The sequence below is a fragment of the Bradyrhizobium hipponense genome (assembly GCF_008123965.1).
GTDB classification, from domain to species: Bacteria; Pseudomonadota; Alphaproteobacteria; order Rhizobiales; family Xanthobacteraceae; genus Bradyrhizobium; species Bradyrhizobium hipponense.
This window is the reverse complement of sequence record NZ_VSTH01000064.1, coordinates 1-49,159: the sequence shown is the minus strand read 5'-3', so window position 1 is coordinate 49,159 and position 49,159 is coordinate 1. Positions and strand designations below refer to the sequence as shown.

Sequence of the window (49,159 nt, the reverse complement as noted above, 5' to 3'; positions counted from 1 at the left end):
GTCCGGTCGCGCCGCCGCCGCGCCCTGCGCCGCCGCCGCCCCCCGCGGCCAAGAAATGCCCGCCTAACCAGCCCAAGTGCTAGGCCACCGGGCGGTATTCGCGGAACGGGCCTTTTGCGGGCGACAAGCGCCCCCGAAAGGCCCTTATTTCCTTGCTTCTGGCCGAAATCGCGCTATACAGCGCGCCATCTCACACGGAAGCATGGCTCACAAGGCCGTCCGGTGGCAGCCGGGGCGACAACGCTCCGTTTTGCTCACACGCTTCCGGAGGAACCAACCGGAGAATTAGAACGATGGCACTACCCGATTTCACTATGCGTCAGCTGCTCGAAGCTGGCGTGCACTTTGGTCACCAGTCTCACCGCTGGAATCCGAAAATGGCGCCGTTCATTTTCGGCAGCCGCAACAACATACACATCGTCGATCTCGCCCAGACCGTGCCGTTGCTGCATCACGCCTTGCAGGCGGTCAGCGACACCGTCGCCAAGGGCGGCCGTATCCTGTTCGTCGGCACCAAGCGCCAGGCGCAGGACGGCGTTGCCGACGCGGCCAAGCGCTGCGCGCAGTACTTCGTCAATTCGCGCTGGCTCGGCGGCACGCTGACCAACTGGAAGACGATCTCGGCCTCGATCAAGCGCCTGCGCCACCTCGACGAGGTGCTGGCCGGCGGCGATGCCAACGCCTACACCAAGAAGGAGCGCCTGACGCTTCAGCGCGAGCGCGACAAGCTCGACCGTTCGCTCGGCGGCATCAAGGACATGGGCGGCCTGCCCGACCTGATCTTCGTGATCGACACCAACAAGGAAGACATCGCGATCCAGGAAGCCCAGCGGCTGAACATCCCGGTCGCCGCGATCGTCGACACCAATTCGGACCCGAAGGGCATCACCTATGTGGTGCCGGGCAATGACGACGCCGGCCGCGCGATCGCGTTGTACTGCGATCTCGTTGCGCGCGCGGCGATCGACGGCATCGGGCGCGCCCAGGGCGATTCCGGCATCGACGTCGGCGCGTCGGCCCAGCCGGTCGTCGCCGAAGAGCTGCCGCCCGCATCGAGCGGCTTCCAGGGCCTTGCCGGTCCGCGTGGCACCGCCGACGACCTCAAGAAGCTCCCGGGCGTGTCGGGTGCGATCGAGAAGAAGTTCAACGACCTCGGCATCTTCCACTTCTGGCAGCTCGCCGAGCTCGACCACGACACCGCCCACAAGATCGGCGAAGAAGTCGGACTGCCGAGCCGTGCGGACGCCTGGGTGGCCAAGGCCAAGGCGCTGACCGCGGAAGCGGAATAGTCAAAAGCAGCGACGGGTTGGCCGGACACGATCCGGCCACCATTTCAGTTGACGCGAATTCCTGAGATGGACCGCGGCGGGCGCTTCGATGCCACGCCGCGGCAAACCGGCAGGCAAAAAGGATTTTCAACGATGGCAACGATCACAGCGGCGATGGTCAAGGACCTGCGCGAATCCACCGGCGCGGGCATGATGGACTGCAAGGCTGCGCTCACCGAGACCAGCGGTGATATGGAAGCGGCGCAGGATTGGCTGCGCAAGAAGGGCCTGTCCAAGGCCGCCAAGAAGTCGGGCCGCGTCGCGGCCGAGGGCCTGATCGGCGCGCTCACCAAGGGCAGCAAGGGCGTCGTGGTCGAGGTCAACTCCGAGACCGACTTCGTCGCGCGCAACGGCCAGTTCCAGGGCCTAGTCAAGATGATAGCCCAGGTGGCGTTTGACGTCGGTGCCGATGTCGAGAAGATCAAGGCTGCCAAGCTCGGCGACGTCACGGTGGAAACCGCCATCAATGACGCGATCGCCACCATCGGCGAGAACATGACGCTGCGCCGCGCCGCTTCGCTCGAAGTGAGCCAGGGCGTGGTGTCGAGCTACGTTCACGGCGCGGTCATCGACGGCGCCGGCAAGATGGGCGTGATCGTCGCGCTGGAATCGCCCGGCAAGGCCGACGAGCTCGCAGCGCTCGGCCGCCAGATCGCGATGCATGTCGCGGCCGCCAACCCGCTCGCGCTCGATCCGTCCGGCCTCGATCCGGCCGTCGTCAAGCGCGAAAAGGACGTGCTCGCGGACAAGTATCGCCAGCAGGGCAAGCCGGAGAACGTGATCGAGAAGATCGTCGAGTCCGGCCTCAAGACCTATTACAAGGAAGTCTGCCTGCTCGAGCAGGCCTTCATCCACGACACCGGCAAGTCGGTGGCGCAGGCGCTGAAGGAGGCTGAGGGCAAGGTCGGCGGCCCCGTGAAGATCGCGGGCTTCGTGCGCTATGCTCTCGGCGAGGGAATCGAGAAGCAGGAAAACGACTTCGCGGCCGAAGTCGCCGCCGCCAGCGGCAAGAAGTAAGCGCCGGAAACTTCCTTCCGGCGTGCCGCCGGAAGCGGCGCCCGGACGAGGAAAGTGCTCATGACTGATCCGGTCTATCGTCGCGTCGTGATCAAGCTGTCCGGCGAATATCTCGCGGGACAGCAGGGGTTTGGCATCGATCAGCCGACCATCGACCGGGTCGCGGATGATCTGATCGCCGCCCGTCATCTCGGCACCGAGGTGGCTGTCGTGATCGGCGGCGGCAATATCGTGCGCGGCGTCGAGGTCTCCTCCCGTGGCGTGTCGCGCCCGACCGGCGACACCATGGGCATGCTCGCCACCGTGATGAACTGCCTCGCGCTGGAGTCGGCGATCGAGCGCAAAGGCACGCCGGCGCGGACGCTGTCGGCTTTCGTCATGCCCGAGATTTCCGAACTGTTCACCCGCGCGGCGGCACACAAATACCTCGCCGAGGGCCGAATCGTGCTGCTCGGTGGCGGGACCGGCAATCCGTTCTTCACCACCGACACGACCGCGGTGCTGCGCGCCGCAGAGATCGGCGCCCAGGCGGTGCTCAAGGCGACCAATGTCGACGGCGTCTACTCGGCCGACCCGAAGAAGGATCCGACCGCCAAGAGGTTCGACCGGCTGACGCATTCGCAGGCCATCGAAGGGGACTACAAGGTGATGGATGCGACCGCCTTTGCGCTTGCCCGCGAGACGTCGCTGCCTATCATCGTGTTCTCGATCGCGGAGCCGGGTTCGATCGGCGCGATTCTGCGTGGCGGCGGCCACGGAACCGTCGTCGCCGGCTGACGGCTCATCGGTCGCGCCTTGAGGGAAGGGCGCGGAGACGTCACCGGAGTTTTGGCCGGGGTTCTGGCCGGGATTATGAAGGAGAAACGTGATGCCGACGGGTAATTTCGACATGAACGAATTGAAGCGCCGCATGCAGGGCGCCGTCCAGTCCCTCAAGCACGAACTCGGTGGCTTGCGCACGGGACGTGCGTCGGCATCGATGCTGGACCCGGTCCAGGTCGAGGCTTACGGCAGCCACATGCCGCTCAACCAGCTCGCCACCGTCAGTGTGCCGGAGCCGCGGCTGATCTCGGTCCAGGTCTGGGATAAGTCGATGGTCAAGGCGGTCGAAAAGGCAATCGTCGATTCCAATCTCGGCCTGTCACCCGCGACTGAGGGACAGGTGCTGCGCCTACGCATTCCCGAGCTCAACGAGGAGCGGCGCAAGGAGTTGGTCAAAGTCGCGCACAAATACGCCGAAGCTGCCAAGGTCGCCGCGCGCCATGTCCGCCGCGACGGCCTCGACGTTTTGAAGAAGCTCGAAAAGAACCACGAGATGTCCGAGGACGACCAGGAGCGTCTCGCCGGCGACGTGCAGAAGGCGACCGACAGCACCATCGTCGAGATCGACCAGTTGCTGGCCGCCAAGGAAAAAGAAATCCTCACCGTCTGAAGCGCGATGAAGTGTTCATCGCGCTTCAGGTTAATTGTTCGCGCATGATCTTTTCGGAAAACCGCTTCGCACTTTTCCGGGTCATGCTTTAGGGCCGCCTTTATGTCCAACGCCGCCGCGCCCGCTACGGAGGGACCCGACCGGTCCGACGCGCCTGCGCATGTCGCCATCATCATGGATGGCAATGGGCGTTGGGCAGCCGCGCGCGGCCTGCCGCGGGCCGAAGGCCATCGCCGCGGCGTTGAGGCCCTGCGCCGCGTGGTTCGCGCCTCGCACGAGCTCGGCATCCGTTACCTCACCATCTTCTCCTTCAGCTCCGAGAACTGGTCGCGCCCGGCGAGCGAGATCGGCGATCTCTTCGGCCTGCTGCGGCGCTTCATCCGCAACGACCTTGCGAGCCTGCATCGCGACGGCGTCAAGGTGCGCATCATCGGCGAGCGGGACGGGCTTGAGGGCGACATCCGCGGGCTCCTGAACGAGGCCGAGGAGCTGACACGCGGCAACACGCGCCTCACGCTCGTCGTCGCCTTCAACTACGGCTCGCGGCAGGAGATCGCGAAGGCGGCGCAGAAGCTCGCGCGCGAGGTCGCCGAGGGCAGGCGCGATCCTGACACGATCGACGCCGAGACGCTCGGGGCCCATCTCGATGCGCCCGACATCCCAGATCCCGATCTCATCATCCGCACCTCGGGCGAGCAGCGCCTGTCCAATTTCCTGATGTGGCAGGCCGCCTATAGCGAACTCGTGTTCGTGCCGATCCACTGGCCCGATTTCGACAAGGCGGCGCTGGAAGGCGCGATCGCCGAATTTGCCAGGCGCGAACGCCGTTTCGGCGGCCTCGTCGCGAAGACCGCCTCGTGAGCGATCCCGACGCCGCACCGGCGGGCGCTGCGCCGGCCTCCAGCAATCTCGTGATGCGAGTTCTCGCAGCAATCGTGCTGGCGCCGCTCGCCATTGCGCTCGCTTATGCGGGCGGCTGGCTCTGGGCATTTCTCGTCACCCTGGTGTCGATCGGCCTGTTCGCGGAATGGCTGATGGTGGTGGGCGCGGGGTCGGCCGCGCTGACCGCGTGCGGGACGATCGTCCTGGCCATCATGGGGTTCTGCATCGCATTCGGTGCGCTCAAGACTGCCGTGATCACCGGGCTTGTTGGTGGCGCGATCGTTGCGGCGGTTGCGCGGGGCAAGTTTGTCTGGGCCGCCTCGGGCTTTGCCTATGCATCGGCTGCGCTGCTCGCCTCGATCCTGGTGCGGCAGGACCCCGTGCACGGCTTCGCCGCGTTGATGTTCGTGCTGCTGGTGGTATGGGCCACCGATATCGGCGGTTATTTCGCCGGCCGCGGCATTGGCGGGCCGAAGCTTTGGCCGCGCGTGAGCCCGAAGAAGACCTGGGCCGGCGCGTTCGGCGGCTTTGCGGCGAGCCTTGCGGTTGCGGCCGGCTTTGCCGCCTGCGGGCTCGGAAAGGCAATTCCGCTGCTGCTTCTCAGCGCCATCCTGTCGGTGGTCTCTCAAGCTGGCGATCTCTTCGAATCCGCGGTGAAGCGGCGCTTCGGCGTCAAGGATTCCAGTCACTTAATTCCCGGCCATGGCGGGCTTTTGGACCGTTTGGACGGATTTGTCGTCGCCATCCTGGTGGCATGGATTATCGGCTTCCTCCGCCATGGTGTGCATAGCGCCGGAAGCGGTCTTATGGTTTGGTGAGAATATGAGCGCGGTCCCATTGCGTAACAACAAGGCTGCGGCGTCGAGCGTCCGCAGCGTCACGGTTCTCGGCGCCACCGGCTCGATCGGCGACAGCACGATGGACCTGCTGCGCGCTTCTCCCGAGCGCTACCGCGTCGAGGCGTTGACGGCGAACGGCAATGTCGAAGCGCTGGCAAAGCTCGCGAAGGAATTTTCCGCGCGCTTCGTCGCGATCGCCGATACCTCCAAGCTCGCCGAACTCAAGGACGCGCTTGCGGGAACGAGCACCGAATGCGGCGCCGGCGAAAGCGCAGTAATCGAGGCCGGCGCGCGGCCGGCCGACTGGGTGATGGCCGCGGTCAGCGGCGCGGCCGGACTGAAGCCGGCATTGGCCGCGGTCGATCGCGGCGCGCACGTCGCGCTGGCCAACAAGGAGTGCCTGGTCTGCGCCGGCGACTTCTTCATGCAGCGCGCAGCGAAGGCGGGCGCCTGCATCCTGCCGGCCGATTCCGAGCACAATGCCCTGTTCCAGGCGCTCAGCTCGGGCAATCGCGACGAACTGGTCCGCGTCATCATCACCGCCTCGGGCGGACCGTTCCGGGCCTGGAAGAGCGCAGATATCGAGCAGGCCACGCTCGCCCAGGCGCTGAAGCATCCGAACTGGAGCATGGGCCAGAAGATCACGATCGATTCCGCCTCGATGATGAACAAGGGGCTCGAGGTGATCGAGGCGTCCTATCTGTTCGCGCTGACGCCGGACGAGATCGACGTGCTGGTTCATCCGCAGTCGATCATCCATGGCATGGTCGAATTTTCCGACCGTTCAGTCGTGGCTCAGCTCGGCGCGCCCGACATGCGCACGCCGATCGCGCACTGCCTCGGCTGGCCCGACCGCATCAAGGGGCCCGCGGCCAAGCTCGATCTGGCCAAGATCGGCCAATTGACCTTCGAGGCGCCGGATTTCGAGCGATTCCCGGGGCTCCGCCTGGCCTACGATGCGCTACGGACCGGGAAGGGAGCGACCACCGTCTACAACGCTGCCAACGAGGTCGCGGTCGCCGCCTTCATCGCCGGCCAGATACGATTCGGCGCGATTGCGCGGCTGGTGGAGGCGACGTTGGAGGACTGGATCAGGACCGGGAACCAAGCGCCGCTGACCTCGGCCGACGACGCCATTTCCGTTGACCATGTTGCGCGAAATAGAGCCGCCGCCCTATTGCCTCAAATTGCCTTAAAGGCATCCTAGGTGGTTCGGGGCCAGGGCCTTGCGGCGCTGGATGAGGGATATCGATGATCGACTTTTTTATCCATAGTTTCAATACGTTGAGCCATGGGCTCCTCGGCTACGCGGTCCCCTTCCTGTTCGTGCTGACCATCGTCGTGTTCTTCCATGAGCTCGGCCATTTCCTGGTCGCGCGCTGGGCGGGCGTTCGGGTGTTGACCTTTTCTCTCGGCTTCGGCCCTGAACTGGCCGGTTTCAACGACCGCCACGGCACCCGCTGGAAGATCTCGGCGATCCCGCTCGGCGGCTACGTCAAGTTTTTCGGTGACGAGAGCGAGGCCTCGACGCCATCGCCCGAGGCGCTCGCGGCCATGACCGCCGAGGAACGGGCCGGCAGCTTCCACCACAAGAAGGTCGGCCCGCGCGCTGCCATCGTCGCCGCCGGTCCGATCGCCAATTTCATCCTCGGCGCGCTGATCTTCGCCGGCATGGCGCTGTACTACGGCAAGCCGAGCACGATCGCACGCGTGGACGGCGTTGTCGCCGATGGCGTTGCCGCCACGGCCGGTTTCAAGGTCGGAGACGTTGTCGTGCAGATCGACGGCAAGCCGATCGAGAGCTTTGCCGACATGCAGCGAATCGTTGCGATGAACGCCGGTTCGGCGCTTACTTTCCAGGTGAAACGGGACGGCGCGGTGGTTTCACTGACGGCGACGCCGGCGCTGCTGGAGCGCAAGGACCCGTTCGGCAATAGCCATCGCCTCGGCGTGCTCGGCGTCGAGCACAAGTCTCAGGCCGGCGAGGCCTCGACCGCGCCGGTCGGCGTCGGCGAGGCACTCAAGATCGGAGTCGAGCAGGTCTGGTTCATCATCACCAGCACCTTCAAGTTCCTCGGCTCGCTGTTCGTGGGAAACGGCAATCCCAACGAGGTCAGCGGCGTTCTCGGCATCGCAAAGATGTCGGGGCAGGCGGCCAGCGCCGGGTTCCAGTTCGTGATCAACCTCTGCGCCGTGCTGTCGGTCTCGATCGGGCTGTTGAATCTGTTCCCGATCCCATTGCTCGATGGCGGTCACCTTATGTTCTACGCAGCCGAAGTGGTTCGGGGCCGGCCCCTGTCCGAGCGGACGCAGGAGATGGGGTTCCGAATCGGATTGGGTTTGGTGCTGATGCTGATGGTGTTCGCAACCTACAACGATATCCTGCGAATGGCGGCGTCCTGATAGGGGCTTTTTTGTGACGTTGCTGATCAGCAACGTCTTGGATTGAAATTGAAATTACGGCGCGCTCAACCGTTTGCGACGTCGGGGAAATTGGCTACAAGCGGCCTGAACTTGGGGAATCTCCAGACTGGCTTTGGGGTTGGGTCTGGTACGGAATGATAAGGGCGCGCTGCGCATGAAGTTTGGTCTGCGACTCCGGGGCGGCTTGCTTGCCACCCTGATCATGTTCGGCGCGCCGGTGGTTGCCCCGATTGGGGCTGTTTTTGTGTCTTCGTCTGCGCTCGCTCAGACCGTTCAGTCGATTTCGGTCGAGGGAAATCGCCGTGTCGAGGTGGAGACCATCCGCTCCTATTTCAACCCGGGTCCAGGCGGCCGCCTTGATCAGGGCGCGATTGATGACGGCCTGAAGCGGCTGATCGAGACCGGCCTGTTCCAGGACGTGAAGATCAATCGCGGCGCTGGCGGCCAGATCATCGTCTCCGTAGTGGAAAACCCGGTGATCGGGCGTATTGCCTTCGAGGGCAACAAGAAGATCAAGGACGAGCAGCTTACGGCTGAAATCCAGTCCAAGGCGCGCGGCACCTTCTCCCGCGCCATGGTGCAGTCCGACACGTTGCGAATCGCCGAAATCTATCGCCGCTCCGGCCGCTACGACGTGCGCGTCACGCCCGAGGTCATCGAGCAGCCGAACAACCGCGTCGATCTCGTCTTCACCATCGAGGAGGGGGCCAAGACCGGCGTCAAGTCGATCGACTTCATCGGCAACAATGCGTTCTCGTCTTACCGGCTCAGGGACGTCATCAAGACGCATGAAACGAATTTGCTGAGCTTCCTCGGCAGCGGCGACGTCTACGATCCGGATCGGGTCGAGGCCGACCGCGACCTGCTCCGCCGATTCTATCTCAAGAACGGCTTCGCCGACGTCCAGGTCGTGGCCGCGCTCACCGAATATGATCCGGAGAAGAAGGGCTTCCTCGTCACCTTCAAGATCGAGGAGGGCCAGCAGTACCGCGTCGGCGCGGTCGACTTCCGCTCTAGCATTCCGAACTTCGATCCCACGTCGATGCGCGCCTTTTCGCGCATCCACGCCGGTTCGCTCTACAACGTCGAATCGGTCGAGAAGTCGGTCGAGGAGATGCAGATCGAGGCCTCGCGCCGCGGCTATGCCTTCGCCGTGGTTCGTCCCGGTGGCGACCGCAATTTCGAAGCCCATACCGTGACGGTGGTCTTCAATATCGACGAGGGCCCGCGCACCTATATCGAGCGCATCAACATCCGCGGCAACACCCGCACGCGCGACTACGTGATCCGGCGCGAATTCGACATCTCCGAGGGCGACGCCTACAACCGCGCGCTGGTCGACCGTGCCGAGCGGCGCCTGAAGAATCTCGACTACTTCAAGACCGTGAAGATCACGACGGAGCCGGGCTCCTCCAGCGACCGCGTGGTTCTGGTCGTCGATCTCGAAGAGAAATCGACCGGCGACTTCTCGGTTTCGGGCGGCTACTCCACCACCGACGGTGCGCTCGCCGAAGTCTCGATCTCCGAACGCAACCTGCTGGGCCGCGGCCTGTTTGCCAAGGCATCGGTGACCTACGGCCAGTATGCGCGCGGCTATTCGCTGTCGTTCGTCGAGCCGTATTTGCTCGACTACCGCGTCGCGCTGGGCCTTGACCTCTATCAGCGCCAGCAACTGTCCAACAGCTACATCTCCTACGGCACCAAGACGCTGGGCTTCAGCCCGCGCCTCGGCTTCAGCCTGCGTGAAGATCTGGCGCTGCAGCTGCGCTACTCGGTCTACCAGCAGGAAATCACGCTGCCGAGCTATCTGGCGAACTGTAACAACGTTCTCGGTTCGTCGGCATTCAACCCGAGCCCGGCCTTCGCCGCATCGCAGACCCCGCCGATCGATCTGACCTCGACCAGCGGCCTCGGCTGCTACAGCGACGGCGAAGCCTCGCTGCCGGTGCGCAAGGAACTTGCGAACGGCAAGACGCTGACCTCGGCTCTCGGCTACACGCTGACCTACAACACGCTGGACAACAACAAGAACCCAACCGACGGCCTGCTCGTCGACTTCCGGCAGGATTTTGCCGGCGTCGGCGGCGACGTCTCCTACCTGAAGTCCGCTGTCGATGCGAAGTATTACGCTCCGCTGGTCGCGGACGTCGTCGGCCTGGTCCATTTGCAGAGCGGCATCCTGAACAAGATCGGCAGCGATGACCTGCGCATGCTCGATCATTTCCAGATGGGTCCGAACCTTGTCCGCGGCTTTGCTCCGAACGGCATCGGTCCGCGCGATCTGAATCCCTACGGCTCGCGGGACGCGCTGGGCGGCACCAAATATTGGGGCGCTTCGCTCGAATTGCAGATGCCGTTCTGGTTCCTGCCGAAGGAAGTGGGTCTGAAGGGTGCGGTCTACGCCGACGCCGGCGGCCTCTACGACTATCAAGGCCCGACGACGTGGTCGGTCACGAACGAAATGACCACGACCAAGAACTCGACTTGTACGCCGTCGACCGTCAACCCGGCCTCGCCTGGAACTTGTACCGGCCTGGTGTACGACAACGGCAATGTCGTCCGCTCGTCGGTTGGTGTCGGCCTGATCTGGCAGTCGCCATTCGGACCGCTGCGCTTCGACTACGCCGTGCCGCTCACCAAGGGCAAGAACGACCGTACGCAGGAGTTCCGGTTCGGCGGCGGCACCAGCTTCTAATACGAGCAGCAGGGCACGATCCGGATCAGGGAAGCCGGTTTCCGAAGGGGTCGTGTCGATCCAAGAGATGAGGCATGATGCGGCTTGACCGCTTCATGCCGAAGCCGGACCGCGACGGGGTGGAATGGCGCAGCCGACCTTCTTCACAAAGCCGCCGGCCTCAGCGCTGGCTGACATTGCCGCGCTGAGCAAGGCGCAACTGGTCGATCCTATCAGGGGCGGCCAAATCATCACCGGCCTGGCTTCGCTCGACGAGGCCGGCCCGATGCATCTGACGTTCTTCGACAATTTGAAATATGCCGACCAGATCAAGGCGACCAAAGCCGGCGCCTGCCTGGTGAGCCCGCGTTTCGAAGCCCAGGTGCCCGCGCATATTGCCGTGCTGCGGGTGAGCCAGCCGTTCCGCGCCTTCGTCAGGATCGCACGGGAATGGCACGGTGACGCGCTCAGGCCGCAATCCTGGATGGGCAATGACGGCATCGCGCCGTCGGCGATCGTCGACCCCTCGGCGCGGCTCGAGGACGGCGTCATCGTCGATCCCCTGGCGGTCATCGGCCCGGATGTCGAGATCGGCAGCGGCACGGTGGTCGGCGTAGGCGCCGTGATCGGACCCGGCGTCAAGATCGGCCGCGACTGCAACGTCGGCGCCCGCACGGCGATCCAGTGCGCGCTGATCGGCAACAACGTCCTGATCCATCCGGGCTGCTCGATCGGCCAGGACGGCTATGGATTCATCTTCTTCGGCCCCGAGGGCCATCTGAAGGTGCCGCAGACCGGGCGGGTGGTGATCCAGAACGACGTCGAGGTCGGCGCCGGCACGACGATCGATCGCGGCAGCTTGCGCGACACCGTGATCGGGGAGGGCACCAAAATCGACAATCAGGTTCAGATCGGCCACAATGTGACAATCGGCCGGCACTGCCTGCTGGCGGCCCAGATCGGGCTGGCCGGCAGCCTGACCATCGGCGACAACGTGGCGCTGGGAGCGAAGGTTGGCATCAACAATCACCTCAAGATCGGGGACGGGGCCCAGGTAACTGCCATGAGCGGCGTCAAGGACGACATCCCGCCGGGCGGACGCTGGGGCGGTTTTTTTGCTAAGCCGACCCGGCAGTGGTTCAAGGAGATTTTGGCGGTGGAGCGCCTGGCGCGCGACAGCAAGGCCGATCCGAAGCAGGAGGAACGGGAGTGACGGACGAAGCACCGGTCAGGTTCGAGCTTGTGGACATCAACATGATCCTGCAAACGCTCCCGCACCGCTTTCCGATGCTGCTGATCGACCGCGTGATCAACATCCGCACCGATTACAGCGGCATCGGCATCAAGAACGTCACCTTCAACGAGCCGCCGTTCCAGGGCCACTTCCCGGATCGCCCGGTCTATCCCGGAGTGATGATGATCGAGGCGATGGCGCAGACCGCGGGCGTGATCGGCATCAAGTCGGTCGAGGGCACCGAAAAGCCGCGGGCGGTCTATTTCCTCACCATCGACAAATGCAAGTTCCGCAAGCCTGTGATGCCCGGCGATACCATCGAGTACCACATGCGCTCGATCGGCCGCCGCAAGACCATGTGGTGGTTTCACGGCGACGCCAAGGTCAACGGCCAGGTCGTCGCGGAAGCCGACGTCGGGGCGATGCTGACCGACTGAGCGGCAGGGCTACGCTCTCAAGGCCACATCGGCTTCATCTGGCTGTTAGCAGGTCTGATCGCGCAACGCGCATCAGGCCTGTTTCGCCTGGTGCAAGCCTTAAAGCTCTTGATGAAGTCGTTGATGCGTCGATACGACCGCCTCACCTGGCACCTGAAACAGGCAGAGATGATACGTCACTGGACAGATCGGGCATAGTCGCGCTAACCAGCGGAAAACGAAGCAACTTCAACGCATAACCAGACCTTCTTGATAAGTATGATTGCTTGATGAGCAAGATTGATCCCACCGCGCGGGTGGCAGACGGCGCATTGATCGGCGAGGGCACCGAGATCGGACCCTTTTGCACCATCGGTCCGCATGTCGTGATCGGCAAAAACTGCAAACTGATCGGGCATGTGCATATCACCGCGCAGACCACGATCGGTGATGATTGCACCATCTATCCGTTCGCCTCGCTCGGTACGCCGCCGCAGTCGCTCAGCTATCGTGGCGAGCTGACCAAGCTGACGATCGGCGCAGGCTGCACCATCCGCGAATCCGTGACCATGAGCGCCGGCACGGTCGCCGGCGGGGGTATCACGGAGGTCGGCGACCGCGGCTATTTCATGAACTGCAGTCATGTCGGCCATGACTGCCATGTCGGCAACGACGTGATCTTCGCAACCTCTGCCACGCTCGGTGGTCACTGCGAGATTGGCGACTTCGTCTTCATCGGCGGGCTGTCCGCAGTGCACCAGTTCACCCGCATCGGCCCGCAGGTCATGGTCGGCGGCGTGTGCGGCGTGCGCGACGACGTCATCCCGTTCGGGCTGGTCAACGGCCAGTATGCGGCGCTCGAGGGCCTCAACATTATCGGCATGAAGCGGCGCAAGTTCACCAAGCAACGGCTTGCGATTGTACGTGCGTTCTACCAAAAACTGTTCCACGGGCCCGGCACGTTCGCCGAGCGGCTCGAGGCGGTGCGGCCGCTGGCAGGCGAGGATGCCGCGATCGCCGAGATCCTCGACTTCATCGGCAAGGGCAAGCATCGCCCGCTTTGTCTTCCCGCCATCGCAAAGTGAGTTCTGAGATGACCGCGGGCGCGACATCGGCGGCTTCGGGGATTTCATCTCCGGTCGGCGTGGTCGCTGGCGGCGGCGCGATGCCGTTCGCGGTCGCCGAGTCGCTCGCCGCGCGCGGCGTTACGCCGGTGCTGTTTGCGCTGCGCGGCGCCTGCGATCCGGCGCAGGTGGAAAAATTCCGCCACCGCTGGATCTCGGTCGGCCAGCTCGGCCGCGCGATGCGGTTGTTTCGCGAGGAGGGCTGCCGCGACCTGATCTTCATCGGCACGCTGGTACGGCCGTCGCTCTCGGAGATACGGTTCGACTTCACGACGCTGCGGCTGCTCGGCAATGTCATCCGCGCCTTCCGCGGCGGCGACGATCATTTGTTGTCCGGCGTCGGACGCATCCTCGAGCAGGGCGGCTTTCGCATGATCGGCATCAGGGACGTCGCGCCCGACTTGCTGATGCCCGAGGGCTGCATCACCCGCGCCTGGCCGAGCGACAACAGCAAGACCGACATCGAGCGCGGGCGCGCGGTGCTGAGCGCGCTCGGGCCGTTCGATATCGGCCAGGCCACGGTGGTGATCGACGGCCACGTGGTGGCGGTCGAGGATATCGAGGGCACCGATGCCCTGCTCGCGCGCGTTGCGCGCCTGCGCGAGGAGGGGCGTATCCGTGCAGCCACCGGCCGCGGCGTGCTGGTGAAGGCGCCGAAGAGCGGCCAGGATCTGCGTTTCGACCTGCCGACGATCGGCGCACGTACCATTGAGGGCGTCGCCGCCGCTGGTCTCGCCGGCATCGCCGTCATCGCCGGCAACACCATTGCCGCCGAGCCGCAGGCGATGATCGGGATCGCCGACGCCAAGTATCTCTTCGTCATCGGTCTGCCGGCGTGATGCAGGGGCGCGATCCGAAGCGGATAATTTTCCTGGTCGCGACGGAGGAATCCGGCGACAGGCTCGGCAGTGCGCTGATGAAGGTGCTGCGCCAGCGGCTCGGCGATGGCGTGCAGTTCGAGGGCGTCGGCGGCCGCACCATGACGCGCGAGGGGCTCAATTCGCTGTTCCCCATCGAGGAATTGTCGATCGTCGGCTTCGCCGCGGTGGTGCAGCAATTGCCGAAGATCTTGCGGCTGATCCGCCGGACCGCGGACGCCGTGACGGAGGCAGCGCCCGACGCGCTCGTCATCATCGACAGTCCCGATTTCACCCATCGTGTCGCCCGCCGCGTGCGCGCGCGCAATCCGGCGATTCCGGTCGTCGATTACGTCTCGCCCTCGGTCTGGGCCTGGCGGCCGGGCCGGGCGCGCGCCATGCTCGGCTATGTCGATCATGTGCTCGGACTGTTGCCGTTCGAGCCGGAGGAATACCGCAAGCTGCGGGGACCGCCATGCAGCTATGTCGGCCATCCCCTGATCGAGCAACTGCCGTCGCTGCGGCCGAATGCCGAGGAGCAGGCGCGCCGCGACGCCGAGCCACCGGTTCTCCTGGTGCTGCCGGGTAGCCGCCGCAGCGAGATCAGGCATCATCTCGACGTATTCGGCGCGACGCTCGGCCGATTGCAGGCGGAGGGCCGCGCGTTCGCGCTGATGCTGCCGACCATGCCGCATCTCGAAGCCGCCATCCGCGAGGGTGTTGCGAACTGGCCGGTCAAGCCGCAGATCGTGGTCGGCGAAAACGAGAAGCGCGCCGCCTTCCGCATCGCGCACGCGGCGTTGTCGAAATCGGGTACGGTGACGCTCGAGCTCGCGCTGTCGGGCATCCCTATGGTGACGGCTTATCGCGTCAGCGCGATCGAAGCCTTTATCCTGCGCCGCGCGGTCAAGGTCTCGTCTGTGATCCTCGCCAATCTCGTGATCGGCAGGGAGGTCATTCCGGAGTTCTTGCAGGAGGACTGCACGCCGGAGAAATTGGCGCTGGCGTTGGCCGAGTTGTTGACGGATTCGCCCTTGCGCCGGCAGCAGGTCGAGGCGTTTGCCCAACTCGACACGATCATGTCGACCGGCAACAAATCGCCGAGCGTGCTCGCCGCCGACATCGTGCTGGCCACGATGCGCAAGGGCAGGCGATAAGCGACGGATTTGTAGGGTGGGCAAAGCGAATGCGTGCCCACCTTTTTCCAGTTGCTGAGAGACGGTGGGCACGCTTGCGCTTTGCCCACCCTACAGGACTTGCGCTAGCCCAAGCCGCCGTCGACTTGGAAGCATTGGCGCGTGATGCGCTGGCTCTCGTCGGAGGCGAGGTACAGCGCCATGTTCGCGATGTCCTCGGGCGTCACCGCATCGGGGATGATCTGCCGCGTGCGAAGCTCGGCGATGCTCTGCTCATTCGGATACCACAGCCGGCGCTGGCGTTCGGTGATCACCATGCCGGGTGCAATTACGTTGACGCGGATGCGGTCGGGACCGACTAGCCGGGCCAGCGAATTGGTGAAGCCGACGATCGCCGCCTTCGCCGCGGCGTAGACCGGCAGCGCCGGCGCGCCGCGCATCCACGCCACCGACGACATGTTGATGATCGAGCCGCCGCCGCGCGCCTGCATCTGCGGTACCACCGCTTGCGCTGCAAAGAAGACGTGCTTGAGGTTGACGCCGATCATCCAGTCGAATTCGGTGGGCGTCACCTCAGCCAGTGCCTGGCGCTGATCATTGGCCGCGTTGTTGACCAGGACTGCGGCATCGCCGAGCGAGCGGTGGACCTTTGCGATCGCGGAGCGCAGCGCGTCGATGTCCAGGAGGTCGCAGGGCACGAACAGCGGTGCGGGCCCGGACGCGGCCGCGACCTCCGCGACCAGCGCGCCGCCGGCCGCTTCGTCGATATCGAGGAACGCAACGCGGGCTCCCTGGGCCGCGAAGGCGTGCACGAAGGCGGCGCCGATGCCGCTGGCACCCCCGGTGATCAACACCACGCGATCTGCGAGACCGGCATAGCTCGTCTTTGTCATGCGATGAGTCGCTCCGTCTCGGGGTTGAACAAGCAGATGCGGCGCGTATCGAGCGCGAAAGCGGCTGGCGTCCCCGGCGTGGGGCGGATATCCGGCGTGATGCGCGCCAGCGCAGACTCGCCACCGAGCCGCAGCAGCACGATGGTTTCGGCGCCGGTGGGCTCGACCATCTCCACCGGGGCGTTGACGACAATGGGCGCATCGCCGGAAAATACGCGGCTGCCCTCGGCGATGCATTCTGGCCTGATCCCGAACACCACCTCGCGGCCGACAAAGGGCGCGGCCGCATCGTATCCTTGCAGGCGGAGACGAACCTCATCAGGCCGCCCAGCTCCGATCACGGCCACCAGCCCACTGGCATCGGCCTCGAGCCGCGCCGGCATTGTGTTCATCGGCGGCGAGCCCATGAAACGGGCAACGAACAGATTGGCGGGATAGCGGTACACGGTATCAGGATCGGCGAACTGCTGCACCACGCCGCGATGCATCACGGCGATCCGCGTCGCCATCGTCATCGCCTCGATCTGGTCGTGCGTGACATACACGATGGTGGCGCCGATGCGCTGGTGCAGCCGCTTGATCTCCATCCGCATCTCGACGCGCAGCTTGGCGTCGAGATTGGAGAGCGGCTCGTCGAACAGGAAGAGCAGGGGATCGCGCACCAGCGCCCGGCCCATCGCCACGCGCTGGCGCTGGCCGCCGGACAATTGCGACGGCTTGCGGTCGAGCAGCGGCTCGATCTGGAGCAGCCTTGCCACGTTTGTCAGCGCCTTCTCCTGCTCCGCTTTCGGCACATGGCGGCATTCCATGCCGAAAGTGATGTTCTGGCGCACCGTCATCGACGGATAGAGAGCGTAGGACTGAAACACCATGGCGATGTCGCGGTCCTTGGGCGGGATGTCGTTGACGACGCGTCCGCCGATTTCCACGGTCCCTTCGCTCGGACGATCAAGCCCGGCTACGATGTTGAGCAGCGTGGACTTGCCGCAGCCGGACGGCCCGACCAGCACCGTGAATTCGCCGCTCTCGATGTCGAGATCGATGCCCTTCAGCACCTCCAGATTGGCATAGCGCTTGGATAGGGTGCGAATGCTCAATGCTGCCATGGTGACTCCATCATTTCACTGCGCCGGCGGTAAGGCCGCGCACGAAGTACCTGCCGCCGAGGAGATAGATCAACAACGTGGGCAGGGCCGCGATGATCACCGCAGCGCTCTGCACGCCATGCTGCGGGATATCTGCGATTGCAGCAGATAGCGCGATGAGCGCAGCCGTGACCGGCTGCTGCTGGCCGGTCGTGAATGTCACGCCATAGAGGAACTCGTTCCAGATGTGCGTGAACTGCCAGATCACGGTGACGATCAAGATGGGAGCCGAGAGCGGCAGAATGATGCGCCAGAAAATACGAAAGAACCCGGCGCCATCGATGCGCGCGGCCCTGATCAATTCATGAGGAATGGCGACATAGTAGTTTCGGCAGAACAGCACGGTGAAGGAGAGCCCCTGGATCGTGTGAATTAGTACGAGGCCGGTCAGCGTGTTGATGAGACCGATGTCCCGCAGCACGATGGTCCAGGGAAGCAGGCGCATCTGCTGGGGAAGGAAGAGGCCGAGGGTCACGATGCCGTAGATCCAGTTGTCGCCGCGAAAACGCCAGAGCGAGACGGCGTAACCGGCAATCGCTCCCAGTATGGTCGAGAAGATCGTCGCGGGAATCGTGACGAGCACGGAGTTCAGCATGTACGGCCGGATACCGGCGCAGGTCTCAGCGACGCAGAAACCGCTCCAGGCAGCGGCATAGTTCCTCCAAGCCAATTGCTTCGGCCAGCCGATCATCGAGGCCTGCGCGATCTCCTCGTTGGTACGGAGCGAGTTGAGAACGACAACAGCCAGTGGCGCGAGATAGGCGGCCGCGAACAACGAAACGACGAGATAGATCAACATCCGGCTCGGCGCGAAGGTTCGGTCACGCATGGTTCGACCGCCGTCGCTGGACATAACGCCAAGCTGCGTAGGGCAGCAGGACCGCGAGGAGAATGAGCAACATGAGCACCGCCGCCGCCGCACCCCGGCCGAGCTGGCCGCGCTGGAACATGAGATCATAGACGACAAGGGCCGGCAGCTGGGTCGCTATACCGGGCCCGCCATTGGTGAGAGCGCGGACGAGGTCGAAGGCCGAAATTGCGAACTGCAACTGGACCACGACGACGGTGATGGTGATCGGCCAAAGCGTGGGCAAAATGACGCGCCGGTAGATTCTGATCGGACCAGCGCCGTCGATCTGCGCGGCCTTGATAATGTCGGCGTCGACGGACCGAAGGCCGGCGAGGAACAGCGCCATGGCGAAGCCGGAGGACTGCCAGACCGCAGCGATAACGATGGTCCAGATTGCCATGTCGCGGTCGACCAGCCAGTCGAACCGGAAGGAGGTCCAGCCGAGGTCGTGAACGAGTTTCTGGATCCCGATGCCGGGATTGAGCAGCCAACTCCAGACCGTGCCGGTGACGACGAACGAGACCGCCAGGGGGTAGAGGAAGATCGTTCGCAGCACGTTCTCGCCGCGAATGCGCTGATCGAGCAGGATCGCAAGCATGAGGCCGGTCACCAAACTGAGCAGCACGAAAGCGCTGCCAAACAGCAGCAGATTGTCAAAGGCAATCTGCCAGTTCCGCGACGCCAGGACCGCGGTGTAGTTGCGCAAGCCCACCCAGCCCGACACCGGAACAAGCGTGGATGGCGTGAACGAAATCCAGATCGTCCACAGCGAAAACGAAACGAGGTGCGCCGCCGACACCAGCAGCGGCAGCCAGATCGTCAGATATTCGGGCAGCCGGCGCACCATTTCAGAGGTCGCCGGCCGGCCCGGTTGCGTTGCTGTCGAGACGGCGCTGGTCAACGCGCGCCCTCGACGGCCTCGGCGAGGCGGGTGACGGCCTCCTCCGGCTTGATCGTCTTGTTCTTCACGTACTCGGTGATGACGTCGATCATCGCGGCGGTCAGTCCGTTTTCCTGCGCCATGTTGTGCGCGAGGCTCAGGACGGCCTGATTGTTGGCGACAGCGTCCTTCAGTGCTGCGGCGGTCCGCCGTTGACCATCCGACCAGCCTTCGCCGGAGAGATCGACATCGGTGCGCACGGGTATCGACCCCGTGATCTGCGAATACATTGTCTGGATCGCCGGATCCATGACGAGCTGGGCCATCAACGTCTGACCAGCCTGCAGGTCGGGCTCCTTGCGCTGCCAGAATATGAAGGCATCGGCATTCAACAGGAAGACCGGCTTGCTATTGTCGCTGGGGCCCGGCGTGATGGTGAAGTCGTCGAATTTGAAACCGGCGTTGCGCAACACGCCCTGCGCCCACCCGCCCTGGATCATCATGCCCATATCGCCATCGATGAAGCGCTTCAGGTTGGTGGCATAGGGTTGGGCGCCGACGTTGGGATCCATCCAGTCGGAGATCTTGCGGGCCTGTGCGAACGCGGCCTTTATCTCGGGACCCTCGAGGGCCTTCTTGTCGAGATTCATGATGGCTGCGCGGTATGCAGCGGGGCTGATGCCGGCGAGAGAGGCTTCGAATTTCTGCCCGTCGTCGGGGCGGGTGCCGCCGTTGGCGATGGGATATGTAACTCCGCCCGCTTTCATCTTTTCGGCAAGCTCGTTGAAGTCAGTCCATGTAACGGGGATCTTGTCGGCCTTGGCTTTGTCCATCGCGCGTTTGGAGAGAAACAGCATGTTGGTGCTGTAGATCTGCAACGGCAATGAAATCCACTTACCCCCCGGCTTATGCAATCGTGCAAGGTCTGGAGCGACAACTTTTTCGTAGCCGGCGGCGGCGACAAGGGCGTCCAGATTAATGGTCGGGGCGATCTTCGACCAAGCCGCAATCTCGGGGCCCTTGAGTTGCGAACAGGCCGGCGGATCGCCGGCGATGATCTGAGCGCGCAGCTTGTTCATCATCTCGGTGGTGAATCCGGGGACGGGCGAGTGCTGCCAAGTCCCGCCCTTCTCCTCGAATTTCTTGCCGAGCGCGGTGATGGCCGCCCCATCGCTGCCTGCGGACCATTGCGAAATCACGGTCAGGCGCGGCTTGACCGCGCTTTGCGCGCGGGCAAATGCCGGCAGCGCGAGCGCAGCAGCAGATCCAGCGAGCAGACGACGCCTTGTTGTTGTGATCGGCATGGCAGTTCCTCCCGGTGTGAACTCTTGGCGCCTTGAAGCCGCGCGGCTCAGGGCGTGTCAGGCGGCCTCCGTCGATGCCGCCGGCATACCGCCGCGGCTGGCCAGACAGAACGCGGCGAAGGCGAGGGCTGCCTGCGGATCGTTGCCGGTCGAGGGCGGCACGAAGGCGAGGGACACCTGTGCCAACGTCCGCCCGCCCAGCAGGCAGGCATCGATCCCTTCGACCAAGGCGCTGCGATCGTCCTCGGAGAGAAGCGACGGCCAGCCGCTGATCGCGACGCCATTGCATGGCCTGACATTCAATGTGTTGCCGATCGCAAGGCCGAGCCGGAACAGCCGCCGGCGCAATTCCTGGCGCACGCGCGACGAGATCGAGATCCTGTTCACCCACTCGCTGCCAATCTGGAGCAACTCGGCTTCCGCGACGCCGAGAACCTCGGCGAGCGCGGTAAGCGACGTATAGGCCTCGACGCAGCCGTGATGGCCGCAGCGGCAACGCGGTCCCTCGGGCCCGAACACCATGTGGCCGAGCTCGACCGGTTGCAGGGCATCGGCCTCGGCCGGATCATCCATCCAGGCGCCGGCAACGCCGTGGCTGACAAACACAAAGAGATGCGCGCCGCTGAATGGATAATTCTCCGTGCGGAAGCGATGGAAGGTGGCGTGCGCAACGACCGAATTGGTCAACTCGACCGGCACGCCGGCAAACACCTCGCCGAACGTGGCGCTGATATGCCTGACGTCGCAGGGAATGATCGGGTTGCCTGATGTGCTCAACCGGCCGAGGCCCGGAATGGAGACGCCGATCTGCGCCAGGGTGATGCGGCGAAGCCGGGTCTGCTCGCGCAGCAAAGTCAGCGCCTCGCGGAACGCCCGGCCGACGCTCTCGACGGTTGGCGTCTTCGGCAACGGGACGCATTCGGTGTAGTGCAGCTTGCCCGACAGGCCGCCAACGCCGATGCTGAGCCGCTGGGTGCTCAGCTCGAAGGCCGCGAGCGCCACCGAGCCGTCGAGTGACACGAGGCCCGTCGGGCCGCCGACGTAAGGAGCGGGGCGCCGCACTTCCTCGATCAGGCCTTCGGCCTTCAGATCGAACAGGATGCGCGACAGGCTCGCTTCCGACAGGCGCACGGCCTTGGCCAGCGGCGGTCGGAACGAGCCGCCTGACTGAAGCAGATGAGTCAAAATGGCAGCGCGCGTCTGCCGCCGACTTCTCGGCTGCTCCGGCATTTCCATCCCTGTCGTCATTCTTACTTAGTGTAAGAATGCGCGCGCTACGTTCCGACTGTCAAGCGTTCGCCGGCGCGATGCAGGGACTTGTTGTTGTGCGCGGCAGCAAATCGGAGAGTGGCCCGCATCTATGTCTCGGCTGCGGACAGCTGGTGGGCAGGCTTCGCTTTGCCGGCCTATGATGCCGCCAAACGAAAACGGCGCCATCGCGAGATGGCGCCGCTTCGAAGGCCGTGACGGCCGAACTTACTTCCGATCGTTGATCGCCACGTAGTCGCGGCGGGTGACGCCGGTGTAGAGCTGGCGCGGACGGCCGATCTTCTGGTGCGGATCCTCGATCATCTCGCTCCACTGGCTGATCCAGCCGACGGTGCGGGCGACCGCGAACAGTACGGTGAACATCGAGACCGGGAAGCCCATCGCCTTCAGGGTAATGCCCGAGTAGAAGTCGACGTTCGGGTACAGCTTGCGGTCGATGAAGTACTGGTCGCTGAGCGCGATCCGCTCCAGCTCCAGCGCCACCTTGAGCATCGGATCGTCGCCATGGCCGGTCTCCTTGAGCACGGCGTGACACATCTTCTGCATGATCTTGGCGCGGGGATCGTAGTTCTTGTAGACGCGGTGGCCGAAGCCCATCAGGCGGACTTCGCTGTTTTTGTCCTTCACCTTGGCGATGAATTCCGGAATGTTGTCGACCGAGCCGATCTCGGCGAGCATCGCCAGCGCGGCTTCGTTGGCGCCGCCATGCGCCGGGCCCCACAGGCAGGCGATGCCGGCGGCGATGCAGGCGAACGGGTTGGCGCCGGAGGAGCCGGCGATGCGCACTGTCGAGGTCGAGGCGTTCTGCTCGTGGTCGGCGTGCAGGATGAAGATCTTGTCCAGCGCGTCAGCCAGCACCGGGTTGATCTTGTACTCCTCGCACGGCACGGCGAAGCACATATTGAGGAAGTTCTCGGCGAATTTCAGCGAGTTCTTCGGATACACGAAGGGTTGGCCGATCGTGTATTTGTAGGCCATCGCCGCCAGCGTCGGGATCTTGGCGATCATCCGCATCGACGCGATCATGCGCTGCTTCGGATCGTTGATGTCGGTGGAGTCGTGATAGAACGCGGCGAGCGCACCGACGGCTGCGACCATGATCGCCATCGGATGGGCGTCGCGGCGGAAGCCCTGGAAGAAGCGGGCCATCTGCTCGTGCACCATCGTGTGATGGATCACGCGGTCGTCGAAATCCTTCTTCTGCGCGGCAGTCGGCAGGTTGCCGTAGAGCAGCAGATAGCAGGTCTCGAGGAAGTCGCCGTTTTCGGCCAGCTGCTCGATCGGATAGCCGCGGTATTCCAGCACGCCCGCGTCGCCGTCGATATAGGTGATCTTGGACTGGCAGCTCGCGGTGGAGGTGAAGCCGGGATCGTAGGTGAACAGCCCGGACTGGCTGTAGAGCTTGCCGATATCAATGACTTCAGGCCCGACGCTGCCGCTGTGGATCGGGAGATCGTAGTTCTTGTTTCCGACCGTCAGCGTGGCGGTCTTGTTGCTTGCTTTTGCGTCCATCAGAGGTCCCCGATGTATGGTGAAACGGGCCGGACCCGGAAGCCCCCGATAAGATGATGGGGCAGGCCGGATATTCCAGAAGGTACGGGGAAGATGGGTATATTATTGCTGTGTGCGCTGCAAGATGGCGCCGCGCATGGTCGACTTACGTCGTAGCCTGGTCCTTGGCCTAATCCTTGGCCTAGTCCTTGGCCTGATCGCTGAGCCGGCCCAGGCTCTCCTGGCGTCCGAGCACGTCCAAAACCTCGAAAATCCCCGGCGATGTCGATCGTCCGGTCAGCGCCGCCCGCAGCGGCTGGGCGACCGCGCCGAGCTTGAGACTATTTTCCTCGGCAAAGGCGCGCAGCGCCTCCTCCGCGTTGGCCGCGCTCCAGGTCTCGACATTCTCCAGCGCGGAATGAAGCTGCCCGATCAGCTTGCGGTTCTCCGGTGTCAGCAACGCTGCCGCCTTGGGATCGAGCTCCAGCGGCCGGTCGGCGAAGATGAAGTAGGCGCCGTCGATCAGCTCGATCAGCGTCTTGGCGCGCTCCTTCAGGCTCGGCATGGCCTTGAGAAGCTGCGTGCGCGTGGTGTCGTTCAACTTGGCCTTGAGGTCGCTGCGGCCGGGCACATGGTCGAGCACGTCCTCGAACATCTTCACGAGCGATTGATCGTCGGAGTGGCGGATGTAGTGGCCGTTGAGGTTTTCCAGCTTGGCGAAGTCGAAACGCGCGGCGGCCCGGCCGACGGTCGCAAGGTCGAACGCCGCGATCATCTCCTCGGTCGAGAAGATCTCCTGGTCGCCGTGGCTCCAGCCGAGCCGGACGAGGTAGTTGCGCAACGCGGCCGGCAGGTAGCCCATGGCGCGGTAGGCATCGACGCCGAGAGCGCCATGGCGCTTGGACAGTTTCGAGCCGTCCGGACCGTGGATCAGCGGGATGTGGGACATGTTCGGCAGCGCCCAGCCCATCGCATCGTAGATCTGCTTCTGGCGCGCGGCGTTGATCAGATGATCGTCGCCGCGGATGACGTGGGTCACGCCCATGTCGTGGTCGTCGACCACCACCGCGAGCATGTAGGTCGGGTTGCCATCGCCGCGCAGCAGCACGAGATCGTCGAGGTTCTCGTTCTGCCAGACCACGCGGCCCTGGACCTGGTCCTCGATCACGGTCTCGCCGGTCTGAGGCGCGCGCAGTCGGATCGTCGGCTTGACGTCGGACGGAGCTGTGGCCGGATCGCGGTCGCGCCAGAGCCCGTCATAGAGGCGGGTGCGCCCCTCCGCGCGCGCCTTCTCGCGCATGGCGGTGAGCTCTTCGGCGGTGGCGTAGCAGCGATAGGCCTTGCCGTCCGCCAGCAGCTGTTCGGCAACCTCGCGGTGGCGGGCGGCGCGGCTGAACTGGTAGATGACCTCGCCATCCCAGCCGAGCTCCAGCCATTTCAGCCCGTCGAGGATGGCGCCGATCGCCGCCTCGGTGGAACGCTCCCGGTCGGTATCCTCGATCCGCAGCAGCATCTTGCCGCCGTGCTTCTTCGCATAGAGCCAGTTGAACAGCGCCGTGCGGGCGCCCCCGATGTGGAGGAAGCCGGTCGGGGAGGGAGCAAAGCGCGTGACGACGGAATCGGTCATTCTTGGCAGGGCCTAATGCATTGGAGGCGGTGGTATATAACAGGACCGGTGCATAACTAAAGCCCGGTAGCGGATCTGCTAAGGCCTTGGCTCAGCCACGCGAATTTGGCAGAAGGACCGCTGATTTCCCTACAGGATATTCGGATGAGCACAGAACCGGTGGCGACTGAGGTTGGGCGCGATTTCATTCGCGACATCATCCAGGCCGACCTCGACCAGGCCAAATATAGGGAGATCGTGACCCGGTTCCCGCCGGAGCCGAACGGCTACCTGCATATCGGCCACGCCAAGTCGATCGCACTCAATTTCGGCATCGCCCAGGAGTTTCCGGGCCGCTGCCATCTGCGCTTCGACGACACCAACCCGGTCAAGGAAGAGCAGGAATTCATCGATTCCATCCAGGCCGATGTGCACTGGCTCGGCTTCGACTGGGGTAAGTACCTGTTCTTTGCCTCGGATTATTTCGATCGCCTGTACGACTGGGCGGAGCAGCTGATCCGCGACGGGCTCGCCTATGTCGACGACCAGACCCAGGAGGAGATCCGCGCCTCCCGCGGCACGCTGACCGAGCCGGGCAAGAACTCGCCGTTCCGTGACCGCACGGTGGAGGAAAATCTCGACCTGTTCCGCCGCATGAAGGCGGGCGAATTCCCCAACGGCGCGCGCGTGTTGCGGGCGAAGATCGACATGGCGGCGGGCAACATCAATCTGCGCGATCCCGTGCTGTACCGCATTCTGCATGCGCACCATCCGCGCACCGGTGACAAATGGTGCATCTATCCTAGCTATGACTATGCGCACGGCCAGTCTGACGCAATCGAGGGCATCACCCACTCGATCTGCACGCTGGAGTTTGAGGATCACCGGCCGCTCTACGACTGGTTCATCGAGAAGCTGCCGGTGCCGTCAAAGCCGCACCAGTACGAGTTCGCGCGGCTGAACCTGACCTACACGCTGCTGTCGAAGCGCGTGCTGACCCAGCTTGTGCGCGAGGGCCATGTCGCAGGCTGGGACGATCCTCGCATGCCGACCATGGCGGCCATGCGCCGCCGCGGCGTGCCGCCGGCGGCATTGCGCGAGTTCGTCAAGCGCATCGGTGTTGCCAAGGCCAACAGCGTGGTCGATGTCGGCATGCTCGAGTTCTGCATCCGCGAGGAATTGAACCGCAGGGCGCAGCGGCGCATGGCGGTGCTGCGGCCGCTCAAGGTCGTGATCGAGAATTATCCGGAAGGGCAGGTCGAGGAGCTCGACGCGATCAACCATCCGGACGATCCGTCAGCGGGAACACGAAAGATCGCGTTCGGCCGCGAGATCTATATCGAGCGCGACGACTTCATGGAGAACCCGCCGAAAAAGTTCTTCCGCCTGTCGCCGGGCAACGAGGTGCGGTTGCGCTATGCCTATTTCATCAAGTGCACCGGCGTGATCAAGAACGAAGCCGGCGAGGTGGTCGAGCTGCGTTGCACCTACGATCCCGCGACCAAGGGCGGCAACGCCCCGGACGGCCGCAAGGTCAAGGCGACCATGCACTGGCTGCCGGCGGCGGCGTCAAAGCCGGCAGAGATCCGGATCTACAACCAGTTGTTCGCGAACCCGAGCCCGGATTCGGCGAACTTCGCCGCCGATCTCAATCCGCAGTCGCTGGAGATATTGCCTGACGCGCGGATCGAGGCATCCGTTGCCGAGAGCAATGCGACCGAGCCGATGCAGTTCGAGCGCCAGGGCTACTTCGTGCGCGACAAGGATTCGACGCCGGGCAAGCCGGTGTTCTCGCGGACGATCGGGCTGCGCGACACATTTGCGAAGGAAGTCGCCAAGGGCTGAGGCTATTCGGATGCGATGGAGCCGCTGGCAACCTCCGTCAGCTGGCCGCCATCGGCCCGAGCATGATCGGGAAAAGTGTGAAGCAGCTTTCCCTCCCGACAAACGCAGAGCGTTTGGAGATCATGCTCAAACGAGGACCTAAAGCGCGATGATGATTCATCCTGAGTTCATCGCGCTTTAGGTGTTCAGCCCTTGGGGCGTGTGCGAATCATGAAGCTTTCATAGGAGTACTCGGCGACCTGCCACCAGAGATTCTCGTCATTTCGGAAGTCCATCTGCGAATCGTAGATCTTCTTGAAGTCGGGGTTGGACGCGGAGGTTTCGGCATTGACCTGGTTGGAAGCCTTTAGGCAGGCTTCCATCACCGCCAGGCTGAACGGACGCAGGAGCGCCCCATTTGCCACGAGGCGCTTGAGCGCCGGCGGGTTGCGCGCATCATACCGCGCCTGAACATCCATGTTCGCATAGCCGCACGCCGCCGTGAGCAGCGACTTGTATGTCTTCGGCAAGGCATCCCACTTATCCAAATTGATGAGGAAATGCAGCGCCGTGCCACCCTCCCACCAGCCGGGAAAATAGTAGTACTTGGCGACCTTGTAGAACCCGAGCTTCTCGTCGTCGTAAGGGCCGACCCATTCGGTCGCGTCGATGGTGCCTTTTTCCAATGCCGGATAGATGTCGCCGCCCGCGATCTGCTGCGGGACTGTGCCAAGCTTGGAAAGCGTTTTGCCCGCCCACCCGCCGATCCGCATTTTGAGCCCGTTGAGGTCCTCCACGCTGTTGATCTCCTTACGGAACCAGCCACCCATCTGAGTGCCGGTGTTGCCGCCCGCGATGCCATATAAATTGTACTTCTTGCCAAACTCGTTGAGCATGTCCTGGCCGCCGTGATCCTGAAACCAGGCATTCTGCTGGCGCGAATTCAGCCCAAATGGAACGGAGCAATAGAGTGCGAAGGTGGGATCCTTGCCGATGAAGTAATAGGCGGCGGTGTGACACATCTCGACCGTCGCATTGATCACCGCGTCGAGTGCCTGAAGTGCGGGAACGATCTCGCCGCCGGCGAAGGGCTGAATCTGAAATTTGTTGTCGGTGACTTCCGCGACATATTTCGAAAGCGTCTCTGATGCACTGAAGGGAACGTCGAGCGACTTCGGCCAACTCGTGGTGCATCGCCATTTCAATTCAGGCATCGACTGCGCGATGGCTGGCGTGGCAACGGCGGTTGACGCGGCCAGCCCGATGCCTGCCGTTCTCAGAAATTCACGACGTTTCATGGCGTTTCTCCTTCGGCTTTTCATGCATTTGGAGTCGCCAACTCGCGGCGATTCCGGGTGCCCCCCGGGATCTGCGCGCTACGTGTCGTAGTACAGATGAAATTCATAAGGATGCGGTCGCAGCCGGATTGCGTCGATCTCTTTCTTTCGCTTGTAGTCGATCCAGGTCTCGATCACGTCGGCGGTGAATACGTCGCCGCGCAGCAGGAACGCGTGATCGCGCTCGAGCGCGTCGAGCGCCTGGTCCAGCGATCCCGGCGTCGACTTCACCTCCTTCGCTTCTGCAGGCGGGAGGTCGTAGAGATTCTTGTCAATCGGGCTGCCAGGGTCGATCCGCTTGTCGATACCGTCGAGGCCGGCCATCAGCATTGCGGCAAAAGCCAGATAGGGATTGCAGGAGGGATCGGGCGAACGAAATTCGACGCGCTTTGCCCGCGGGTTCGGCGAATACATTGGAATCCGGCAGCAGGCCGAGCGATTGCGCTGGGAGTAGACCAGGTTGATTGGAGCCTCATAGCCCGGCACCAGACGTCGATAGGAGTTCGTCGTCGGGGCGCAAAGCCCGCACAACGCCCACGCGTGAGTCAGGAGCCCGCCGATGTAGTAGCGGGCGAGCTCGCTCAGCTGGGCGTAGTCGTCCTTGTCGTAGAACAGGTTGGTCTCGCCCTTCCACAGACTTTGATGAACGTGCATGCCCGACGCGTTGTCCTCGAACAGTGGTTTCGGCATGAAGGTGGCCGTCTTGCCGTACTGATGCGCGGTGTTCTTGACCACGTATTTGTAGATCATCAAGTTGTCGGCCATACGGGTGAGGGTGGTGAAGCGCATGTCGATTTCGTTTTGGCCGCCAGTTGCGACCTCATGGTGATGAGCTTCGATCTGGATTCCGAGTTGCTCCATCGTCAGCACCATTTCAGTGCGCAGCGCCTGCATGCTGTCGGTCGGGGGAACGGGAAAATATCCCTCCTTCGGGCGCGGCTTGTGAGCCAGATTCGGCTCTTCGTCCTTGCTCGTGTTCCAGCTGCCTTCGCTGGAATCGATTTCATGCAAGGCGTAATTGATCCCCTGACCGTAGCGCACGTCGTCGAAGACGAAGAACTCCGCTTCCGGCCCGAAATAGCTGGTATCGGCGCGCCCTGTGCTGTTGAGGTGGGTTTCGGCCTTCTGGGCGATGTAGCGGGCATCCCGGCTGTAGGACTGGCCGGTCACGGGGTCGCGGATGTTGCAGATGAGGACCAGCGTCTTTGCCGGACTATAAGGGTCGACGAAGGCCGTCGTCGGATCGGCGACGACGAGCATGTCGCTTTCCTGGATCTCCTGGAAGCCGCGGATAGATGAGCCGTCGAATCCAATACCCTCGCTGAGAGCATCGACATTCACTGCGCTCGGCGGGACCGAAAAATGTTGCCAAACCCCCGGCAAGTCGGTGAACCGCAGATCGATCATCTGGACCTTCTCGTCCTTGATGGCCTTCACGAGGTCTTCGGCTGTCGCGCATTTCGGAACCATGGTTTCGCTCCCAGATCAGCGTCCTGAGATCGCGTTCCGTTCGGCCGCGGCCGAGCGGCTTGCGACGGACTGTGGTCCACGTTCACCGTCGGCATCGCGCCAGCCTCAAGCCCGGCATGGCGCGGTACTCGCGGTCAGGCAGCTTTTGCACGCGCGCCGGCAGCCTCAGCTTTGGTGTGGCCCGCGCATCAGCTTCATCGCGTCTTCGATATGCCGCCAGGTTCTTGCCAATTCGAGCTCGCCCTTCTTCTCGAGATCGATGGCGTTCTGAGCGGCTTCGGCGATGGCTTTGGGGCCATGTGCTTCCAGTAACTGCCGAGCGTAGTCGTGGATTTCCATTTCTCGCATGGCGTCATCTTCCTCATGCTGGGCGCAAACTGGGCGGCGCCGAGAACGGTCGATATTGACACCCGTCAAGCATCGATAGTCTGCATCCTGGTGCGGCGCACTCGCAAGGGCCTTTCCGCGGCACAGGCAGCCGGGACTGGGCGCCGGCTCTTGGATCGATAATCGCGGCAACACAACGCAGGCTGGACGGATGCTTCTTGAGCGCTGCGACCCCATATAAATGTGAGAAGGGAGGTGAGCATCATGCGTATCCAACATTGGCAAGACGCTGTCAGCCTGCTGGTGGGCGTATGGCTGGTCCTGTCGTCCTTTGTCCTGGGTCTATCCGGGGCAACTGTCTGGTTCACCATCGCACTCGGGCTCGGCGTCATGCTGTTTGCCGTAGAAGCCTTTGTCATCCCGTCCTACCTGGAAGAATGGGGCGAAATGCTGCTGGGCCTGGCTCTGGTGGTGGCGCCTTGGTCCATTGGTTATGAGTCCGCATCCGCCACGGTGAGCAGCGTATCGTCGGGCCTATTGGTGATCTTGCTCGCTGCCTGGGAATTGACGACCGATCGCGACGTCACCGCCTGGTGGCACGATCACTGGCATCACCGAGCCGGCTGAGAAGGAAGCCAGTCCACTCTTCTCCGACCGCCATCGGCTGGCGGCCGGAGGAGAGTTGATCACGTCACGATGCGGTTCTGGGCTCGATCGGTTGCCAGATGCTGATCTTGCGGGTCTCCGGCATCAGGAAGACGGCAAGCACGAAGCAAACCGCAGGGACAGCAATCGGGTAAATCAGCGCATAGCCGATGCTGCCGGTGGCCGCGAAGGCGGCCGAAGTGATGAACGGCACCAATCCGCCGCCCCAGCCATTGCCGATGTGGTACGGCACGGACACCGAGGTGTATCTGATCCTGGCGGGAAAGAATTCCGCCAGAAATGCGCCGACCGGCCCGTACACCATCCCGACGTAGCAGACGAGGATGAAGATGATGAAGATCGCGATCGGATAGTTGATATTTCCGGGCTGCGTGACCGACCCCAGCCACAGATAGAGCGGGTAGTACGTGATCGCGGCGAGCAACATGCCTCCGAGGATCACCGGCTTGCGGCCGATCTGATCCGACAGCCAGCCAAAGAAGATCAGGCTCGGCGTTGCAATGAGTAGCGCAGCTCCCACGATGTAGGCGGAGGTCAATGCATCCACCTTGGAGACCTGCTGGAGAAAGTAAAGCGCCCAGAACTGACCGCTGTACCAAACCACGCCCTGTCCGATCAGGACTACAATGGCGATCCCGATGAATTTGATGTTCGAACTGAGGAAGGCCTCCTTCCATGGATTCCTCGTCATCTGGCCGCGGGTCCTGATTTCCTGGAAGATCGGCGTCTCCTGGAGTTGGAGCCGAATGTAGATCGCGATGGCCACGAGCAGGAAGGACGCCAGGAACGGAACACGCCACGCCCATTCGTCGAATGCCTGATTACCGGCATACGTCCGCGTCAGGATGATCACGGCCAGCGACACGACGATCCCGAGAGTCGGAGAGGTCTGGAGCCAGCCGGTGTAGTAGCCGCGCCGGTCGTCCGGCACATGCTCGGCAACGTAGGTGATGGCGCCACCATATTCGCCACCGAGGCACAGGCCCTGGATCATGCGCAAGCCGAACAGAACGAACGCGGCCGTGAGGCCGATCGACTGGTAGGTCGGGATCAACCCAATCGCTCCCGTGCCCAATCCCATTCCGCTGAGCGTGATGAGGAACGTGTATTTGCGGCCGACCCGATCCCCCATCCATCCGAACAGGAATGCGCCCAACGGACGGATCAGGAACCCTGCCGTGAACAGTGCGATCGTGCTGAGCAGGGCCGCAACGGGATGGGACTGCTCAAAGAACTTGACCGATAGAACTGCGGCCAGGCTGCCAAAGATGTAGAAATCATACCATTCGATGACGTTTCCCACCGATGCAGCGATGATCACGCGGCGAAAATCGCTCGGTACTTGTAGGGCCATGTGCAACTCCTATGGTTTCAAGACATCATCTCCTCGCACTTCAGCGGTCGATCTTCCCGCGGAGTCGGTGATGCGGGGCGTTGCAGCCGCCCAATTCGGTTGCGCCGGCAACGCCTGGCCTCAGGGGTTTTGGACCACCCGAGGAGAGCTCCAACGGCCTTAGAACCGCGAGCCTCCACTCCCCCTTGCCCGTCTGTCGGGGAGGCGGGGAAACCAGTGTAATCCCGCCGGGAGCCGGCAGCTTATGAGACTTTCGGCTCAGTCAGCTCGATCCGAGGCTACTCCGTCCCAGGATAGGAGAAGCCCATGGCGCACCCGCCGGCCCGTCATCAACGAACGCAAAAGGCCTCTCAAACGTTGTGTGGGTCCCAACGAGGATCCCATCATGCAGAACATCTCAGAACACATGGAAGTCATCGGCGCCGACGGCGTCCACGTCGGCACGGTCGACCGTGTCGAGGGCAATCGCATCAAGCTGACCAAGAAGGACAGCGGCGAGGGCAGCCACAAGGGCCACCATCACTTCATCGACAAGGGGCTTGTTGCCGACGTCGAGGGCAACAAGGTGCGGCTGTCGGCCAAGGCCGCGGTCGCGGTGACGATGGAAGAGGAAAAGTAGGGCTCGGCCCGACCGTTCCTGATCCGTACCGCTATTCGCCGGCCTGCACGTTCCGGTAGCCTCCAAGTCAGTCGCGTATCGTAAGGTGCAGGGGAATGGCGGAGCCGGGCCGGCCAGTTCGGTCCCAGGGTGTCGCAGGGACTTGGCCGGTCGGCAGGGCTGCTCCTGCCGGTGGCTTCGTGCCGGCGGGCTTTGGCGTTTGGCCCTCTATCGTCGAGACATTGCGCTCATGGGCGAGTGCAGAGGCCGGCGCCGGGCGGCTGCTGCCTTGGCTGCCCGTCGCCTTCGGCTGCGGCATCGCGCTGTATTTCGCCGCCGATCATGAGCCGGTGCTGTGGGTGGCCGCAGTAACGGCGGCTGCGCTGACGATCGGTGCCGTCCTGCTGCGGCGGAGCCGGCTGTTCGGGCCGGCGATCATGATCGCAGCGGTCGCGGCCGGGTTTGCCGTGGCGACCTGGAAGACGGCGCGCATCGCGCATACCGTGCTGGCAAAGCCGCTCTATTCGGTCTCGCTGTCCGGCTTCGTCGAGACCCGCGACATCCGCGAGCGCACCGACCGTTTCGTGCTGCGCGTGACCGCGATGGAGGCGCAGCGCAGCGACGTCAGGCTCGAGCGGGTACGGCTCTCGGTGCGCAAGGGCACTGCGCCCGAAGTCGGCAGCTTCGTGCAATTGAAAGCGCGGCTGATGCCGCCGCTGTCGCCAGTGCGGCCCGGCAGCTACGATTTCTCCCGCGACATGTTCTTCCAGGGCATCGGCGCCTCCGGCTTTGTGATGGGCGCGATCACGGCATCGGTGCCGCCGGATGCCGGCGGTTTGAAGCTGCGCTACGCCGCCTTCATGCAGGGCCTGCGCGATGCGATCGACGCGCGCATCCGCGCTACCCTCGACGGCGACAACCGCGCGATCGCGACCGCGCTGCTCACGGGGCGGCGCGACGCGATCACCACGCCCGTCAACGACGCGACGTTCATCTCGGGCCTTGGCCATGTGCTCTCGATCTCCGGCTAACAGATAGCCTCATCGATCAGAAGCATTCACGAAGCTTCTAAATCCACAGTTTTCAACGGCTTAGGCCAAGAAGCACGTGGCGGCTTCGTTCACCTGCGGTCACAATTGATCACTGGTTCGCGTCCCCGGTGCTTCCCAAAAAGGATGGACTGCTTCCCATGCTCAAGATTTCCGACGATCGCATCCGATTCACCGACGCGTACGTTCGGCGGCTCAGCCTCCCGACCGGCAAGGCCGACCATATTGCGTGGGACCCGGACCTGCCGGGCTTTGGCGTGCGGCTCCGGACCGGCAAGGCCTCCTATGTGGTCCAGTACCGCGTCGGATCGAGCAGCGGCGCAAGAGCCTCGGCGACGTCCGGAAGGTCACCTTGGAGGCTGCCCGCGGCATCGCCCGAAACCGGTTCGCCCAGGTCGAGCTCGGCATCGATCCGGACGCTGAGGAGGCCGGCCGGCGGGCGGAGCAGGCCGCGGACGCACTGACGTTCGAAAAGGCTGTAGAACAGTACCTCGCGGCACAGGAGGCCAGATTAGCAGCCAGGACGCTGCGGCAAAACACGTTCATCGCAGAGGAGCGATACTTGCGTCGACACTGCGGGCCCCTGCAGAAGAAGCCCGTGGCGAAGGTGGCGTTCGAAGACGTCGCCAAGTTGATCCGGGACCTCATCCGCGACCACGGACCGACCTCGGCGGCTCGAGCCCGGGGGGCCATATCGACGTTCTATGGGTGGTGCATGCGCCAAGGGATAGGTGTGAAGGCAAACCCCACCATCGGCACGGATAACCCCGTTTATGGCAAGCCTGCCCGAGATCGGGTTTTGAACGATGACGAGATCCGCATCATCTGGCGGAACTGCCTCGATGACGATTTCGGGAAGATCGTCCGGCTGCTGCTGTTGACCGCCTGCCGGCGGGACGAAATCGGCGGCCTTCGCTGGGAAGAACTCGACGTCGGCCAGGGCAAGCTTTTGCTGCCCCGAGAGAGGACCAAGGCGAAGCGGCCGCACGAGCTCCCACTGTCCGCAACGGCCCTTGAAATCGTCCGATCAATCCGGCGACGCAACAGTCGCGCAACGCTGTTCGGCGGCGGGGCGAACGGCTTCAACGCGTGGTCATACAACACCCTTGCGCTTAACGCGCGCATCACGGCGACCGAAGGCAGAGCGTTGGTACCTTTTCGCCTTCACGATCTTCGCAGGACCGTCCGCACTCGAATGGGCAAGCTCGGCGTCCTCCCCCACGTTGCCGAGCTGGTGCTGAACCATGCCGGCCACAAGTCTGGTATCGGCGGCGTATACGATCACCACGATTACGGCCCCGAGATCGCCGAGGCGCTTCAGAAGTGGGAGGCGCACCTGCTTGCGATCGTGCAGTGAAGCCGCCCGGGGCCGGTGCCGCTTTTGATCTTGGCCTCACCGAAGAAGCGCGTGAACATTTTAGGGAACGGCTCGTATTCCTGTTTCGCGAAGGTTGCGCGATCTTCGGTCCGGCGAAGGCAGCCAAATTGTTTCGTGAACAGGCAAGGGCGGCCCCGAAGGAGCTCCGCCGCGCGAAAAGCGATGCCGCCTCAAAACGGAAAGGCCCTCACGACCCCGAGTCCGACAAATACCTCGTTCAGCTTTGGCTGGCTGGACATTGGCAAAGCAAAAGCGACTTCGCGAGGCACGCCTTGAAGAATCAATCGGTGAAAATCCGAAAGAGGATTGTGGGAAAGGTGGTCGGCAAAAACCGAGACCAGGACGAGAGGGAAGTCAAATCCATCATCCGACGCCTTGACCGAGCGCTTCAGCGTCAACCAGCAGTGAGACAAATAGGGCGACAGAAACGGAAGGCCTAATCGTCTCACTTAACGCCGACAAATCAGCGATACCTCTAGCGGCATCTTGAAGACGCGCAGAGGTGCAGAATGTCTCAGAAGCAGGAAATACCAGGCTATATTGAGGGCGACCGGGTTTTATCGTTCGACGACTGGTGCAAGCTGAATGGCTTTTCACGCAGCACCGGACAGAGGCTCATCGCCGCCGGCAATGGTCCGCAATTCATCAAGCTTTCGGAACGTCGCAAGGGCGTGACGGTCGCTGAAAACCGGCGCTGGCAGGCGTCGCGCCTGATCGAGACGGCGGCCTAGTCATGGCAGCCCGCAAGCCTGAGCTGCCCGAGCCGGTCGTCGTCGACCGCTTCTTCTCAAATCGCCGCAAGGACGTGATCACCACGACGTTGCAGACGTTCAAGGGTCACACCCTGGTGGATCTGAGGAAGCACGTTCACGACAAGGAAGGGAAGATCCATCCAACGACCAAGGGCATCACCATGAAGGTGACGCGGTTGTTGGACTTACAAAGGGCCATCAACAAAGCGCTCATCAAGGCCCAGGAGCTCGGCCTCCTCGAGGGGGACGAGGCCGAATGAGTGCGCCAGCAAAAATTCTCGATGGAAAAGCGCTGGAAGATGCAATCTGGCTGCTCGAAACGCGCGCGCTGATCCGCGCCTATCTCGAATACGAATACCAATTCGAACATCTCGCTGACGCGGTTGATCCCCTTCAGCAGTTTGCGGAGGAATCGGGGCTCGTCGCTGCTTGCGGGCAGGACCATGTACAGCGGCTAATCGCAAAGCCCTTTGAGCGCTTCCGCGCCATCGTGGCCGCGCAGGTTGCGGACGAGTTGGCCGGCACAGAAGTCGAGCCGGAGATACCTTCCGACTATGCGTCGCAACTCGTGATGCAGTGGGAATTGGCCGATCCGCGCGACCGGTGGCGCTGGACTGGTGAACTGCCGCCAATGAAGGCCGCCATCGAGAAGGCGTCATATCGCACGCCACAATCAACGATCGACGACTTCTACATCGTGATGAGCGAGGGCAATCCCGAGCTGCTCGCCGCTTGGCTCCGCGGTCATCCGGATGATGCGCCGGCGCTGCTCGAGATGCTGGAGGCCACCTGATGCTGAGCCCCGCAAATAAGGCGATGGCCCTGCAGGTCTTGACCGATATGGGCCTCGATAGGCGCCCACCCGCCAAAACCGAAGAACTCGCAGAACATCGCGATGACGTTCCGCGCCCGCCCGCTTTTACCGACGAGGCACTCGCTCTGCGCTTTGCCGACGAGCACCGCAACGACCTGCGCTTCGTGTCTGCCTGGGGCAAGTGGATGATTTGGGACGGCCGTAAATGGGGGGCCGATGAAACGCTCGCTGGCTTCGACTATGCTAGGTGCATCTGCCGCACTGCCGCCGCCGAATGCAACAAGCCGAAGGTTGCCGTTAATCTGGCAAGCGCGAAGACTGTGGCAGCCGTTGAGCGGCTGGCGAAGTCGGACAGGGCAATCGCCGCCACCACCGCACAGTGGGACATCGATCCGTGGCTGCTCAACACGCCGGAATGCGTAATTGACCTCCGGTCGGGCGTGCGCCGGCCGCACCGCTCTGACGACTACTTCACCAGCATCACCGCCGTGTCTCCGGCGGGCGCCTGTCCGATCTTCAGGCAGTTCCTGATGAGGATCACGGAAGGCGATACCGAGCTCCAGGCCTTCTTGCAGCGGGTTGCCGGCTATGCCTTGACCGGCTCGACCAGCGCCCAGGCACTGTTCTTCCTGTACGGCACCGGAGGGAACGGGAAGGGCGTGTTCATCAACGCCATCTCGGGGATCCTGCAAGACTACCACAGGACCTCGCCGATCGAGACCTTCACGGCGTCCTCATTTGCCCAGCATCCGACCGAGCTTGCCGGACTTCGTGGAGCCCGGCTCGTCACGGCCAATGAAACGGAAGAGAACCGTCGGTGGGCCGAGGCCCGGATTAAAGCGCTCACTGGCGGGGACAAGATATCGGCGCGCTTCATGCGGCAGGACTTCTTCGAGTTCACCCCGCAGTTCAAGCTCTTGATCGCCGGCAACCACAAGCCCGGCCTTCGATCGGTGGATGAGGCCATCAAGCGGCGCTTTCACCTGATCCCCTTCACCGTGACCATCCCGGCGGAGGAGCGGGACCCGGACCTGTCTGACAAGATCAGGGCTGAGTGGCCGGGCATCCTGTCCTGGATGATCGAGGGCTGCCTCGAGTGGCAGCGCATTGGATTGGCGCCGCCCGAGGCGGTGACCAAGGCGACCGCTGAATACCTCAACGCCGAGGATAATTGACGACCGATGCAGGCGCGACCCGAACGCCTGGACCTCGTCCACCGCGCTGTACAGCGACTGGAAGGCCTGGGCCGACGCTTCCAGCGAACACGCCGGCAGCAGCAAGACGTTCACCCAGAAGCTGGTCGATCGAGGCTTCACGCCCCATCGCCTCAATTCCGGACGTGGTTTCTATGGCCTGCGCTTGACGTCAGACCTGTCCGATATCGTAGGGGATTATGCTCGGTGACGGATGTGACACGAGATTACTATAACCACGTTACACGCGCGCGCGTGACGCCGATAAGTAGGTTTCCCGTCACATGCGTCACCAGCCTTTCGAAGAGGGGGCTTAGGACAGGTCGTTGTCGGCATGCATGTCGTAACGCCGAGGTCGGAGCCAGCGGACGGTGCATTATGCGCTCACCTGGCCGCGGGAGTAACTTGTTACGAATGTCGCCGTTGCCGGGCCGAACGCTTCCCATGCGCTTCCCACTACCGCACGACCGATCGCGGTTAATCGGTAATTCGCTGATTGCGTTGCTCAACCGCCATCGTCGTCCGATTTGTCCCAATCATGTGGTGTCCGTCGGCGAAGGGTTTTCGCGCGCGCTCTCTCATGAACTTCAACACTCTTGGAAGCTGACGCACGCGCGAGGCAGCCGACCGATCGTCCGCCAGATCCCCATGGTTTGGCCTGGTGAAATCCAAGATCGACGGGGGGTGGGGGAAATCCCGCGCGCTTGTCCCGATTTCATGTCCTCTCCATTTTTCGCGGCGGCTCCCGAAAAAATCGGCGGCGTCCTCTCCGAGAACTTTCGTCCACAACGGCGCCACTTGCACACGGGTGTCCCGAGGTGAGTGAGCAGCTGGACCTTCTCGAGGAGATCGACGAGCAGAACGCGTTTACGGCCAACGTCGGGACGCGCGACAAGAAGCAGTGGCGATCCGGGTGCCTCAGCATCTCACCGCAATTCGAGCGCTCCAAGGCCGCCCGCGCGGCGCCGGTTGAGGCTGCACCGGAACCGCGTCCCCGGCGACCGCAAGCGAGCCAGAGCCAGCCCCAGAGCCTCCCAGTGAGCCTGCGGCGGTACCGCGGATCATCACCACGCCGGACGAGTTGCTCGACCTGATCCGCCGGCGCCGTGACGCCCTTTCCCTGACGCACGAGACAATCGATCATTTGACCGGGTGGGCGTCTGGATACGCCAGCAAAGTCCTCTCGCCGGAGCCACTGAAGCGGCTGGGCCCGCAGTCGCTCGGCTTGATCCTGGGCGCGCTCGCGCTCGGGATCGCACGGATCGAGTTCGTTGAAGATCCCGAGATAGCGGCTCGCATGCGCTCGCGCTGGGTGCCGCGCCTCCGCCCCAAGATGCGCCCCCGGCGGACACGCGGTGCGTTGCTGAACGCGCGGGGACAAAAGACAGTGACGGCCACAACGGAGGACAACAATGTCGAAACCCCACCTGAGCTTCCGCCCGAAGGCTGAGCTCGCCGACGCAATCCGCGCCGCCGCGTTGGAAGAGCGCCGCCCGGTGTCGCAGTTCCTGGCGAACCTGATCGAGGACGCGCTCGCGGCGAAGATCGCTCCGAACCCGCAGCCGGCGCAGGCGTCACAAGCAGCATAGGTGTGGGGGATCATGACCATGTTCCGGAAGAAGCCAGCCGAAGAGGCCGCAGAGCATCCGTTGTCGCAACCCAAGGCATCGGCGCCGCGCGCGCCGGCGGTGCAAGAGAAGTTGAATTGCGCCATTGGCGCGCTGGCCGAGCTCGAGGAGCAGGGCGCAGAGTTTGCCCTCGATGCTGCGGAGCGGAAGGCGGGGGCGGCAGACAAACTTGCGGCGCACAGGTCCAAGATCGAGGCCGCCAGAACAGCCGTGGCCGAGCTGCAAGCGGCCTTGCGTCTCGCGTTGCGTCAGGACGCAGAGGCAGATCTCGCCGAGCATGCTGCCGCTCGCGACCGGCAATTGCGCGAATTCGCGGCGACCGCGGAGGAGTGGACGCGGGTCGGCGTCGAGCTATCCGGACTGCTTGAGCAGGCGGCGAAGCTGCGCGTCAATCTCGGCGCGCTGACCGAGGAGATGCAGCAAAAACTCCCCATCGGGATTGTTCCGCACCCGATCGACTTCAAGTCGGTGGACATCATGATGCGCGGCGTCGCGAACCCGATCCACATCGACGCACTTCTGGCCGGCGAGACCTTCCGGAACGGAATGCCCAATGCCTTTTTGCCTGGCGCGCGGCCGCCTCACGCAATGTTGGCCCACGACCGGCCTTCCATCGAACCGGCAGCGGCGGCGTTTCGGCGAGCCGGTGCGTACTTCGTCGGACTCCTGCGCGATCGGTTTGACGCGCTTAAATCTCACATTTCGGAGGCAGCATGAGGGACACGATCAAATATCCCGTCGATTTCGATATGGTCGATCGCGAGGCGAGTAGGCGCAGCATCGCTGCCGCAAAGGGCTTGGAGGCTGCTTACGCCAAAGCGTTTAGCGATCTGGCTGCCGCCAACCTGCCCGACGCGGAGAAGGTCTCGCGGCTCAACAAGATTTCTGACGTGTTTGATCGGGCAGGCAGTGAGATTGAGGGACTGGCGGCATGACCAATCCAGCTAATACAACTCCATCCACACCCGCAACCGCCGCCGAGGCCCGCGCGCAGATCGATGCGCTCACGGCAAACACTGAATTCGGCTCAAAGCTCCTATCTGGCGACGTCGCAGCGACGCAGCAGTGGAACGACTTGCATGGCGTGCTGGGAAAGGGCGGCGATGAAGTCGAGCGTGCCATGCGCGGCGAGATCCTGGGAGCGGACACAATCCCCGATAGCGGATCCAAGCGGCTCGCCGAGGGCGCATCATGGTTGCGAACGCTGGGCCTGTCCGATGGCGTCGTGCGGGAGGCGCTTGAGGGCGCCGGCGTTAGCAAAGAGGAATACCGGATGGTTTCTGATTGGAAGTCGCGCCACATGGCCGACCCGGTTTTCTCAAAGCGTTTTCTTTCAAACGAAGCTGAAGCAGTCCGGCTGATGATGACGGCGAACGTCGTGATCGCGGGCGGCATCAAGGGCGAGCGGAAGGGTTTTTGAACATGATCGAATATCAGGTCGACGTCGTTGACCCCAAGACCAACGAAGAGCGGCAGGTCACAGTGTCCGTCACGCCTCTGCAGCGCGCGCGGGCAAAGCGCAGCAGCGACTGGATGCGCGCGATCCAGGATCTCGCGCGACCGCTGATCCCGGCCGGCTTCCTGCCGATCGGCAATCGCGTCCGCATGCTTCAGTGAACAGGGGGACGGACCATGGCTGATCACTTCATCGCCCTTAACCGCGGCGTTCAGGGCTTCAAGCAGAACGACTTCATCACAGGCACGGCATCGAGCGCCGGCGCCGGCATAGAGCTTCGCATTCTCGACGGCGCGGGCTGGAACAAGAAGGACGCACTGAACGCGCTCAATGCCTTTCGTCTTTTCATCGAGACGGCGCCCTGGGTCGCAGCCGCCGGCGTGGACCTGAAGTTATAAGAGCTCCAAGGAGCGTGTGAAACGCTCCGCGCATCCGCGCTCGGGCCGACGCGGGGAGAATCGGCCCAACAACTACGATCGAGTAGCCTCCGCAAGGGCAAGGCTGGATCAGTAAACGCCCCCCGCAAGGGACAAGGCAAAAGAAAGGACGGCGGGCCGGCAAAGACCATACGCCCGAACTGACGATGCTGGTGACGGCACAGTCGAGCCATGGCGATCGAACGATGACCATCCGCTGTTTACTCGGAATTCTGCTGACGCTGCTCTCAGCCGCGCCAGCGTCTGCGCAGACCTATCCCAACGTTGCATCTCAGACGGTCATCGGCCGCCTCGGCACTCCGGGGACCACCGGTCCATCGTCGGCCATCCCGTTTTCCGTGCTGCGGGCCTATGTCGGATCGGGGGTCTCGATCGGCGGCTCGATCGGCCCAAATTTTCTGCTCGATCCAACACTGGGCATGTCCGGGGCGACTCTCAGGGTGGTGACGGGAACTTCCGGGGCAACCATCCCGCTGAATTCCGGCAGCAACTTTTTCAGCGGGAACAATACGTTCAGCAACAGCGTTCTGTTCAGCGGCTCCGTCACCTTTCCGAACCAGGCTGCTTATAGCTGGCTGCTGAATAACACGGCCAGTTCTGGCCCACCAACGCAAGTGACCATCGGCACCCTGACGCTGAACGGAGCGCCGGACCCATCGAATACCACGCTGCCTTGCGAGACCGGCGGCGTGCTCGGAAAGTGCACGGCGGGCTCGCTCGCCGGCAGCTTGACGTCGGGGATCACGTCGATCGGCGGATCGAGCGGACCGAGCATCTCGCTCGACAGCAATTCGCTGGCGATGACCGGAACGACCCTAAGCGTAAAAACCGGCGCATCGGGGCACACGATCCCGTATCTCGACGGGACGAACATCTTTTCTGGCGTAAACACTTTCAGTGGAGTGACTTACTTTTCCGGCGCTGCGGGATTTGGAACGGCGTCGCCGACGACAGGATTCAAGATCGACTCGCAAGGACCGGTCCAGATTGGCGGCGCGGCGATTTCGACGGTTCTGGCGAACAATCTTGCTATAAGTTACGAGACATCGCGGCACCGTTTATATTCAACTGGTCCCGATAGCGGCACCGCCGGCCAGATCGATTTGACAGTCGGCAGCACCATCGGCTCGCTGCAGCAGACTTTGCGGGTGAAGCCGAGCGGACTTCTTCAAGCCACGGCCTACACCACGGCCGGCTGCCTCGCGAATGACACCTCGGGGAATATCAGCACCGCGACTTGCGGCGGGAATTCGCCGAACCTGCTCAACGTGCGCGATTATGGCACAGTCGGTGCCGGCAGCGATCAGACCGCCTTCCAGAATGCGGTCAATGCGCTGGCGGTTGGAAAGACTGTCTATGTGCCTTGTGGCAACTACACTTTTACCGCGACCGTCACATTCGGAAATAACGGCTTCAGAATCATCGGCGACGATGTTGGCTGCGTGCGCATCACTGCCAGTGGAGACTTTCCGATCTTCACGGTCTCCAGCAACGCAGATATATCCGGCAATGTCTTTCGAGATATAACCTGCATCTACACGATCGACGGGAGCTCCACAGCATGCCTCTGGCTGGCCGGCACGTCTGGCGTGATCGGATACTCCCAGATTTCTCGCGTTCGATGCTTTGGAGCGAATACTTGCCTGCGAAATGCTCGCAACGTCAATGTGGGCGGTGAGGCGAGATTCGACTGGAACAGCTTCACCGATATTCAGACGTCAAACAACGGCGCCGTGCCGACCAGGTACGCGATATTCTTTGACAACGGATCCGGGACTGGCAACGTCTACAGCAACATGAACCTCGTGAATGCCAATGGTGGAATCTTATTTGGCGGCACGAATGGTTCGAATATCGGAGACATCACCATCTCCAATATCCAATTTGGTGGCGCTGGAACAGCCATGTCCTTCGGTGCCAGCGGGGCTTATCGATCTCGTGTGACCATGAGCAACGTGCAGTGCGATGCTGGCGTGGTGACCTGCGTCGCAGCGGCCAATTATAACCGCTTGTCGCTGACATCAGTTATCCTGGGCGGTGGCGTTGCCAACTCGATCAGCGGGTCGACCGAGTTCTATTGCGGATCGTTTGCCTGCTAAGGCTTCACAGCATAGAAGATCACGCGCTGATCGTAGTTAAGATTGGCAAGCTGCTTTGCGAACTTGTTCCGTGCGAGCAGGTTGCCGCGCCTGAGGCTGAGCCAATCCCGCAACGAAAATAGCGGCGGAGCGCTTGGATGGCCCGCCGGCATCAGCACCAGTTCTGACAGCCCTGCGACCATCGCGCAGTGGTTGATTTCTTCCAGCACAATATCACGCTCGATCCACGTCGGATCGTGCTTCTTGAGCTCCAGAAAGGCGATCGTCTCAGCCGATGTTGAGTGCTTCGCTCCGGGCTCCACGAAGATGGCGCGACCGCCCGGAACGAGAACGCGGGAAAATTCCCGGAAGACCGCGTCAAAATCATGCATATGATGCAGCGTGTCATAGCATAGCAGGTGACCGAACTTGTCGCCCGCGAAAGGCATCGCGTGCCCGTCGCCTCTCGCGTAACTGATCAGCGACGCATCGATGCGCTTATCTGCGGATGTTCGGCCCGTGATGCATCCTTGAAGGTCAGGGTGGATGTCGAATGCGGTGACGCGATGCCCCATGCGGGCAATCGCCTCGGTGATCCAGCACGACCCCGCGCCGAAGTCCAGAATGGGGTGCGTCAGCATCTGCGGGTTCAAAAGCGACAGCATCGCCCCGAGATCGTGCAACAGTCGACCTGTGTCGCGGCCATTGATGAACGGCTCGCACAGATGCGGGTCTTTGACGATCACTTGTTGATTACTCATTGCAAACTGCCCCAGACCCGGCCGCATCCAATCGCAACCATGGGTGGAGAGCAAGGGTGGCGCGCAAAAGCGCCCCAAAAGGGGTAGATTTCTTAACGCAAATCATGTGTGATGTTCGCGGAGCGTCGAAACTCCCGAAGCGGTCCCTTGCCGGGGATTGCGCTTCATCGGACAGCGGCATAACGGCGAACGCACCAGCGAGTCCCGCAAGCCCGCTGAGGGGCTATCCCGCCGCAACCTGCTCGGGGCCCTGGCCGTGCTGCCCGTTGCATTGCCGGCGGCCGCAGCGGTGCCCGATCCCGTCTTCGCGGCGATCGAGCGCTATAAGATGCTTTCCGTCGAATACACCGCCGCCGTCGACAGGTGGGCGCCGTTAGAGCACGAGCACCCGGACCGTTCGGATGCGGAGGACGAGACGTCGCGGACGAGCGACGCGCTGTTCGAGCAAATAGACGTCCTTTTCACGTTCCGGCCATCCACCATTGCCGGCGTGGCGGCCTTGCTGAAATACATCTCGACGCTCGAGGAATGGCAGGTGCCACGCGGCCTCGAGGAAAGCGAGGCCATGCAAGCCGTGCAGACGCTTTGCACGTGCCTTGCCGCCGCGATCGAACAGAGCTGGGTGCGGGCATGAGCAACCTCGTCCAATTTCCCGGAACACCATTCTCGCGCCCTCAATGACGGTAGCGACCGGAGCCACGCAGAGGCATTTCGTGACATGGAGTGCGAGGTCGGCGACCTCGACCGAATGGGTGAGATTGCCACCGACCTGATCATGCACTGCTCGGCGAGGGAAGACAGCTTCCATAAATTGGAGTTGGCTACGTTTGCCGTTTGGCAGATGGCGAAGATGCTGAAGGAGTTCAGGAAGAACTACTACAAGCGCTATCAGGGCGAAGAGGTCGCATCATGAAGCGCCGGCGCAGGATCCACCGAAAGCGGGACCGGCAGCGGCTGCTGACCCATCGCCGACGGCTGAAGCGGTGAACGACTAGGGCGCGGGGCTTCGGTCCCGCGCTCGCCGTATTCGGTCTCGTTGCCTGATTTGACCTTGGACAACCAGCGTTGGGCAGATGGCTTGCCACTAATCGAGAGCGGCCGCTCTTTGCGTCACGACTTCCTCAGCCACGTGATGACACGCCGTTACGACAAATGCCGCTTTGCTGCATTGCCATTCATTACCGAGGTCAGCACTTGAGACTGGATCGCGAGCGGCCCATCCTAACAGAGCGGCCGCGCCGATCAGCAGATTTGCGATAACGAGCTTACGTGCTTTGCGAGTCCACGTTGGGCTGATCATAGAAGTACTTCCCTTCTGGGACATGCGCTGGGAGAGCGGAGGCTGGGACTCGTTTGTTTCAGGCCGACTTCGCGGCGCTGGGAAAATGGTTTCATGGCGGACGAGGCCATAACGAGCGGGCCGCGGACTCCTCATTTGCCCATGCTGAGGATTGGGACGCATGCGCGTCGGCTGAGGCAGTGACCAGAAGGCTCGCCGGTTCACGGTACGGCCCGCACGTCGCCGGCCTCTTTCTTCGAAATTGGAACTTCTGAGGTTCCCGCGTGAGGGGGTTTAGTGGAACCTAAGTGCTTAACATGTATCAATGATTTTCGATCGATGTTCGGTGACGAGTGTTGCGGGCCGGTTACAGCCATTAAGGCGCGAGAAGACTAGATTTCTGATTACAGGTGGGCCAACGCGCCGATTTTTTTGAACTTCTTTCTGGGGAGACACGGTATGAAAAAACTTCTCGTTGCTGCGGCCGGGGCGATGGCCCTAGGGCTTTCGGCTCCCGCCAACGCGGCGGATCTAGCGGCTCGTCCTTACACGAAGGCGCCGCCGCCAATGGTCGCCGCGATCTATGACTGGAGCGGCTTCTACATCGGCATCAACGGCGGTGGCGGCTCGAGCCACAAATGCTGGGACTTCGTGGACACGTTCGGCGCTGTGACCGGTGTTCCGGGTGGTCTTGTGGGCGAAGGCTGTCATAATGCAACTGGCGGCACGGTCGGTGGCCAGATCGGTTATCGCTGGCAGTCAGCAAACTGGGTGTTCGGTGTCGAGGGCCAGGGCAACTGGGCGGATTTCAAGGGCGACAATATCAGCGCGATCCCGGGATTCGGCCTTCGCAATCAGTCGAAAATTGACGCCTTCGGTCTGATCACGGGCCAGATCGGTTACGCCTGGAACAACGCCCTGTTCTACGTCAAGGGTGGCGCCGCCGTCGTCGGCGATCGCTACAGGACCTTTGACGTTGCAACCGGCCTTGAATTCGACCGGGCGAACGACCAGACCCGCTGGGGCGGGACGGTCGGCGCCGGATTCGAATATGGCTTTGCGCCGAATTGGTCGGTTGGCATAGAGTACAATCACATCTTCCTCGAGCGTCGAAACGTCGATTTCACCGGCTCCGGCAACTTCGCCGGTGCGGGGCTCGGTGTCTTTACGCGCACCGAGCGTATCGATCAGAACGTCGACATGGGCCTCGTCCGCCTGAACTACAAGTTCGGTGCCCCGTTGATTGGGAAGTACTGAGCTCGCCTCGTTCAATAACGAAGGGCCGGCTTAAAAAGCCGGCCCTTTTGTTGTGGAGACCGACATGACCAAAACTTATAGTCCCGTCGCGCCCTCCCAGTTGGCTAACGAGCTGAACGCGGCATTCGAGTCGGCTGAAGCTCGCACGATCTGCAGGGCAATCGGGAGGGCGCTCGACCATTTCAATATTTCAGAAGTCGCAAGACAAACCGGTCTGCAACGAACGAGCATTTATCGAGCCTTCGGCGACGAACAGCTTCCACATTTTTCAACTGTTCTCGGTGTGCTCACGGTTCTGGGATTGGAGATGAGGGTAGTTCCCCGGCGACGTCGCAAGAAGTCGCCTAACTGATTGGAGTCAGCAGGGCGGAGAGACGGCCCCGGCTTCAGGGTGGCTTTTGGGGTACGCCGGGGCCGTTCCGCCAGCTTGGGGAACTGGCGAGACAGCAAACCAGATAGTCCGGCCTCGGTTCCTAATGGAGCCTCAGCAGGTCCTGCCCGGGCGTGAGCAACCGCACGTAGGTACCGCTCTCGTGCAGGTCGAGCCAGCCGCGCTCGACTGCATACTTGATGCCGGCGCCGAACTCCGCGCCGCTTCCCTTGAGCGTGTAGAGGAAGGGATAGTTGATCTTCTCGATGTGGATTCGGCCGTCCTGTACCGGCTCGATGCTCGATGCCAGCTGAACGAGCTGGCGGGCGGCGACTTCCGGATTGGCGAAGGGGCGTTCGGTGACGAGTTTCATTGCTGGAATCAAAACCTCGACCCCATGCTTGGCCTGACTTGCCCGCGACTGTCATGCCAGTTCGGAACGATATGCACAGTTCCTGCGGCGCCGCATGCCGAGCAGACCAGGCGCAAGCCGACGCGCGACCACGGCTGATCCTGCGGGAGCGTGTCGAGCCGCACGTCAACCCTGCGATCGCAGCGGCCGTTCAGGCACTGGATGCTGCAGGTCACATGGCCGTCAGCCAGCCATTCAACAGGGCTGCGGGGCGGATAATGGCCGGCCCATTTCGTGTATCGTCGGCGAGCGCGCATGCCGCGATCAAAGCGGCATTGTCAGCACCTCGCAAATTATCAATCCCTTGGGCCTTGGACCGCGCGCGACCTACTGCGGGTCATGCGAGTTGAGGAGCGGCAAAGCCGGCAGATCGATCGGCTCGCATGGAGGTCGATCAACCCTGCCCTTCGCCAAGTGGGCCAATCGACGCCGAGCCCGAGGCCGCGAATGACAACGCGGGCGGCTGGCCTCTGCTACCATTTCCTGATCGCTGGTACGCCACCTGCTGAATTGAGATGCGGCGTCTGCCTCTACGGTGCCCGGCAACCGGCAAAGCCGGCAATCTGAAAGCGTCTGCGGACCGCTGGAGGTTGCCCATTTAGCACAGTGACAAGGATTCGCCCCAGTCGGGGACGATGTGTGAGATAGTCGAGATAGTCGACAGACAGTGTCGGAAGAGGCGATACTCTTGAGGCGCGATGATGGGCCTACTCGCGTCATTTTGCCATGTCGGAAGATGTACTTCGCTTCTACCACTTAGCTGAAGTGTGCAGGGAACGGGCGGCGCAGGCCCGTCACTCCGTCGATGCGGAGCCGTGGCTAAAACTTGCTGAGGACTGGCTCGAATTCGCGCGAGCCGACCAGCAACGGCGCGACAACGGAGCGCCTACGAGCCGCGCTGCATCCGATGAACGGCGACCAGAAGATCTGGCCGCTCGAGCACTTCCACTAGCTTGTCCAAGATGATGCGCTCGTTATTCTGGGGCCTCGGTTCTAAGTATTCTTCCAGAATGCGCTGAGCATCACTAACAGCCTGAAGAGCTAGCTGTTCATCCGTCATCTGTTAGCCTCCGGTGGCCATTCAGAACGGAAGAACTTACGTGTAAGATAGTTCCAAATCCCTTAATTGCCGGTTGATGATGCGGTGCTCACGATGGGGGCCGCCGTCCATGGGCAGCCGGCGGCGTTGATGAGTGCAGGGCCGCCGGAGTCTGATCGCCGGATGGGGCAACATCAGCACGACATCGACGAGTTCACGCGCATGGAGCTGCCGAGATCGGGCGACGAAAGCGCGCCGCCGCTACCATCGGCCTAACTTGCCATTTGCAATACAATTGCCGTTCCGGCAACCGCCGAGGCAAAGGCAATTTGGGAGCTCACCCCCAGCGGCCAAGTGAGTTTGCGCTTGCTGTGGATCCAGCTGTGAAAGCGTTGAAGTGTGGCCAGCGGCTCCCCGGGTGAGAGCGTATGAACGAACTGCAGCGGGTCAGGAAGCATTCCGCCGACGGCGCCGGCAACAACAGCCACCCAGTTCGCTTCCGTGCCGAAGATCGCGATGGCGAGAAAAAGTCCCGCGAGTGCGTCAAAGCCGATGACGGCAAAATCGCGCAAACGATCCGCAGTCAAACGTCCATCGTTTCGAGCTGCGAGACCTAGCGATATCGATTTGAGCGGATAATCCCAATGCGGAATTGCGTCTATAGCGAAATGGCTAGCAAACCCCGCGACGAACGCGACAACCGGGTGGGATGGGAGCGCACTGGCGACAGCCGCCCCAAGGATGGCGTGGGTGCTTAGAATCATATTGGACCTTAACCTTATAGAACGAGCCTGCTTAGTTTCCCATTTGCTTCCCAGCAAGAAAAATGGGGAAGCAAAATTGCCTTAAGTCACTGTACTTAGTCCTCCGTGAAGAATT

At 62.7% G+C, this 49,159-nt stretch carries 50 protein-coding genes and 1 pseudogene; 35 read left to right on the top strand and 16 right to left on the bottom strand.

Features of this window, described 5'->3' with window-relative positions:
* The first annotated feature begins 293 nt into the window (after nucleotides 1-293).
* The 14 genes from FXV83_RS20940 (at nucleotide 294) to lpxB (ending at nucleotide 15,384) form a co-directional block, all read left to right on the top strand.
* Nucleotides 294-1,289 carry a 30S ribosomal protein S2 gene (locus tag FXV83_RS20940; RefSeq protein ID WP_148741291.1) on the top strand — a complete coding sequence of 332 codons (996 nt, stop codon included), beginning with the start codon at nucleotides 294-296 and terminating at the stop codon, nucleotides 1,287-1,289.
* 132 nt (nucleotides 1,290-1,421) lie between these two features.
* Nucleotides 1,422-2,345, top strand: a complete 924-nt coding sequence (tsf, locus tag FXV83_RS20935; RefSeq protein WP_148741290.1) for a translation elongation factor Ts — start codon at nucleotides 1,422-1,424, stop codon at nucleotides 2,343-2,345.
* A gap of 60 nt (nucleotides 2,346-2,405) precedes the next feature.
* On the top strand, nucleotides 2,406-3,122 hold the full coding sequence (pyrH, locus tag FXV83_RS20930) for a UMP kinase (protein WP_148741289.1): 717 nt from the start codon (nucleotides 2,406-2,408) through the stop codon (nucleotides 3,120-3,122).
* Between the two features lie 91 nt (nucleotides 3,123-3,213).
* Complete coding sequence (gene frr, locus FXV83_RS20925) at nucleotides 3,214-3,777, top strand: ribosome recycling factor (protein ID WP_148741288.1); 564 nt, start codon at nucleotides 3,214-3,216, stop codon at nucleotides 3,775-3,777.
* A 102-nt stretch (nucleotides 3,778-3,879) separates the two neighbouring features.
* Nucleotides 3,880-4,638 (top strand): isoprenyl transferase, encoded by a 759-nt coding sequence (locus FXV83_RS20920; RefSeq protein ID WP_148741287.1) that lies wholly within the window; start codon nucleotides 3,880-3,882, stop codon nucleotides 4,636-4,638.
* Nucleotides 4,635-5,477: a phosphatidate cytidylyltransferase gene (locus tag FXV83_RS20915; RefSeq protein WP_148741286.1), complete on the top strand. Its 843-nt coding sequence runs from the start codon at nucleotides 4,635-4,637 to the stop codon at nucleotides 5,475-5,477. Before FXV83_RS20920 ends, FXV83_RS20915 begins: the two co-directional genes overlap by 4 nt.
* A gap of 4 nt (nucleotides 5,478-5,481) precedes the next feature.
* Nucleotides 5,482-6,705, top strand: a complete 1,224-nt coding sequence (gene dxr, locus FXV83_RS20910; protein ID WP_148741285.1) for a 1-deoxy-D-xylulose-5-phosphate reductoisomerase — start codon at nucleotides 5,482-5,484, stop codon at nucleotides 6,703-6,705.
* Nucleotides 6,706-6,749: 44 nt separating this feature from the next.
* Nucleotides 6,750-7,901 carry an RIP metalloprotease RseP gene (gene rseP / locus FXV83_RS20905; protein WP_148741284.1) on the top strand — a complete coding sequence of 384 codons (1,152 nt, stop codon included), beginning with the start codon at nucleotides 6,750-6,752 and terminating at the stop codon, nucleotides 7,899-7,901.
* Between the two features lie 175 nt (nucleotides 7,902-8,076).
* The gene (gene bamA / locus FXV83_RS20900; RefSeq protein WP_148741283.1) at nucleotides 8,077-10,617 is read left to right on the top strand and encodes an outer membrane protein assembly factor BamA; all 2,541 of its coding nucleotides are present in this window, start codon (nucleotides 8,077-8,079) and stop codon (nucleotides 10,615-10,617) included.
* Between the two features lie 124 nt (nucleotides 10,618-10,741).
* Entirely contained in the window at nucleotides 10,742-11,809 is a 1,068-nt protein-coding gene (gene lpxD, locus FXV83_RS20895; RefSeq protein ID WP_148741282.1) for a UDP-3-O-(3-hydroxymyristoyl)glucosamine N-acyltransferase, read from the top strand.
* A gap of 41 nt (nucleotides 11,810-11,850) precedes the next feature.
* Nucleotides 11,851-12,267, top strand: coding sequence for a 3-hydroxyacyl-ACP dehydratase FabZ (gene fabZ / locus FXV83_RS20890; protein ID WP_249815310.1), 417 nt, complete (start codon nucleotides 11,851-11,853; stop codon nucleotides 12,265-12,267).
* Nucleotides 12,268-12,536: 269 nt separating this feature from the next.
* A complete protein-coding gene (gene lpxA, locus FXV83_RS20885; protein ID WP_148741280.1) occupies nucleotides 12,537-13,331 on the top strand; it encodes an acyl-ACP--UDP-N-acetylglucosamine O-acyltransferase in 795 nt (264 codons plus the stop codon).
* Between the two features lie 8 nt (nucleotides 13,332-13,339).
* Nucleotides 13,340-14,209, top strand: coding sequence for an LpxI family protein (locus tag FXV83_RS20880; protein ID WP_148741279.1), 870 nt, complete (start codon nucleotides 13,340-13,342; stop codon nucleotides 14,207-14,209).
* On the top strand, nucleotides 14,206-15,384 hold the full coding sequence (gene lpxB, locus FXV83_RS20875; RefSeq protein WP_148741278.1) for a lipid-A-disaccharide synthase: 1,179 nt from the start codon (nucleotides 14,206-14,208) through the stop codon (nucleotides 15,382-15,384). Before FXV83_RS20880 ends, lpxB begins: the two co-directional genes overlap by 4 nt.
* A 104-nt stretch (nucleotides 15,385-15,488) precedes the next feature.
* On the opposite strand, the gene FXV83_RS20870 is transcribed toward lpxB, so the two are convergent.
* The 8 genes from FXV83_RS20870 to gltX all read right to left on the bottom strand — a co-directional run bounded on the left by FXV83_RS20870 (nucleotide 15,489) and on the right by gltX (nucleotide 24,822).
* Nucleotides 15,489-16,256, bottom strand: a complete 768-nt coding sequence (locus FXV83_RS20870; RefSeq protein ID WP_148741277.1) for an SDR family NAD(P)-dependent oxidoreductase — start codon at nucleotides 16,254-16,256, stop codon at nucleotides 15,489-15,491.
* Nucleotides 16,253-17,362, bottom strand: coding sequence for an ABC transporter ATP-binding protein (locus FXV83_RS20865; protein WP_148741276.1), 1,110 nt, complete (start codon nucleotides 17,360-17,362; stop codon nucleotides 16,253-16,255). The genes FXV83_RS20870 and FXV83_RS20865 overlap by 4 nt, the downstream gene beginning before the upstream one ends.
* A gap of 10 nt (nucleotides 17,363-17,372) precedes the next feature.
* Complete coding sequence (locus tag FXV83_RS20860; RefSeq protein ID WP_148741275.1) at nucleotides 17,373-18,230, bottom strand: carbohydrate ABC transporter permease; 858 nt, start codon at nucleotides 18,228-18,230, stop codon at nucleotides 17,373-17,375.
* Entirely contained in the window at nucleotides 18,223-19,098 is an 876-nt protein-coding gene (locus FXV83_RS20855) for a carbohydrate ABC transporter permease (protein ID WP_148741296.1), read from the bottom strand. The genes FXV83_RS20860 and FXV83_RS20855 overlap by 8 nt, the downstream gene beginning before the upstream one ends.
* Nucleotides 19,099-19,148: 50 nt before the next feature.
* Nucleotides 19,149-20,435 (bottom strand): ABC transporter substrate-binding protein, encoded by a 1,287-nt coding sequence (locus tag FXV83_RS20850; RefSeq protein ID WP_148741274.1) that lies wholly within the window; start codon nucleotides 20,433-20,435, stop codon nucleotides 19,149-19,151.
* Nucleotides 20,436-20,492: 57 nt separating this feature from the next.
* Complete coding sequence (locus FXV83_RS20845; protein WP_187436044.1) at nucleotides 20,493-21,671, bottom strand: ROK family transcriptional regulator; 1,179 nt, start codon at nucleotides 21,669-21,671, stop codon at nucleotides 20,493-20,495.
* A gap of 240 nt (nucleotides 21,672-21,911) precedes the next feature.
* On the bottom strand, nucleotides 21,912-23,216 hold the full coding sequence (gltA, locus tag FXV83_RS20840; RefSeq protein WP_148741272.1) for a citrate synthase: 1,305 nt from the start codon (nucleotides 23,214-23,216) through the stop codon (nucleotides 21,912-21,914).
* A 181-nt stretch (nucleotides 23,217-23,397) separates the two neighbouring features.
* On the bottom strand, nucleotides 23,398-24,822 hold the full coding sequence (gltX, locus tag FXV83_RS20835) for a glutamate--tRNA ligase (protein WP_148741271.1): 1,425 nt from the start codon (nucleotides 24,820-24,822) through the stop codon (nucleotides 23,398-23,400).
* A 144-nt stretch (nucleotides 24,823-24,966) separates the two neighbouring features.
* Between gltX and FXV83_RS20830 the strand changes: the two genes are divergently transcribed.
* Complete coding sequence (locus tag FXV83_RS20830) at nucleotides 24,967-26,646, top strand: glutamine--tRNA ligase/YqeY domain fusion protein (protein ID WP_148741270.1); 1,680 nt, start codon at nucleotides 24,967-24,969, stop codon at nucleotides 26,644-26,646.
* A 185-nt stretch (nucleotides 26,647-26,831) separates the two neighbouring features.
* On the opposite strand, the gene FXV83_RS20825 is transcribed toward FXV83_RS20830, so the two are convergent.
* The 3 genes from FXV83_RS20825 to FXV83_RS20815 form a co-directional block, all read right to left on the bottom strand.
* Nucleotides 26,832-27,923 carry a TRAP transporter substrate-binding protein gene (locus tag FXV83_RS20825; protein ID WP_148741295.1) on the bottom strand — a complete coding sequence of 364 codons (1,092 nt, stop codon included), beginning with the start codon at nucleotides 27,921-27,923 and terminating at the stop codon, nucleotides 26,832-26,834.
* A gap of 78 nt (nucleotides 27,924-28,001) precedes the next feature.
* Nucleotides 28,002-29,432 (bottom strand): type I glutamate--ammonia ligase, encoded by a 1,431-nt coding sequence (gene glnA, locus FXV83_RS20820; RefSeq protein ID WP_148741269.1) that lies wholly within the window; start codon nucleotides 29,430-29,432, stop codon nucleotides 28,002-28,004.
* A 165-nt stretch (nucleotides 29,433-29,597) separates the two neighbouring features.
* Nucleotides 29,598-29,780 (bottom strand): hypothetical protein, encoded by a 183-nt coding sequence (locus FXV83_RS20815; protein WP_187436043.1) that lies wholly within the window; start codon nucleotides 29,778-29,780, stop codon nucleotides 29,598-29,600.
* 243 nt (nucleotides 29,781-30,023) lie between these two features.
* On the opposite strand from FXV83_RS20815, the gene FXV83_RS20810 reads away from it, so the two are divergent.
* A complete protein-coding gene (locus tag FXV83_RS20810) occupies nucleotides 30,024-30,386 on the top strand; it encodes an SPW repeat domain-containing protein (protein WP_187436041.1) in 363 nt (120 codons plus the stop codon).
* Between the two features lie 64 nt (nucleotides 30,387-30,450).
* Here the strand turns inward: FXV83_RS20810 and FXV83_RS20805 are convergent, their stop codons facing one another.
* Nucleotides 30,451-31,779 (bottom strand): MFS transporter, encoded by a 1,329-nt coding sequence (locus FXV83_RS20805; RefSeq protein ID WP_148741267.1) that lies wholly within the window; start codon nucleotides 31,777-31,779, stop codon nucleotides 30,451-30,453.
* Between the two features lie 385 nt (nucleotides 31,780-32,164).
* Between FXV83_RS20805 and FXV83_RS20800 the strand changes: the two genes are divergently transcribed.
* The 15 genes and pseudogenes from FXV83_RS20800 to FXV83_RS20730 all read left to right on the top strand — a co-directional run bounded on the left by FXV83_RS20800 (nucleotide 32,165) and on the right by FXV83_RS20730 (nucleotide 43,183).
* Nucleotides 32,165-32,398 (top strand): DUF2171 domain-containing protein, encoded by a 234-nt coding sequence (locus FXV83_RS20800; RefSeq protein WP_148741266.1) that lies wholly within the window; start codon nucleotides 32,165-32,167, stop codon nucleotides 32,396-32,398.
* Nucleotides 32,399-32,493: 95 nt separating this feature from the next.
* Nucleotides 32,494-33,405, top strand: a pseudogene (locus FXV83_RS20795) (ComEC/Rec2 family competence protein); the annotation flags it as partial.
* 373 nt (nucleotides 33,406-33,778) lie between these two features.
* The gene (locus FXV83_RS20790) at nucleotides 33,779-34,783 is read left to right on the top strand and encodes a tyrosine-type recombinase/integrase (RefSeq protein WP_235939947.1); all 1,005 of its coding nucleotides are present in this window, start codon (nucleotides 33,779-33,781) and stop codon (nucleotides 34,781-34,783) included.
* Nucleotides 34,780-35,244, top strand: coding sequence for a hypothetical protein (locus FXV83_RS20785; RefSeq protein ID WP_148741265.1), 465 nt, complete (start codon nucleotides 34,780-34,782; stop codon nucleotides 35,242-35,244). Before FXV83_RS20790 ends, FXV83_RS20785 begins: the two co-directional genes overlap by 4 nt.
* Nucleotides 35,245-35,313: 69 nt before the next feature.
* A complete protein-coding gene (locus tag FXV83_RS20780) occupies nucleotides 35,314-35,535 on the top strand; it encodes a helix-turn-helix transcriptional regulator (RefSeq protein ID WP_235939940.1) in 222 nt (73 codons plus the stop codon).
* A 2-nt stretch (nucleotides 35,536-35,537) separates the two neighbouring features.
* Complete coding sequence (locus FXV83_RS20775) at nucleotides 35,538-35,816, top strand: transcriptional coactivator p15/PC4 family protein (protein ID WP_148741264.1); 279 nt, start codon at nucleotides 35,538-35,540, stop codon at nucleotides 35,814-35,816.
* The gene (locus FXV83_RS20770; RefSeq protein ID WP_148741263.1) at nucleotides 35,813-36,349 is read left to right on the top strand and encodes a hypothetical protein; all 537 of its coding nucleotides are present in this window, start codon (nucleotides 35,813-35,815) and stop codon (nucleotides 36,347-36,349) included. Before FXV83_RS20775 ends, FXV83_RS20770 begins: the two co-directional genes overlap by 4 nt.
* Nucleotides 36,350-36,372: 23 nt before the next feature.
* The gene (locus FXV83_RS20765; RefSeq protein ID WP_187436040.1) at nucleotides 36,373-37,545 is read left to right on the top strand and encodes a phage/plasmid primase, P4 family; all 1,173 of its coding nucleotides are present in this window, start codon (nucleotides 36,373-36,375) and stop codon (nucleotides 37,543-37,545) included.
* Between the two features lie 1,430 nt (nucleotides 37,546-38,975).
* On the top strand, nucleotides 38,976-39,152 hold the full coding sequence (locus FXV83_RS42875) for a hypothetical protein (RefSeq protein ID WP_187436039.1): 177 nt from the start codon (nucleotides 38,976-38,978) through the stop codon (nucleotides 39,150-39,152).
* Nucleotides 39,153-39,401: 249 nt separating this feature from the next.
* Entirely contained in the window at nucleotides 39,402-39,908 is a 507-nt protein-coding gene (locus FXV83_RS20755; protein WP_148741260.1) for a hypothetical protein, read from the top strand.
* Nucleotides 39,905-40,126 carry a hypothetical protein gene (locus FXV83_RS20750; RefSeq protein WP_148741259.1) on the top strand — a complete coding sequence of 74 codons (222 nt, stop codon included), beginning with the start codon at nucleotides 39,905-39,907 and terminating at the stop codon, nucleotides 40,124-40,126. The genes FXV83_RS20755 and FXV83_RS20750 overlap by 4 nt, the downstream gene beginning before the upstream one ends.
* Complete coding sequence (locus FXV83_RS20745; protein WP_148741258.1) at nucleotides 40,123-40,611, top strand: hypothetical protein; 489 nt, start codon at nucleotides 40,123-40,125, stop codon at nucleotides 40,609-40,611. Before FXV83_RS20750 ends, FXV83_RS20745 begins: the two co-directional genes overlap by 4 nt.
* Nucleotides 40,608-40,808: a hypothetical protein gene (locus FXV83_RS20740; protein ID WP_148741257.1), complete on the top strand. Its 201-nt coding sequence runs from the start codon at nucleotides 40,608-40,610 to the stop codon at nucleotides 40,806-40,808. Before FXV83_RS20745 ends, FXV83_RS20740 begins: the two co-directional genes overlap by 4 nt.
* Before the next feature lie 15 nt (nucleotides 40,809-40,823).
* Nucleotides 40,824-41,045 carry a hypothetical protein gene (locus tag FXV83_RS20735; protein WP_148741256.1) on the top strand — a complete coding sequence of 74 codons (222 nt, stop codon included), beginning with the start codon at nucleotides 40,824-40,826 and terminating at the stop codon, nucleotides 41,043-41,045.
* Between the two features lie 185 nt (nucleotides 41,046-41,230).
* The gene (locus FXV83_RS20730) at nucleotides 41,231-43,183 is read left to right on the top strand and encodes a pectate lyase family protein (protein ID WP_148741255.1); all 1,953 of its coding nucleotides are present in this window, start codon (nucleotides 41,231-41,233) and stop codon (nucleotides 43,181-43,183) included.
* Here FXV83_RS20730 and FXV83_RS20725 read toward each other — a convergent pair.
* The gene (locus FXV83_RS20725) at nucleotides 43,180-43,923 is read right to left on the bottom strand and encodes a class I SAM-dependent methyltransferase (RefSeq protein ID WP_187436038.1); all 744 of its coding nucleotides are present in this window, start codon (nucleotides 43,921-43,923) and stop codon (nucleotides 43,180-43,182) included. The genes FXV83_RS20730 and FXV83_RS20725 overlap by 4 nt on opposite strands.
* A gap of 157 nt (nucleotides 43,924-44,080) precedes the next feature.
* On the opposite strand from FXV83_RS20725, the gene FXV83_RS20720 reads away from it, so the two are divergent.
* From FXV83_RS20720 to FXV83_RS20705, 4 genes are all read left to right on the top strand, one after another.
* Nucleotides 44,081-44,557, top strand: a complete 477-nt coding sequence (locus FXV83_RS20720) for a twin-arginine translocation signal domain-containing protein (RefSeq protein ID WP_148741253.1) — start codon at nucleotides 44,081-44,083, stop codon at nucleotides 44,555-44,557.
* An 84-nt stretch (nucleotides 44,558-44,641) separates the two neighbouring features.
* Nucleotides 44,642-44,836 (top strand): hypothetical protein, encoded by a 195-nt coding sequence (locus tag FXV83_RS20715; RefSeq protein WP_148741252.1) that lies wholly within the window; start codon nucleotides 44,642-44,644, stop codon nucleotides 44,834-44,836.
* 825 nt (nucleotides 44,837-45,661) lie between these two features.
* Nucleotides 45,662-46,459: an outer membrane protein gene (locus FXV83_RS20710; RefSeq protein WP_148741292.1), complete on the top strand. Its 798-nt coding sequence runs from the start codon at nucleotides 45,662-45,664 to the stop codon at nucleotides 46,457-46,459.
* 64 nt (nucleotides 46,460-46,523) lie between these two features.
* Entirely contained in the window at nucleotides 46,524-46,811 is a 288-nt protein-coding gene (locus FXV83_RS20705; protein WP_148741251.1) for an addiction module antidote protein, read from the top strand.
* A 121-nt stretch (nucleotides 46,812-46,932) separates the two neighbouring features.
* On the opposite strand, the gene FXV83_RS20700 is transcribed toward FXV83_RS20705, so the two are convergent.
* The 3 genes from FXV83_RS20700 to FXV83_RS20695 form a co-directional block, all read right to left on the bottom strand.
* Nucleotides 46,933-47,202, bottom strand: a complete 270-nt coding sequence (locus tag FXV83_RS20700) for a hypothetical protein (protein WP_148741250.1) — start codon at nucleotides 47,200-47,202, stop codon at nucleotides 46,933-46,935.
* 925 nt (nucleotides 47,203-48,127) lie between these two features.
* Nucleotides 48,128-48,301, bottom strand: a complete 174-nt coding sequence (locus FXV83_RS42870; RefSeq protein WP_187436037.1) for a hypothetical protein — start codon at nucleotides 48,299-48,301, stop codon at nucleotides 48,128-48,130.
* Nucleotides 48,302-48,552: 251 nt separating this feature from the next.
* Nucleotides 48,553-49,044: a hypothetical protein gene (locus tag FXV83_RS20695; RefSeq protein WP_148741249.1), complete on the bottom strand. Its 492-nt coding sequence runs from the start codon at nucleotides 49,042-49,044 to the stop codon at nucleotides 48,553-48,555.
* Nucleotides 49,045-49,159: the final 115 nt, after the last annotated feature.

Excerpts from the sequence above, each read along its gene's own strand:
- FXV83_RS20940 (WP_148741291.1), top strand. The coding sequence starts at position 294 with ATGGCACTACCCGATTTCACTATGCGTCAGCTGCTCGAAGCTGGCGTG.
- tsf (WP_148741290.1), top strand. The coding sequence starts at position 1,422 with ATGGCAACGATCACAGCGGCGATGGTCAAGGACCTGCGCGAATCCACC.
- pyrH (WP_148741289.1), top strand. The coding sequence starts at position 2,406 with ATGACTGATCCGGTCTATCGTCGCGTCGTGATCAAGCTGTCCGGCGAA.
- frr (WP_148741288.1), top strand. The coding sequence starts at position 3,214 with ATGCCGACGGGTAATTTCGACATGAACGAATTGAAGCGCCGCATGCAG.
- FXV83_RS20920 (WP_148741287.1), top strand. The coding sequence starts at position 3,880 with ATGTCCAACGCCGCCGCGCCCGCTACGGAGGGACCCGACCGGTCCGAC.
- dxr (WP_148741285.1), top strand. The coding sequence starts at position 5,482 with ATGAGCGCGGTCCCATTGCGTAACAACAAGGCTGCGGCGTCGAGCGTC.
- rseP (WP_148741284.1), top strand. The coding sequence starts at position 6,750 with ATGATCGACTTTTTTATCCATAGTTTCAATACGTTGAGCCATGGGCTC.
- bamA (WP_148741283.1), top strand. The coding sequence starts at position 8,077 with ATGAAGTTTGGTCTGCGACTCCGGGGCGGCTTGCTTGCCACCCTGATC.
- lpxD (WP_148741282.1), top strand. The coding sequence starts at position 10,742 with ATGGCGCAGCCGACCTTCTTCACAAAGCCGCCGGCCTCAGCGCTGGCT.
- fabZ (WP_249815310.1), top strand. The coding sequence starts at position 11,851 with ATGATCCTGCAAACGCTCCCGCACCGCTTTCCGATGCTGCTGATCGAC.
- lpxA (WP_148741280.1), top strand. The coding sequence starts at position 12,537 with ATGAGCAAGATTGATCCCACCGCGCGGGTGGCAGACGGCGCATTGATC.
- FXV83_RS20880 (WP_148741279.1), top strand. The coding sequence starts at position 13,340 with ATGACCGCGGGCGCGACATCGGCGGCTTCGGGGATTTCATCTCCGGTC.
- FXV83_RS20870 (WP_148741277.1), bottom strand. The coding sequence starts at position 16,256 with ATGACAAAGACGAGCTATGCCGGTCTCGCAGATCGCGTGGTGTTGATC.
- FXV83_RS20865 (WP_148741276.1), bottom strand. The coding sequence starts at position 17,362 with ATGGCAGCATTGAGCATTCGCACCCTATCCAAGCGCTATGCCAATCTG.
- FXV83_RS20860 (WP_148741275.1), bottom strand. The coding sequence starts at position 18,230 with ATGCGTGACCGAACCTTCGCGCCGAGCCGGATGTTGATCTATCTCGTC.
- FXV83_RS20855 (WP_148741296.1), bottom strand. The coding sequence starts at position 19,098 with ATGGTGCGCCGGCTGCCCGAATATCTGACGATCTGGCTGCCGCTGCTG.
- FXV83_RS20850 (WP_148741274.1), bottom strand. The coding sequence starts at position 20,435 with ATGCCGATCACAACAACAAGGCGTCGTCTGCTCGCTGGATCTGCTGCT.
- FXV83_RS20845 (WP_187436044.1), bottom strand. The coding sequence starts at position 21,671 with ATGGAAATGCCGGAGCAGCCGAGAAGTCGGCGGCAGACGCGCGCTGCC.
- gltA (WP_148741272.1), bottom strand. The coding sequence starts at position 23,216 with ATGGACGCAAAAGCAAGCAACAAGACCGCCACGCTGACGGTCGGAAAC.
- gltX (WP_148741271.1), bottom strand. The coding sequence starts at position 24,822 with ATGACCGATTCCGTCGTCACGCGCTTTGCTCCCTCCCCGACCGGCTTC.
- FXV83_RS20830 (WP_148741270.1), top strand. The coding sequence starts at position 24,967 with ATGAGCACAGAACCGGTGGCGACTGAGGTTGGGCGCGATTTCATTCGC.
- FXV83_RS20825 (WP_148741295.1), bottom strand. The coding sequence starts at position 27,923 with ATGAAACGTCGTGAATTTCTGAGAACGGCAGGCATCGGGCTGGCCGCG.
- glnA (WP_148741269.1), bottom strand. The coding sequence starts at position 29,432 with ATGGTTCCGAAATGCGCGACAGCCGAAGACCTCGTGAAGGCCATCAAG.
- FXV83_RS20815 (WP_187436043.1), bottom strand. The coding sequence starts at position 29,780 with ATGCGAGAAATGGAAATCCACGACTACGCTCGGCAGTTACTGGAAGCA.
- FXV83_RS20810 (WP_187436041.1), top strand. The coding sequence starts at position 30,024 with ATGCGTATCCAACATTGGCAAGACGCTGTCAGCCTGCTGGTGGGCGTA.
- FXV83_RS20805 (WP_148741267.1), bottom strand. The coding sequence starts at position 31,779 with ATGGCCCTACAAGTACCGAGCGATTTTCGCCGCGTGATCATCGCTGCA.
- FXV83_RS20800 (WP_148741266.1), top strand. The coding sequence starts at position 32,165 with ATGCAGAACATCTCAGAACACATGGAAGTCATCGGCGCCGACGGCGTC.
- FXV83_RS20780 (WP_235939940.1), top strand. The coding sequence starts at position 35,314 with ATGTCTCAGAAGCAGGAAATACCAGGCTATATTGAGGGCGACCGGGTT.
- FXV83_RS20775 (WP_148741264.1), top strand. The coding sequence starts at position 35,538 with ATGGCAGCCCGCAAGCCTGAGCTGCCCGAGCCGGTCGTCGTCGACCGC.
- FXV83_RS20770 (WP_148741263.1), top strand. The coding sequence starts at position 35,813 with ATGAGTGCGCCAGCAAAAATTCTCGATGGAAAAGCGCTGGAAGATGCA.
- FXV83_RS20765 (WP_187436040.1), top strand. The coding sequence starts at position 36,373 with ATGGCCCTGCAGGTCTTGACCGATATGGGCCTCGATAGGCGCCCACCC.
- FXV83_RS42875 (WP_187436039.1), top strand. The coding sequence starts at position 38,976 with ATGTCGAAACCCCACCTGAGCTTCCGCCCGAAGGCTGAGCTCGCCGAC.
- FXV83_RS20750 (WP_148741259.1), top strand. The coding sequence starts at position 39,905 with ATGAGGGACACGATCAAATATCCCGTCGATTTCGATATGGTCGATCGC.
- FXV83_RS20745 (WP_148741258.1), top strand. The coding sequence starts at position 40,123 with ATGACCAATCCAGCTAATACAACTCCATCCACACCCGCAACCGCCGCC.
- FXV83_RS20735 (WP_148741256.1), top strand. The coding sequence starts at position 40,824 with ATGGCTGATCACTTCATCGCCCTTAACCGCGGCGTTCAGGGCTTCAAG.
- FXV83_RS20730 (WP_148741255.1), top strand. The coding sequence starts at position 41,231 with ATGCTGGTGACGGCACAGTCGAGCCATGGCGATCGAACGATGACCATC.
- FXV83_RS20725 (WP_187436038.1), bottom strand. The coding sequence starts at position 43,923 with ATGAGTAATCAACAAGTGATCGTCAAAGACCCGCATCTGTGCGAGCCG.
- FXV83_RS20715 (WP_148741252.1), top strand. The coding sequence starts at position 44,642 with ATGGAGTGCGAGGTCGGCGACCTCGACCGAATGGGTGAGATTGCCACC.
- FXV83_RS20710 (WP_148741292.1), top strand. The coding sequence starts at position 45,662 with ATGAAAAAACTTCTCGTTGCTGCGGCCGGGGCGATGGCCCTAGGGCTT.
- FXV83_RS20705 (WP_148741251.1), top strand. The coding sequence starts at position 46,524 with ATGACCAAAACTTATAGTCCCGTCGCGCCCTCCCAGTTGGCTAACGAG.
- FXV83_RS20700 (WP_148741250.1), bottom strand. The coding sequence starts at position 47,202 with ATGAAACTCGTCACCGAACGCCCCTTCGCCAATCCGGAAGTCGCCGCC.
- FXV83_RS42870 (WP_187436037.1), bottom strand. The coding sequence starts at position 48,301 with ATGACGGATGAACAGCTAGCTCTTCAGGCTGTTAGTGATGCTCAGCGC.
- FXV83_RS20695 (WP_148741249.1), bottom strand. The coding sequence starts at position 49,044 with ATGATTCTAAGCACCCACGCCATCCTTGGGGCGGCTGTCGCCAGTGCG.